Annotated in this window: 62 protein-coding genes (1 of these 62 only partly in view); 25 read left to right on the top strand and 37 right to left on the bottom strand. The window is 64.2% G+C overall.

The features are described 5' to 3' along the window. Positions 1-6, bottom strand: partial view of a LysR family transcriptional regulator gene (locus FW760_RS08410; protein WP_043860982.1) — the 5' portion only. The gene continues 906 nt to the left of window position 1, outside the view; only the first 6 of its 912 coding nucleotides appear in the window; its start codon is at positions 4-6; the stop codon falls past the left edge of the window. A gap of 170 nt (positions 7-176) precedes the next feature. Between FW760_RS08410 and FW760_RS08405 the strand changes: the two genes are divergently transcribed. After that, positions 177-629, top strand: coding sequence for a universal stress protein (locus FW760_RS08405; protein WP_043860981.1), 453 nt, complete (start codon positions 177-179; stop codon positions 627-629). 38 nt (positions 630-667) lie between these two features. Continuing rightward, complete coding sequence (locus FW760_RS08400) at positions 668-1444, top strand: enoyl-CoA hydratase (RefSeq protein ID WP_104571961.1); 777 nt, start codon at positions 668-670, stop codon at positions 1442-1444. A gap of 26 nt (positions 1445-1470) precedes the next feature. Here FW760_RS08400 and FW760_RS08395 read toward each other — a convergent pair whose 3' ends face one another. The 4 genes from FW760_RS08395 to FW760_RS08380 are packed head-to-tail and all read right to left on the bottom strand — an operon-like array spanning position 1471 to position 6224. Further along, a complete protein-coding gene (locus FW760_RS08395) occupies positions 1471-2328 on the bottom strand; it encodes an efflux RND transporter periplasmic adaptor subunit (RefSeq protein WP_043860979.1) in 858 nt (285 codons plus the stop codon). Positions 2329-2339: 11 nt separating this feature from the next. Further along, positions 2340-2540 carry a DUF1656 domain-containing protein gene (locus FW760_RS08390; protein WP_043860978.1) on the bottom strand — a complete coding sequence of 67 codons (201 nt, stop codon included), beginning with the start codon at positions 2538-2540 and terminating at the stop codon, positions 2340-2342. Further along, on the bottom strand, positions 2530-4716 hold the full coding sequence (locus tag FW760_RS08385) for an FUSC family protein (protein ID WP_054914863.1): 2187 nt from the start codon (positions 4714-4716) through the stop codon (positions 2530-2532). Before FW760_RS08385 ends, FW760_RS08390 begins: the two co-directional genes overlap by 11 nt. Beyond that, complete coding sequence (locus FW760_RS08380; protein WP_043860976.1) at positions 4713-6224, bottom strand: efflux transporter outer membrane subunit; 1512 nt, start codon at positions 6222-6224, stop codon at positions 4713-4715. Before FW760_RS08380 ends, FW760_RS08385 begins: the two co-directional genes overlap by 4 nt. 186 nt (positions 6225-6410) lie before the next feature. Between FW760_RS08380 and FW760_RS08375 the strand changes: the two genes are divergently transcribed. Further along, the gene (locus tag FW760_RS08375) at positions 6411-7358 is read left to right on the top strand and encodes a LysR family transcriptional regulator (protein ID WP_043860975.1); all 948 of its coding nucleotides are present in this window, start codon (positions 6411-6413) and stop codon (positions 7356-7358) included. A gap of 73 nt (positions 7359-7431) precedes the next feature. After that, positions 7432-8403 carry a 2-hydroxyacid dehydrogenase gene (locus FW760_RS08370; RefSeq protein WP_054914865.1) on the top strand — a complete coding sequence of 324 codons (972 nt, stop codon included), beginning with the start codon at positions 7432-7434 and terminating at the stop codon, positions 8401-8403. Between the two features lie 37 nt (positions 8404-8440). Here FW760_RS08370 and FW760_RS08365 read toward each other — a convergent pair whose 3' ends face one another. Then, a complete protein-coding gene (locus FW760_RS08365) occupies positions 8441-9355 on the bottom strand; it encodes a DMT family transporter (protein WP_054914866.1) in 915 nt (304 codons plus the stop codon). 136 nt (positions 9356-9491) lie between these two features. Between FW760_RS08365 and FW760_RS08360 the strand changes: the two genes are divergently transcribed. Then, positions 9492-10367: a helix-turn-helix domain-containing protein gene (locus tag FW760_RS08360; RefSeq protein ID WP_058540853.1), complete on the top strand. Its 876-nt coding sequence runs from the start codon at positions 9492-9494 to the stop codon at positions 10365-10367. A 65-nt stretch (positions 10368-10432) separates the two neighbouring features. On the opposite strand, the gene FW760_RS08355 is transcribed toward FW760_RS08360, so the two are convergent. The 6 genes from FW760_RS08355 to FW760_RS08330 all read right to left on the bottom strand — a co-directional run bounded on the left by FW760_RS08355 (position 10433) and on the right by FW760_RS08330 (position 16701). After that, positions 10433-12847 carry a TonB-dependent siderophore receptor gene (locus FW760_RS08355; protein WP_446443723.1) on the bottom strand — a complete coding sequence of 805 codons (2415 nt, stop codon included), beginning with the start codon at positions 12845-12847 and terminating at the stop codon, positions 10433-10435. A gap of 103 nt (positions 12848-12950) precedes the next feature. Beyond that, on the bottom strand, positions 12951-13931 hold the full coding sequence (locus FW760_RS08350) for a FecR domain-containing protein (RefSeq protein ID WP_116052235.1): 981 nt from the start codon (positions 13929-13931) through the stop codon (positions 12951-12953). Beyond that, positions 13928-14491 (bottom strand): RNA polymerase sigma factor, encoded by a 564-nt coding sequence (locus tag FW760_RS08345; protein WP_100633479.1) that lies wholly within the window; start codon positions 14489-14491, stop codon positions 13928-13930. Before FW760_RS08345 ends, FW760_RS08350 begins: the two co-directional genes overlap by 4 nt. Positions 14492-14495: 4 nt before the next feature. Continuing rightward, positions 14496-14822 carry a DUF3325 domain-containing protein gene (locus FW760_RS08340; RefSeq protein ID WP_043859708.1) on the bottom strand — a complete coding sequence of 109 codons (327 nt, stop codon included), beginning with the start codon at positions 14820-14822 and terminating at the stop codon, positions 14496-14498. Further along, complete coding sequence (locus FW760_RS08335) at positions 14822-16399, bottom strand: PepSY-associated TM helix domain-containing protein (RefSeq protein ID WP_116052236.1); 1578 nt, start codon at positions 16397-16399, stop codon at positions 14822-14824. Before FW760_RS08335 ends, FW760_RS08340 begins: the two co-directional genes overlap by 1 nt. Continuing rightward, entirely contained in the window at positions 16396-16701 is a 306-nt protein-coding gene (locus FW760_RS08330; RefSeq protein ID WP_043859706.1) for a DUF3649 domain-containing protein, read from the bottom strand. The genes FW760_RS08335 and FW760_RS08330 overlap by 4 nt, the downstream gene beginning before the upstream one ends. Positions 16702-16902: 201 nt before the next feature. Between FW760_RS08330 and FW760_RS08325 the strand changes: the two genes are divergently transcribed. The 5 genes from FW760_RS08325 (at position 16903) to FW760_RS08305 (ending at position 21856) form a co-directional block, all read left to right on the top strand. Then, positions 16903-17403, top strand: coding sequence for a sigma-70 family RNA polymerase sigma factor (locus FW760_RS08325; protein ID WP_088515558.1), 501 nt, complete (start codon positions 16903-16905; stop codon positions 17401-17403). Further along, positions 17400-18329, top strand: a complete 930-nt coding sequence (locus FW760_RS08320) for a FecR domain-containing protein (protein WP_058540849.1) — start codon at positions 17400-17402, stop codon at positions 18327-18329. The genes FW760_RS08325 and FW760_RS08320 overlap by 4 nt, the downstream gene beginning before the upstream one ends. Before the next feature lie 89 nt (positions 18330-18418). Beyond that, entirely contained in the window at positions 18419-20749 is a 2331-nt protein-coding gene (fecA, locus tag FW760_RS08315; protein WP_446443722.1) for a TonB-dependent Fe(3+) dicitrate receptor FecA, read from the top strand. Between the two features lie 248 nt (positions 20750-20997). After that, positions 20998-21411, top strand: coding sequence for an HPF/RaiA family ribosome-associated protein (locus FW760_RS08310; RefSeq protein WP_043860410.1), 414 nt, complete (start codon positions 20998-21000; stop codon positions 21409-21411). A gap of 136 nt (positions 21412-21547) precedes the next feature. Beyond that, positions 21548-21856 (top strand): DUF3509 domain-containing protein, encoded by a 309-nt coding sequence (locus tag FW760_RS08305; RefSeq protein WP_054914876.1) that lies wholly within the window; start codon positions 21548-21550, stop codon positions 21854-21856. 7 nt (positions 21857-21863) lie between these two features. On the opposite strand, the gene FW760_RS08300 is transcribed toward FW760_RS08305, so the two are convergent. Continuing rightward, on the bottom strand, positions 21864-22334 hold the full coding sequence (locus FW760_RS08300; RefSeq protein WP_043860412.1) for a phosphate-starvation-inducible protein PsiE: 471 nt from the start codon (positions 22332-22334) through the stop codon (positions 21864-21866). A 255-nt stretch (positions 22335-22589) separates the two neighbouring features. Here FW760_RS08300 and FW760_RS08295 point away from each other — a divergent pair, with 255 nt between their 5' ends. After that, complete coding sequence (locus tag FW760_RS08295) at positions 22590-22853, top strand: YebG family protein (protein WP_043860413.1); 264 nt, start codon at positions 22590-22592, stop codon at positions 22851-22853. A 3-nt stretch (positions 22854-22856) separates the two neighbouring features. Here the strand turns inward: FW760_RS08295 and FW760_RS08290 are convergent, their stop codons facing one another. Next, positions 22857-23879: a Leu/Phe/Val dehydrogenase gene (locus FW760_RS08290; RefSeq protein ID WP_054914877.1), complete on the bottom strand. Its 1023-nt coding sequence runs from the start codon at positions 23877-23879 to the stop codon at positions 22857-22859. A gap of 116 nt (positions 23880-23995) precedes the next feature. On the opposite strand from FW760_RS08290, the gene FW760_RS08285 reads away from it, so the two are divergent. Then, the gene (locus FW760_RS08285; RefSeq protein ID WP_043860415.1) at positions 23996-24802 is read left to right on the top strand and encodes a SirB1 family protein; all 807 of its coding nucleotides are present in this window, start codon (positions 23996-23998) and stop codon (positions 24800-24802) included. Positions 24803-24879: 77 nt separating this feature from the next. Here the strand turns inward: FW760_RS08285 and maiA are convergent, their stop codons facing one another. The 3 genes from maiA to hmgA are packed head-to-tail and all read right to left on the bottom strand — an operon-like array spanning position 24880 to position 28115. Beyond that, positions 24880-25506 (bottom strand): maleylacetoacetate isomerase, encoded by a 627-nt coding sequence (maiA, locus tag FW760_RS08280; RefSeq protein WP_058540845.1) that lies wholly within the window; start codon positions 25504-25506, stop codon positions 24880-24882. A gap of 12 nt (positions 25507-25518) precedes the next feature. Continuing rightward, positions 25519-26811 (bottom strand): fumarylacetoacetase, encoded by a 1293-nt coding sequence (fahA, locus tag FW760_RS08275; RefSeq protein ID WP_116052239.1) that lies wholly within the window; start codon positions 26809-26811, stop codon positions 25519-25521. Between the two features lie 2 nt (positions 26812-26813). Further along, positions 26814-28115 (bottom strand): homogentisate 1,2-dioxygenase, encoded by a 1302-nt coding sequence (gene hmgA / locus FW760_RS08270; protein WP_043860418.1) that lies wholly within the window; start codon positions 28113-28115, stop codon positions 26814-26816. A gap of 118 nt (positions 28116-28233) precedes the next feature. On the opposite strand from hmgA, the gene FW760_RS08265 reads away from it, so the two are divergent. Then, entirely contained in the window at positions 28234-29013 is a 780-nt protein-coding gene (locus tag FW760_RS08265) for an IclR family transcriptional regulator (RefSeq protein ID WP_043860419.1), read from the top strand. A 293-nt stretch (positions 29014-29306) separates the two neighbouring features. Here FW760_RS08265 and FW760_RS08260 read toward each other — a convergent pair whose 3' ends face one another. The 4 genes from FW760_RS08260 to FW760_RS08245 all read right to left on the bottom strand — a co-directional run bounded on the left by FW760_RS08260 (position 29307) and on the right by FW760_RS08245 (position 32490). Then, positions 29307-30218 carry an SDR family oxidoreductase gene (locus tag FW760_RS08260; protein ID WP_054914880.1) on the bottom strand — a complete coding sequence of 304 codons (912 nt, stop codon included), beginning with the start codon at positions 30216-30218 and terminating at the stop codon, positions 29307-29309. A gap of 111 nt (positions 30219-30329) precedes the next feature. After that, positions 30330-31235, bottom strand: a complete 906-nt coding sequence (locus FW760_RS08255; protein ID WP_116052240.1) for an alpha/beta hydrolase — start codon at positions 31233-31235, stop codon at positions 30330-30332. Between the two features lie 192 nt (positions 31236-31427). After that, entirely contained in the window at positions 31428-32114 is a 687-nt protein-coding gene (locus FW760_RS08250; protein ID WP_116052241.1) for an LrgB family protein, read from the bottom strand. Then, positions 32104-32490, bottom strand: coding sequence for a CidA/LrgA family protein (locus tag FW760_RS08245; RefSeq protein WP_116052242.1), 387 nt, complete (start codon positions 32488-32490; stop codon positions 32104-32106). The genes FW760_RS08250 and FW760_RS08245 overlap by 11 nt, the downstream gene beginning before the upstream one ends. A 96-nt stretch (positions 32491-32586) precedes the next feature. Between FW760_RS08245 and FW760_RS08240 the strand changes: the two genes are divergently transcribed. Beyond that, positions 32587-33474 (top strand): LysR family transcriptional regulator, encoded by an 888-nt coding sequence (locus FW760_RS08240; protein ID WP_043860424.1) that lies wholly within the window; start codon positions 32587-32589, stop codon positions 33472-33474. Here FW760_RS08240 and FW760_RS08235 read toward each other — a convergent pair whose 3' ends face one another. Continuing rightward, positions 33475-33930, bottom strand: a complete 456-nt coding sequence (locus FW760_RS08235) for a flavodoxin (RefSeq protein ID WP_043860425.1) — start codon at positions 33928-33930, stop codon at positions 33475-33477. Between the two features lie 150 nt (positions 33931-34080). On the opposite strand from FW760_RS08235, the gene FW760_RS08230 reads away from it, so the two are divergent. Continuing rightward, positions 34081-34542: a PAS domain-containing protein gene (locus tag FW760_RS08230; protein WP_116052243.1), complete on the top strand. Its 462-nt coding sequence runs from the start codon at positions 34081-34083 to the stop codon at positions 34540-34542. A gap of 69 nt (positions 34543-34611) precedes the next feature. Continuing rightward, positions 34612-35220 carry a hypothetical protein gene (locus FW760_RS08225; RefSeq protein ID WP_088515565.1) on the top strand — a complete coding sequence of 203 codons (609 nt, stop codon included), beginning with the start codon at positions 34612-34614 and terminating at the stop codon, positions 35218-35220. Between the two features lie 85 nt (positions 35221-35305). Here FW760_RS08225 and FW760_RS08220 read toward each other — a convergent pair whose 3' ends face one another. After that, entirely contained in the window at positions 35306-36256 is a 951-nt protein-coding gene (locus tag FW760_RS08220; RefSeq protein WP_043860428.1) for a MerR family transcriptional regulator, read from the bottom strand. Between the two features lie 229 nt (positions 36257-36485). Between FW760_RS08220 and FW760_RS08215 the strand changes: the two genes are divergently transcribed. From FW760_RS08215 to FW760_RS08200, 4 genes are all read left to right on the top strand, one after another. After that, positions 36486-37058, top strand: a complete 573-nt coding sequence (locus FW760_RS08215; protein WP_043860429.1) for an antibiotic biosynthesis monooxygenase — start codon at positions 36486-36488, stop codon at positions 37056-37058. A gap of 86 nt (positions 37059-37144) precedes the next feature. Further along, positions 37145-37843: a dihydromonapterin reductase gene (folM, locus tag FW760_RS08210; RefSeq protein WP_054914885.1), complete on the top strand. Its 699-nt coding sequence runs from the start codon at positions 37145-37147 to the stop codon at positions 37841-37843. Between the two features lie 26 nt (positions 37844-37869). Further along, on the top strand, positions 37870-38166 hold the full coding sequence (locus FW760_RS08205) for a DUF1244 domain-containing protein (protein ID WP_116052244.1): 297 nt from the start codon (positions 37870-37872) through the stop codon (positions 38164-38166). After that, positions 38159-38500 carry a HopJ type III effector protein gene (locus tag FW760_RS08200; RefSeq protein ID WP_043860432.1) on the top strand — a complete coding sequence of 114 codons (342 nt, stop codon included), beginning with the start codon at positions 38159-38161 and terminating at the stop codon, positions 38498-38500. Before FW760_RS08205 ends, FW760_RS08200 begins: the two co-directional genes overlap by 8 nt. Before the next feature lie 42 nt (positions 38501-38542). On the opposite strand, the gene FW760_RS08195 is transcribed toward FW760_RS08200, so the two are convergent. From FW760_RS08195 to FW760_RS08185, 3 genes are all read right to left on the bottom strand, one after another. After that, on the bottom strand, positions 38543-39475 hold the full coding sequence (locus FW760_RS08195) for an alpha/beta hydrolase family protein (protein WP_116052245.1): 933 nt from the start codon (positions 39473-39475) through the stop codon (positions 38543-38545). Between the two features lie 14 nt (positions 39476-39489). Further along, the gene (locus tag FW760_RS08190; protein WP_116055232.1) at positions 39490-39630 is read right to left on the bottom strand and encodes a nucleotidyltransferase family protein; all 141 of its coding nucleotides are present in this window, start codon (positions 39628-39630) and stop codon (positions 39490-39492) included. An 89-nt stretch (positions 39631-39719) separates the two neighbouring features. Further along, entirely contained in the window at positions 39720-40508 is a 789-nt protein-coding gene (locus FW760_RS08185) for an SDR family NAD(P)-dependent oxidoreductase (protein ID WP_054914888.1), read from the bottom strand. Positions 40509-40646: 138 nt separating this feature from the next. Here FW760_RS08185 and FW760_RS08180 point away from each other — a divergent pair, with 138 nt between their 5' ends. Both FW760_RS08180 and FW760_RS08175 read left to right on the top strand, forming a co-directional pair. Next, a complete protein-coding gene (locus tag FW760_RS08180) occupies positions 40647-41216 on the top strand; it encodes a TetR family transcriptional regulator (protein ID WP_116052246.1) in 570 nt (189 codons plus the stop codon). A gap of 109 nt (positions 41217-41325) precedes the next feature. Continuing rightward, positions 41326-42099, top strand: coding sequence for a ParA family protein (locus tag FW760_RS08175; protein WP_054914890.1), 774 nt, complete (start codon positions 41326-41328; stop codon positions 42097-42099). A 27-nt stretch (positions 42100-42126) separates the two neighbouring features. Here the strand turns inward: FW760_RS08175 and arsH are convergent, their stop codons facing one another. From arsH to FW760_RS08125, 10 genes are all read right to left on the bottom strand, one after another. Continuing rightward, entirely contained in the window at positions 42127-42828 is a 702-nt protein-coding gene (gene arsH / locus FW760_RS08170; protein ID WP_043860437.1) for an arsenical resistance protein ArsH, read from the bottom strand. 12 nt (positions 42829-42840) lie between these two features. After that, the gene (locus FW760_RS08165; RefSeq protein ID WP_043860438.1) at positions 42841-43311 is read right to left on the bottom strand and encodes an arsenate reductase ArsC; all 471 of its coding nucleotides are present in this window, start codon (positions 43309-43311) and stop codon (positions 42841-42843) included. Positions 43312-43342: 31 nt separating this feature from the next. Beyond that, positions 43343-44626, bottom strand: coding sequence for an arsenic transporter (locus FW760_RS08160; RefSeq protein WP_104571947.1), 1284 nt, complete (start codon positions 44624-44626; stop codon positions 43343-43345). Positions 44627-44641: 15 nt separating this feature from the next. Continuing rightward, positions 44642-44989: a metalloregulator ArsR/SmtB family transcription factor gene (locus FW760_RS08155; protein ID WP_116052247.1), complete on the bottom strand. Its 348-nt coding sequence runs from the start codon at positions 44987-44989 to the stop codon at positions 44642-44644. Between the two features lie 98 nt (positions 44990-45087). Then, positions 45088-45786, bottom strand: a complete 699-nt coding sequence (locus FW760_RS08150) for an epimerase (RefSeq protein ID WP_446443721.1) — start codon at positions 45784-45786, stop codon at positions 45088-45090. Positions 45787-45827: 41 nt separating this feature from the next. Then, on the bottom strand, positions 45828-46685 hold the full coding sequence (locus FW760_RS08145; protein WP_116055234.1) for an SDR family NAD(P)-dependent oxidoreductase: 858 nt from the start codon (positions 46683-46685) through the stop codon (positions 45828-45830). A gap of 61 nt (positions 46686-46746) precedes the next feature. Beyond that, a complete protein-coding gene (locus FW760_RS08140; RefSeq protein ID WP_116052249.1) occupies positions 46747-47592 on the bottom strand; it encodes an SDR family NAD(P)-dependent oxidoreductase in 846 nt (281 codons plus the stop codon). A gap of 58 nt (positions 47593-47650) precedes the next feature. Beyond that, entirely contained in the window at positions 47651-48220 is a 570-nt protein-coding gene (locus tag FW760_RS08135; RefSeq protein ID WP_116052250.1) for a TetR/AcrR family transcriptional regulator, read from the bottom strand. A gap of 143 nt (positions 48221-48363) precedes the next feature. Then, positions 48364-49809, bottom strand: coding sequence for a DUF6765 family protein (locus FW760_RS08130; protein ID WP_116052251.1), 1446 nt, complete (start codon positions 49807-49809; stop codon positions 48364-48366). Positions 49810-50022: 213 nt separating this feature from the next. Beyond that, positions 50023-50235 (bottom strand): hypothetical protein, encoded by a 213-nt coding sequence (locus FW760_RS08125; RefSeq protein WP_054914896.1) that lies wholly within the window; start codon positions 50233-50235, stop codon positions 50023-50025. A 127-nt stretch (positions 50236-50362) separates the two neighbouring features. Here FW760_RS08125 and FW760_RS08120 point away from each other — a divergent pair, with 127 nt between their 5' ends. After that, entirely contained in the window at positions 50363-50608 is a 246-nt protein-coding gene (locus tag FW760_RS08120) for a helix-turn-helix domain-containing protein (protein WP_116052252.1), read from the top strand. A 152-nt stretch (positions 50609-50760) separates the two neighbouring features. Here the strand turns inward: FW760_RS08120 and FW760_RS08115 are convergent, their stop codons facing one another. Then, positions 50761-51021, bottom strand: coding sequence for a hypothetical protein (locus FW760_RS08115; RefSeq protein ID WP_116052253.1), 261 nt, complete (start codon positions 51019-51021; stop codon positions 50761-50763). 646 nt (positions 51022-51667) lie between these two features. Between FW760_RS08115 and FW760_RS08110 the strand changes: the two genes are divergently transcribed. Both FW760_RS08110 and FW760_RS08105 read left to right on the top strand, forming a co-directional pair. After that, positions 51668-54370: an nSTAND1 domain-containing NTPase gene (locus tag FW760_RS08110; protein WP_116052254.1), complete on the top strand. Its 2703-nt coding sequence runs from the start codon at positions 51668-51670 to the stop codon at positions 54368-54370. A gap of 517 nt (positions 54371-54887) precedes the next feature. Next, on the top strand, positions 54888-55143 hold a 256-nt coding region (locus FW760_RS08105; protein WP_446443720.1), incomplete at its 3' end, for a transposase.

Genomic DNA, 55143 nt, shown 5'->3' with positions numbered 1-55143 from the left:
GTGCATGGCAAGCATCCATTCATTGCTTCGTTGAGTCCGGGGCAAAGCTTAACAGTTTCCGCCGCGCTCACAGCCCCTGCATGTGGCGCAACTAGTCATTGCACGCTGCACCATTTACCGCGCCGCATGCTTTTTTCAAGAATGCTGCTCTTTGCACAGTGAGTGGACCCTGCCCCATGTACAGCGTCGTTTTGATCGCCATCGATGGCTCGCCACGCAGCCACGGCATCCTGGAAACCGTCAGCACGTTCTGCGAGCAGACCCGTCATCGCCTGCATGTGCTGCTGGCGGTCGACCGTGCCTACGCGCTGCCCGAACAGGACGGCCACATCAGCCCGCAGGACGAAACCGAATACCCGGCGGCCAGCCATGAACAGCAGGTGGCCGACATGAGCATGCTGCAGGCCGTGACCCACCTGCGCGAACGCGGCTTCCAGACCGAAGGCAACCTGGTCAATGGCGACCCGGTGTCGAGCATCGTCGCCGAGGCCAAGCGCCTGGGCAGCGACCTGATCGTGATGGGCCACCGCCACCTGTCGCGGCTGGACCGCATGTTCGACCCCTCGATCAGCAGCAAAGTCATCGACAAGGCCGGTTGCCCGGTACTGGTCGATGCGCGTCATCTCTGACGCCCCCTTGCCCTCACCCCTTGAACGAGACTACACGGATGAAACTCGATTACCTGCTGCTGGAACAGATTGACGCGGTGGCGCTGATTCGCCTCAACCGGCCGCTGTCGCTCAATGCCCTGTGCGCCGAACTGGCGGCGGAGCTGGCCGGCGTGCTCGACCGTCTGGAACAGGACCGCAGCGTGCGCGCCGTGGTGCTGACCGGCACCGACACGGTGTTCGCCGCCGGGGCCGACATCATGGCCATGCGCAACCGCAACTACATCGACGTGTACACCAGCGACTTCGTGACCGTGGACTGGGAGCGCCTGGCCAGCTTTCGCAAACCGGTGATCGCCGCGGTGGCCGGCTACGCACTGGGCGGTGGCTGCGAGATGGCGCTGATGTGCGACTTCATCATCGCCGCCGAGAGCGCGCGCTTCGGCCAGCCGGAAATCAAGCTGGGGACCATCCCCGGTGCCGGCGGCAGCCAGCGCCTGGCACACTTCATCGGCAAGGCCAAGGCCATGGACATGGTGCTCACCGGGCGCACCCTGGACGCCTACGAAGCCGAGCGCTGCGGCCTGGTGAGCCGGGTGGTGAGCGATGCGGCGCTGCTCAACGAAGCCTTGCGTGTCGCGGCGCGGATCGCCGGCTACTCCGGGCCGGTAGCAATGATGGCCAAGGAGGCGGTGAACGGCGCCTTCGAAACCACCTTGAGCGAAGGCGTACGCCAGGAGCGCCGGCTGTTTCATTCCACCTTCGCCATCGAAGACCAGAAGGAAGGCATGGCCGCCTTCGCCGAGAAGCGCGAGCCGCAGTTCATGCACCGCTGAACGTTCGCCATGGCAGCGGCACGCGCTCAATCGCGCGGCTTGACCACCACCGTGCAGGTGGTGCCCGCTGCCAGCAGGAAGCCTTCGGGCACCTCGTCGATGTGGATGCGCACCGGTACCCGCTGGGCCAGGCGCACCCAGTTGAAGGTGGGGTTTACATCGGCGATCAGCTCGCGGCTTTCAGGGTTGTCGCGGTCATAGATGCCGCGCGAGATGCTCTCCACATGCCCCTTGAGCACCTCGCCGCTCATCATCTGCAGGTCGGCCTGATCGCCCACCTTCACGTGCGGCAGCTTGGTCTCCTCGAAGAAGCCGTAGACCCAGAACGAGTCCTTGTCGACCACCGCCATCTTCGGCTCACCGGTGCGTGCATAGTCGCCGCGGTGCACGTTGAGGTTGGTCACGTAGCCGTCCACCGTGGCCAGGATGCGCGTGCGCTTGAGGTCCAGCTCTGCCGCCGCCAGCTGCGCCTGGGCCTGCTGGTAGTCAGCCAGGGCCGAGTTGGCGATGTTGCTGGCGTCGTCGCGGTTCTCCCTCGAGATCACCAGGTTGTCCATGTCGGCACGCCGGTGCGCATTGACCTTGCGCATCTCCCAGGTGGCCTTGCGCGAGGCTACCAGCGCCTGCGCCTGCCTGACCGCCACCTCGTAGTGCTCGGGGTCGATCTGGATCAGCAGGTCGCCCTTCTTCACCAGCTGGTTGTCGCGCACCGGCACGTCCACCACATACCCGGGCACGTCGGCGGCCACGTTGATGATGTCGGCGCGTACCCGCCCGTCGCGGGTCCAGGGCGTGTTCATGTACTGCACCCACAATTGCCGGCCGATCGCCACGGCAGCTGCCAGTACCAGCAAGGTGGCGATCAGGCTGAAAAACTTTTTCATCGACTAGGGTCTCAACGGTAGACGGTCAGCGCCATGGCGCCAAAGAGGCAAATGAACAGGCACAGGCGCAGCAGCGCCGGGTGCCAGAAAAAACGGTAGCCGTCATGCCCGGCAATGAACCGGTCCAGCCCCCAGGCAAGCCCTGCGGCGAACAGGAACATCAAGGTCATGGTCGGCATGTACAGGCCGTGGAAGGCGATTTCACGGGGCATCGGGCAGTCCTTGCGTCGCGGGCAGGTGGGCCAGCGGCGATTGTGGGTCGAGCAGCGAGGTACGGATGAAGTGCAGGTAGCTCTGCACCCGGCGCAGGGCCGAGGTGTCGAAGTGCCGGGCAAAAGGTTCGTCGGTGGCCTGCACGCGGCTGATCGCATGGTCCACTGCCACCAGCGCACGCTCGTGATTGCTGGCGGTGGGCTGCAGGAACAGCCGCGCCAGCGCCCGGCCCATCACGCGGATGGCCTGGCGCCAGGGCTGGGACTCGGCATAGCACGGGTGCACCGGGAGTATCGCCTGTTCCTTGCGCAGCTCGATGATCGCGTGGCCCACCTCCAGCACCACGAACATCCAGCGCAGCAGCTTGCTCTGCACCTGGGGCTGGCCCACGGCCAGGCCATAGGCCTGGTGCAGCAGGTCACGGGTGCGGCTCTCGAACGCCGAGCCCAGCCCGCGCAGGCGCCCGCTGATGGCGAACAGCACCTGGCCGCGCAGGTCCTGCTCCAGGCGGCTCCACAGCCAGCGGCTGTTGGGCGGCAGGATGATCGCCCCGGCCGCCGCGCACACCAGCATGCCGATGACCATGGCGATGTAGTCGTTGACGAAGGTGTAGGGGTTGTACACGGTGAGGTTGTCGGGCACCGAGCCGGTCGAGAAGAAGATCAGCAGGCCCAGGCCATAACCGGCGTAGGCCGGGCGCGAGGCCAGGAACGCGCCCACCACGAACACCGGCGCCAGCACCATGCACAGCAGCGGGAAGCCGTCGATCCAGGGGAACACGAAGAAGGTTTCGAAGAACCCCACCAGCGCGCCGAACAGGGTGCCGCAGGCCATCTGGAACGACATGCGCTTGGGGTTGGGGGTGGCCGCCGACAGGCCCACGGTGGCCGCCGCGATCAGGGTCATCATGGCCCCGCTGGGCCACGCCGTGGCCAGCCAGAAGCTGCCCAGCACCAGCAGGATGAACGCGGCCCGCACGCCGGCGGCCAGCGACACCAGCCAGTTGGTCTGGGCCACGTAGGGTTCGTCCCATTGCTCACGGGCGTGGCTATGCTCGGCCAGCGAGGCGTGGGTCTGGGCATAGCTGTGCAGGTCGTCGACGAAGCGGTACAGCAGTTCGTAGGCGGTGTGAAAGTCGAGCAGGTCGGCGTCGCTGGGCGCGGTGTCGAGGTAGGCGGCGCGCAGGCTGCGTACCCGCTCGGGCAGGTCGTCCTTGTAGGCGGCCAGTTGCTCGGCCAGGCGTGCGGCATCGGCGTGGGTCAGCGAGCGCCCGGCATAGCCGTCGAGCAGGTTGGCCAGGGCATCGAGGCCCGGCTCGATGGCCGTGACGATCTGCAGCGGGCCGCGCTGGCGCAGGCGCTCGAGCAGTTGGTGCAGGGCGTTGAAGCGCGTGGTGATGGCCATGAACTCGCTGTTCATGCGGCCCAGGCGGCCGTTGCGCCGGCGCATGTGCGGGTCTTCGAAGGCGGTCACGCTGCGCAGGCTTTCCAGGCCCACCGCCTCGGCGATGAAGCGCACGTTGCTGCTTTCGAAGCGGTCGCGCTGGCTGTCGCCGCGCAGGCCTTCGGCGACGAAGCCGGCGAACACGCCAAAGCGCTGGTACAGGGCGTTGCGCATCGAGGCACTGGCCGACTGCGGCAGGATCGCGGCGCTGACCAGGGTCGACACCAGGATGCCCAGGGAGATCTCCAGCACCCGCCACACTGCCGCCATGAATGCACCGTCGGGGTGCTGCAGGGCCGGCAGGCCGACCATGGCCGCGGTGTAGCCGGCCAGCACGAAGCCATAGGCGCGAAAGTTGCGGTAGCGCATCGCCCCCGCCGAGCAGATGCCCACCCAGATCGCCAGGCTGGGCAGGAACAGCTCGGTGTTCTGCGGGAAGATCGCGATCAGCGCGACCATCACCGACGAACCGGCCAGAGTGCCGAGCAGGCGGTAGAAGCTCTTGGCGAACACGTGGCCGCTCTGCAGCTGCATCACGATGAACACGGTGATCATCGCGGTGCGCGGCTGCGGCAGCTCCAGACGCATGGCCAGCCACAGGGTGAGAAACGCCGCGCTCAGCACCTTGAAGATGTACACCCAGGTGACGCCGTCGCTGCGCGCCCATTCGAAGAAGCCGCGGCGCCATTCAAGTGATGCCAGCCAGCGAAACGGCAGGGTCATGGCGCTCATTTGTCGAACACCGCCAGGGTGCGCGGGGTGGCCGGTGCGGCCTGCTTATCCGGTGTCGGCACATCGTTGCCGGCGCCCAGCCCACCGCCCAGGGCGGTGACCAGTTCGGCATGCGCGGTCAGGCGCGCGGCCTGCACCTGCTGCTGGATCTGCTGCTGGCGAAACAGCAGGGTCTGCGCATTGAGCACGTTGAGGTAGTCGGTGAGGCCGCGCTGGAACGCGATCATGGCGATGTCGTAGGTCTTCTGCGCCGAGGCCACCGACTCGGCGGCAAAGTGTTGCTGCTCGTCCATCGAGTGGCGGCGGATCAACTGGTCGGACACCCCCTTGAGAGCCTCGACCACGGTCTGGTTGTAGCGCGCCACAGCGATGTCGTAGCCGGCCGAGGCCACGCCCAGTTGCGAGCGCAGGCGGCCACCGTCGAACACCGGCAGGCTGATGGCCGGGCCGACGTTGTAGTTGAACTTGCGCCCGGTGAGAAACTCCAGCGCACCGCCGCCGGTGGCCATGAAGCCGAGCCCGCCGACCAGGTCGACGTTGGGGAAGAAGCCGGCATGCGCCACATCGATACCGCGCGCCTGGGCCGCCACCTGCCAGCGGCTGGCAACCACGTCGGGACGCTGACCCACCAGCTCGGCAGGCAGCGCCGACGGCAGCTTGAGCGCGGTGGCCAACGAGAGATTCGGCCGCTGCAACTGCGCGCCCTCGCCCGGGCCCTTGCCGGCCAGCGCGGCCAGCTGGTTGCGCGCCAGGGCGATTTCTTCATCGAGGCTGTCGAGCTGGCGATGGGTTTCGGGCAGCGGCGTCTGCGCCTGGCTGACCTCGAAATGGGTGCCGATGCCGCCGGCCAGGCGCCGTTCGGCCAGGGCCAGGATCTGCTCCTGCTGGGCCAGCTCGGCCTTGACGATGTCGCGCTGGGCAAAGTGCAGCGACAGCTGGATGTACACCTTGACGATGTTGTTCTGCAGTTCGAGCTGCGCCTGGCGCGCCTGGGCCACGCTCATGTGGGCCATGTCCACGGCCTGCTCGCTGGCATTGCGCTCGCGGCCCCACAGGTCCAGCGCATAGCTCAGGCCCAGGGTGGCATTGTTGTCCCAGGTGTTGGCACCGGACAGCGCGCCGGGGCCATAGAACTGGTCTTCGGGCCAGTTGTGGCGCTTGAGGCTGGACTGGCCGTTGACCTGCAGTTTTTCGTCGGCCTCGATCACCCCGGCCATGGCCCTGGCTTCACGCACGCGGGCAGCGGCCATGGCCATGGTCGGGCTGCCCTGGAGCGCCAGGGCGATCCAGCGCGCCAGTTGCGGGTCGCCATAGGCTTGCCACCATTGCTGGTCGGGCCAGTGGGCATCCTGCGCGGCTGCTCGGATGGCCGCGTCGGTGGTCAGGGTATTGGCTTGCAGCGTCTTGCTTTGCGGGGCGATGCCCCAGGTTCCGATACAGCCGCTCAAGGTCAAGCTAAAGGCACAGACACTGAGCGCATTCAGCGCTCTGATGATGCGACGCGGCACAGCTGCGAGTTCCCGACTAGAAGGTGGATGACGCTAGGTGACGCAATTCTAGGGGGCCGCCGCACTGGCGATAAGCGTGCTTTACTGCGAATCTTTGTTACGAAAACCGCGATAATCCGGCTTTAGTCTGAAGACTGCTTTGGTTACTTCATGTCACAATTCTGTCGTCTTCCTTGAGAGCGCCCCATGGACACCCTGCAAAACATGCGTGCTTTCAGTTGCGTCGCGCAAGTCGGCAGTTTCACCGCCGCTGCCGTGCAACTGGATACGACCACCGCGAACGTGTCGCGGGCGGTTTCCAATCTTGAAGCGCACCTGCAAACCCGCCTGCTCAACCGCACCACCCGGCGCATCGCACTGACCGAAGCGGGCAAGCGCTACCTGATGCGCTGCGAGCAGATCCTCACCTACGTGGAGGAAGCCGAGGCCGAGGCCAGCGACGCGCATGCGCGCCCGGCCGGGCAACTGAAGGTGCACTCGATGACCGGCGTGGGCCAGCATTTCGTCATCGACGCCATCGCCCGCTACCGCGAAACCCATCCCGACGTGACCTTCGACCTGACCATGGCCAACCGCGTGCCCGACCTGCTGGACGAGGGCTACGACGTGTCCATCGTGCTCGCCAGCGAGCTGCCGGACTCGGGTTTTGTGTCGCAGCGCCTGGGCATCACCTACAGCATCGTGTGCGCCTCGCCCGAATACGTGAAGCGCCACGGCGTGGCGCACAAGCCGGCCGACCTGCTCAAGCACGCCTGCCTGCGCATGGTGAGCCCGGTGATCCCGCTGGAAAAATGGCTGTTCGACGGCCCCGAGGGCCAGGAGGTGGTGAACATCACCCAGGCGCCCTTCCAGGTGAACTCGGCCGATGCCATGAAGGCGGCGATCCGCAGCGGCATGGGCGTGGGCGTGCTGCCGATCTACTCGGCCATCGACGGCCTGCGCGACGGCAGCCTGGTACGGGTGATGCCCGAGTACCGCCTGCAGGAGCTGAACCTGTACGCGATCTACCCCTCGCGCCAGTACCTGGATGCGAAGATCAAGACCTGGGTCGAGTACCTGCGCAACTCGCTGCCGGAGATCCTCGCGGCCCACGAGGCCGACCTCAAGACCCACGAGCTGCTCATCGCCACCTGAAATCTTGCTGCACAGGGGCGGCGGAGAATGATAGCGTGCTACCCATTCTCCCCTGCCCGCAGCGAGTTCGCCGATGAAAAAGACCGTACTGGCCTTCAGCCGCATCACCGCCCCGATGGTCGAGCGTCTGCAGCAAGACTTCAACGTGATCGTGCCCAACCCCAAGCTGGGCGACATCAATGCCCAGTTCAACGAAGCGCTGCCCCAGGCCCACGGCCTGATCGGGGTGGGGCGCAAGCTGGGCGAAGCGCAGCTGCACAACGCTGAGCAGCTGCAGGTGGTGTCGAGCGTGTCGGTGGGTTACGACAACTACGACCTGGCCTACTTCAACCAGCGCGGCATCGCCCTGACCAACACCCCTGACGTCCTCACCGAAAGCACCGCCGACCTAGGCTTTGCGCTGATCATGAGCGCGGCGCGGCGGGTGGCCGAGCTGGACGCCTGGACCAAGGCCGGCGAATGGAAAGCCACCGTGGGCCCGGCACACTTTGGCAGCGACGTGCATGGCAAGACGCTGGGCATCGTCGGGCTGGGCAACATTGGCGCGGCGATTGCGCGGCGTGGCCGGTTCGGCTTCAACATGCCGGTGATCTACAGCGGCAACAGCCGCAAGACCGCGCTGGAGCAGGAACTGGGCGCGCAGTACCGCAGCCTGGATCAACTGCTGGCCGAAGCCGACTTCGTGTGCCTGGTGGTGCCGCTGGGGGCCAACACCAGGCACCTGATTGGCGAGCGCGAACTGAAGCTGATGAAGCCCAGTGCGTTTCTGGTCAACGTATCGCGCGGGCCGGTGGTGGATGAGGCGGCGCTGGTGGCGGCGTTGCAGCAGGGCACGATTCGCGGTGCAGGGCTGGATGTGTACGAGAAGGAGCCGCTGAGCGATTCGCCGCTGTTCCAGCTGGCCAATGCGGTGACCTTGCCGCATGTGGGCTCGGCCACGGCCGAAACCCGCGAGGCGATGGCCAACCGTGCCATCGACAACCTGCGCGCGGCACTGCTGGGCGAGCGCCCGCGCGACCTGGTGAACCCGCAGGTGTGGAAGTAAGGCTGCCATTCGCCAGCAAGGCGGGCTCCTGCAAGGGTTACGCGGCCCTGGTAGGCGCCGGCCTTGCCGGCGAAGGCGTCACCACCCGCCCCTTCCGGAACACCAGCACATTGCCCAGCATCACCAGCACCAGCCCGCCCAGCGCCGGCGCTGTCCACTGGTACCCCTCGTAGAACGCCGACACGTTCAGCGCCACCAGCGGGAACAGCACCGTGCAGTACGCCGCACGCTCCGGCCCCATGCGCCCCACCAGCGTCAGGTACGCGGTAAAGCCGATCACCGACCCCGGGATCACCAGGTACAGCAGCGACCCCACATACCGCACATTCCATTCCATCGCGAACGGAATACCGCTGACCACGCAGTACAGCGCCAGCATTCCGGCCCCGTAGAGCATGCCCCAGGCATTGGTGGTCATCGGCCGCAAGCCGGCCTTCTGCTGCAGGCTCGAGAGCATGTTGCCCGCCGAGAAACACAGCGTACCCAGCAACGCCAGGCCCAGGCCGATCAGGGTTTCGCGGCTGGCCGCATGCCCGGCCAGCTCCGGCCAGAACAGCAGCCCCAACCCGCCCAGCCCCAGCGCCCCACCCGCCAGCACGTTGGCCGCCACCTGCTGCCCGAAGAACACCCGCGCATTGAGTGCGTTCCATAGCGTGGCGGTGGAGAACACCACCGCGATCAGGCCGCTGGGAATCCACTGGCTGGCCGTCAGAAAGCACATGAAGTTCACGCAGAACAGGCACAGCCCCTGCGCCAGGCAGATCAGGTGCCCGCGCCGGTTCATCACCTGCAGGCGCCGCCCGATCAACAGCACGGCAAACAGCACCAGCGCCGCCAGGGCAAAGCGATAGACGATGGACACCGGGATGGCCACCACCCCCAGTTGCAGTTTCAGGGCGATCCAGGTGGTGCCCCAGATCAGCACGGTCAGCAGGTACAACGACAGGTTCATGGCATGCACTCCTCACGACAGCCTGCAGTGTCCGGCGCGGGCCGCCCCGTGCGCTTGCACAAACTTGCGGTTTTTTGCTGGGCGGGGCTGTCAGGCCCGGTGGCCGCGAGTAGGATGGCCGACAGAGGTAGACCCCATGACGCCGCTGGACCAGTTGCAAGTCTTTCAAGCCATGCACGCCTCGCCCAATGCCCGCCTGGAACACAGTGCGCAGCTCGGCGACGAGCTGGTCGCAGCCCTGTGGAACAACCGCCACGACGCCCGCGACTACGAAGCGCCCAGCCACCACACGCTGTCGTGCTATATCGCCGGCGGCACCGGCACCTTTCGCCGAGATCGCCCCGCCGCCAAGGGCGGGCCCGGCAAGCTGTGCATCCTGCCGGCCGAGCACGCCTCGAACTGGGTGATCAATGGCAGCATCCGCCTGGCACACCTGTACATCAGCCAGGCGCAGTTCGCCCTGGCCTGCACCCGCCTGCTGGACCGCGAACCGCGCGAGGTGCAACTGCACGAAGCGACCTTCATCGACGACCCGGAGCAGGCGCTGCGCTTTGGCCGGCTGATCGAGCTGAACTGGGACGAGCCCGGCGAGCGCCTGCTGACCAGCAGCCTGGCCCACGAGATTCTCGACCATGCGGTGCTCAACCAGGTGGGGCTGCGTCGGGGGCTGCGCCTGAAGGGCGGGTTGGCGACGCATCAGCGCCGGCTCCTGGCCGACTACATCGAGGCGCACCTGGAGCAGGCGATCAGCCTGGGTGAGCTGGCGTTGCTGTGCAACCTGTCGCACTACCACTTTGCACGGATGTTCCGCGCAAGCTTCGGCCTGCCGCCGCACCAGTACCTGCTGGCGCGGCGCCTGGCCCGGGCACGCCAGCTGCTGCGCTGTGGCGACGGGGCGTTGGGCGAGGTGGCATTGGCGTGCGGGTTTGCCAGTGCCAGCCATTTCAGCAATCGCTTCAGGCAGGTGGTGGGGGCCACGCCGGGGGATTACCGGTTGGCCATGCGCCGCTGATCGCGGGTCAAGCCCGCTCCCACAGGGCCCCCACCGCCCTCACGGTGGGTGTTCTTCCTGTGCTCTCAGAACTCCAGCGTACTCGACAGGCTCACCTGCCGCGCATCCCCCACTGCCACGAAGTAGCGGTTCACCGCCGAGCTGTAGTAGGTCTTGTCGAACAGGTTCTTCACGTTCAGCTGAAAGCGCACCTTGTGCTCATCCAGCCGGGTTTCATAACTGGCGAACGCATCCGCCACGGTGTACGCCGGCAGGTCGAAATCGTTCTCCGCGTTGCCGGCCCGCTCGCCCACATAGCGCGCCCCGGCGCCGACCCGCAGGCGATCACCACCGAACAGGCTGCCCACGTCATACACCGCCGACAACGACCCGGTATGCCGCGCCACGTTCTGCAGGCGGTTGCCCTTGAGCTTGGGGTCCTGGGACACTTGGGCGTCGGTGAAGGCATAGCTGCCGATCAGGCTCCAGCGCTCGCTCACCTGCCCGGTGAGGTCCATCTCCAGGCCGCGCGACTTCACTTCGCCGGCGCTGCTGTACAGGGTGTCGCCGGTGGCCGTGTCGAAATTGGCCACCAGCACGTTCTGCTTGGTGATGTCGAACAACGCCACGCTGCCGGTGATCGCCCCCGGCAGGTCGAGCTTGGCCCCCAGCTCCCACGACTTGCCCTCTTCGGGGGCAATCGAGGAATCCAGCACCAGGCCACCGGTCATCGGCGCGATGCTGGAGTTGGGCTTGAACGACTCGGTGTAGCTGCCATAGAACGACAGCGTGTCGTCGACCTTGTACACCAGCCCCGCACGCGGCACCCAGGCCTGGCCGCTGTTGTCGGTATTGGCCTTGAACGGCCGGCCGCGACCGGCGTACTGGTCGAACTGCTGATAGCGCGCACCGGCCACCAGAATCCAGTGCTCGTCGAGGTGGATCGAGTCCTGGAAGAACAACGCGTTGCTGCGCAGCTTGTCGGTCTGGTCGCTGTCGCTGTCGCGCACGGCGGTGCCGGGCTGGACCTGGCCGTACACCGGGTTCAGGTAATCGAAGGTGTTGCGGGCGCCGCGAATCAGGTCGGCACGAAACACCTTGCGGTACTCGTCATCCACCCCCACCAGCACGTCGTGCTGCATGCCTGCCAGTTGCAGCTTGCCGTCCAGGCTGACGGTGGCGAAGCGGTCGCTGCTCAGGGCGCCACGGGTGCCGTCCAGGTTGCGCGTGAGGGTGCCCTTGGCAGGGTCAACCGCGGTGACGCGCACCTGGCTGGCATCGTAGGTTTCGCGGTTGAAGCTGTAGCCGAAGTGGAGTTTCCAGTCATCGGCAAGCTGATGGTCGACCTCCAGGCGGTACAGGTCCGAGCGCCCTTCCATGTTGTTGAAGGGCTCGTCCAGCCGACGTGTGCTGGGGATGTTCAGCGGGTGGTTGGTGCGCGGGTCGATGGCCGTGCCGCGGTCGAACGGGTACAGGAACTCGCGGTGCTCATAGGCCAGCTGCACCTGGGTGTCTTCACCGAACCAGGCCAGCGACGGCGCCACCAGTGTCTCGCGGTGGGTGCCGAAGTTGCGCCAGTAGTCTTCGTCCTCGTGGTCGAGCACCAGGCGGTAGGCGAAGTTGCTGTCGCCCAGCGCGCCGGTACTGTCGAGCCCGCCACCGCTGCCGTTCTTGCCGCTGCCATAGCTGGAACCGCGCAGGTTCACGGCGTTGTAGCGCTGCAGTTGCGGGCGCTTGCTGACCACGTTGATCACCCCGCCCGGGTCCTGGATGCCGTACAGCAGCGAGGCCGGGCCCTTGAGCACTTCGACCCGCTCGGTGCTGGCATTGAGGCTGCGCCCCTGCACCAGCGGCATGCCGTCACGCATGATCGAGCCGTCGCGGTTGTCGCCGAAGCCGCGCTTCATCACGGTGTCGGCGGTGGCGCCGAAGTTGTTGCCCTGGGTGATGCCGCTGACGTTGCTCAGCGCATCGTCGAGGTTGCGCGGCGCCTGGTCGGCGAGCACCTGGGCCGGCACCACGTTGATGGCCTGGGGGATCTCCAGGTTCGGCACCTGGCTGCGCATGATCGCGCTGGTGGCCGGCGGCTGGTAGCTGCCGACGCTGTCCTGCTGGGACGAGACCGTGGTGGGCTCGAGGTTGAGTGCACCGGCCTGGGCCAGCGGTTCGACGGTGAGGGTGCGAGCATTCACGCGGCGGTAGGTGAAGCCGCTGTTGCCCAGCAGGCGCTGCAGGGCCTGCTCGGCACTGAACGTGCCCGTCAGGGCCGGCGCGGCAAGGCCGGGCAGCTCGACGGTGTAGACCACGCTCAACCCGGTGACCCGGCTGAAGTCGTTGAGCGCCTGGGGCAAGGGTTTGCTGGGCTGGGCAAAGCGGTACACCTGCTCGACCTGCTGCGCTGCCACCGCCTGGCTCACGCCCGCCCCCAGCGGCAGCCACGCTGCCGCCCCAAGCCCGATTGAAACGCAACGCACCAACGATGATTTTGCCCTGAACTTCATGCCGTCGACCTGTGAGTGAACCTGTTTCATGCGAATGAATCGCACTTTCAATCACTACACGGTTGCCGCACGTACTTACCTCACCGGGCCGTGAAAATATTTTTCAGCGCAGCAGCGTAACCCGCCCGAGCAGGGTCTTGCGCTGGAAGCCGGCCACCGCCCCCAGGGCGTCCAGCGCCGCCAGCGGGTCGGCGGCGGGGAAGCTGCCGCTGACCTTGCGCGCCGCCAGGGCGTCGTCCAGCAGCACGATGCGCCCGGGGTAATGCCGCGCCAGGTCGTCGACCACCTGCGCCAGCGGCGCCTGGTAGTAGTTGAGCCAGCCCTGGCGCCAGGCCAGGCGGTTCTCGCTGTCCACGCCCTGCACTGCACCGGCCAGGCCCTGGGCGTACTCCACCTGCTGGCCGGCCGTGAGCACCTGCTGCGCCTGCCCCGGCGCCGGCGTGACCCCGACCTTGCCCGAGAGCACGGTAACGGTGGTGCCCTGGGGCTGGCGACGCACCTCGAACCGGGTACCCATCACCCGCACCTCGCCGCCATCGGCCTGCACGGTGAACGGCGCACCGGTATGCGTGACCTCGAAGAACACCGCGCCGCGCCGCACCTGCACGCGACGCTGCCCACCGCTGAAGTCCACGTCGATGGCGCTGTCGGCATCCAGCAGCAGGTGCGACCGGTCGGCCAGGGTCACGGCCTGGAGCTCGCCCACCGCGGCCACGTAATCGGCGCCCAGGTCATCGACCCAGTTGGCCGGGTGCCAGCCCGCCCCCATCGCCACGCCCAGCACCACGCTGGCAGCCAGTGCCAACCCGGCCACACGGGCCGGCCAACGGCGCCGGGGCCGGTCCATCGCGCGCAGGTAGGCGTCCAGTGCCGGGGCGTCTTCGGCGGCCAGGCGTGCTGCAGGCGCGGCGGTCTGCTGCCACAGCGCCTGGGCCTGGCGCCAGGCCTGCGGGTGCGCAGGGTCGGCCAGCAACCAGCGCTTGAACGCGGCGCCCTCGGCACGCGCGGGCTGCTGGTTGATCTGGCCGAGCCAGGCGAGCGCGGCCTGCTGCTGTTCGGCGGTAGGTGGGGCTGGAGCGTTCATCGCGGGGCATTCCCTGGCTTGCGGGGCACGGCAGGCTCGGCGGCGATACTCGCCTTGCAGGCCTCGAGGGCACGCATCATATGTTTTTCCACGGCGCTTTGGGACAGGCCCATGGCCCGCGCAATGTCGGCATAGGTGCGGCCATGGATACGGTTGAGCAGGAAGATCTGGCGGGTGCGCTCGGGCAGCTCGCGCAGGGCAGCCTCGATCCGACGCAGGTCGCTGCCGGCCTCCAGCGCGGCCTCGGGCTCGCTGGCATGGCTGTCTTGATGCGGCGCCAGCAGGCTGTCGTTGACCCGCTCGCGGGCGCCTTGGCTGCGCAGGTGGTCGATGGCGATATTGCCGGCGCAGCGCAGCAGGTAGGTGTCCAGCGCCTCGACCTCGACCTGCGGGCGACGCCAGAAGCGCAGGAACAGTTCCTGCACCAGGTCGGCGGCGGTGGCCCGACAGCCCACGCGGCGGCTGACCAGGCGCTCCATGCGCGCACGCTGGGCCACGAACACCTGCACGAAACGTGCGCGGCCCGGGGCGTCGTCGTGGCTGTCGAGCGGCTCGCTCATCGTTTCAGTACGGCGCCAGCAGTGCCAGCGGCGCCAGCACCAGGCTGGCCGCGGCCAGGCCCAGCAGCAGGCGCGGGGCGTAGGGAAGGACGAACACCCACGCGCACAAGCCGCCCATCACTACCGCGCTCAGCTCCACCAGGCCCATGGCCCAGCCGCTGTGACGCACCGCCAGCCCCAGTGCCACGGCGATCAGCAACCAGCCGCCCATGCGCAGGCCACGCAGGCGGCGGGGCGTAGGCTTGTGCCCCAGCAGGTCGGTGTAATGGCGCTCCATGGCCAGGCACAACGCCGCCACTGCGGCAAAGCCGAACAACGCGATGGCCAGCATCACTGCACCTCGCTTTCGATCAGCGGTGCGGCCCTGGGCGTGCGTGCCGCGCGCTTGGGCGCCAACACCTGCGGGCGCAGCATCTTGCGCGCCATCCAGGCCAGCAGCAGGCCACAGCCCAGCGCCGTGAGGTCGAACCCGGCAATCATCCAGTCGCCCTGGGCGATCGCAGGCAGCAGGCCGGTGCCGGTGGTCAGGGCGTTGAGCACCGGCAAGGCGGCGAACAGTACCGCGCCCAGCAGCAGTTGCTCGCCCCAGGCGCGGCGCCCGGGGCGCAACAGTGCGTGCAGCAGCGCCAGGCCCCAGACGGCAAAGAAGCTGTCGACCTCAAGATCGGCACGTCCTTCAAGGGCCACCGGCAACAGGCGGTTGGCCCAGAAGAACGCCGCCACGGCGAGGATCAGCCCGCTCATGCTGGCGATGTTGAGCACCTCGACCAGACGCAGTTCGAAGGGCTGGGTGCCACTCTTGGCGTGCTTGAGCTGGCGCTTGCCCAGCCACATCACCAGCCCCGTGCCGATCACGACAGTGCCGGCCAGGCCGAACACGAAGTACAGCCAGCGCAGCGTCGGGCCGGCGAAGTGGCCCATGTGCAGGCCGTACATGCCGGCGGCAATCACCAACGGTGTGCTCTGCTCGCCCGGGGCCTTGAGCGGGGTGCCCTGCACGCCGTCGAACAGCCAGCCGGCGCCGCGGTTCTGGGCGATGCCCTCGTTGCTGGCACGCACCAGGCGCACCCGTGCGTTGAGGTCACCGGGGTTCTGCACCTCGACCCAGCTGATCTCGCTGCCGGGCGCCTGCTGGCGCGCCTGGGCATACAGCTGCGCCAACGGCACCAGCGGTGCCGGGGTGCCCGCCGGCTTGACCGGCTCGTCGCGCGAAAACAGTTCGTTGTAATAGGCCTGGAGGTTGTCGCCATACATCGTGCTGATGCTGGCCGGCATCACCATGGCCATGAAGATCACCAGGCTGCTGTAGCTGATCATCAGGTGGAACGGCAGCACCAGCACGCCGATCGCGTTGTGACCGTCGAGCCAGGAACGCTGGCCCTTGCCGGGGCGGAAGGTGAAGAACTCCTTGAAGATCTTCTTGTGGGTGATGATGCCGGTGACCAGCCCCACCAGCATCATCAGCGCGCAGAAGGTCGACAGCCAGCGGCCCCACGGATAGGGCATCTGCAACTGGAAGTGAAAGCGGTAGAAGAACTCGCCGCCGCTGCTGTCGCGCGGGTGCAGTTGATTGCCGGTGGCGGGGTCGAGGATCTTTTCGTTGAAATCGCGCCGGCCGGCGCCGGGTGCACGCCAGCCCACGCGCAGGGTCGGGTCGCGTGCTTCGGGCAACTGGATGAACCAGCTGCCGGCATCGGCGGCGTTGGTTTGCAGGTAGCGCTGCGCCAGGCTCAGGCTGGCGGTGGTGTCGAGGGTGCGGTACGGGATCTCCGGCTGGGTCCAGTGGCTGATTTCGCTCTTGAAGTACGACAGCGTGCCGGTGAGGAAGATCGCGAACAGCAGCCAGCCGAAGATCAGCCCGGCCCAGGTGTGCAGCCAGGCCATGGCCTGGCGAAAGCCTTCTTTCATGGGGTTTGCATCCAGTAGGCCAGGCCGTTGATGGCGGCCAGCGCGGCGCCGGGCAGCAGCACCCCGAGCCAGGCATGCCAGGCGCTGCGACAGGCGAAGCACCAGAGGATCGCCACCAGGTAGAACAGAAACGACAGCATCATGCCGGTGACGACCGCGTCGGCCTTGGGCATGGGCAGCAACAAGGTGATGCACACGCTGGCCATGGCCGCCAGCAGGTAACCGCCGAGCAGCGCCGCGAGGCTGCGCGAGGTCACGGCCAGGCGATAACTGAAGGGCAGCCCGGCGGCTTTGCTTTTCATGACAGCGGGTCCAGTGTGAGGAGGGGCGTAATATTAATGATTAATATTCGCAGATGCAAAGACGCCGCTTCAACCGGCCATGAAGAAGCAGATCGGTGGTATGGCCGCTTGCAGCGGGTGACTTGAAGCCTGTGGCGTCAAATCCTACAATGCGAACAATTCTTATTCTTTTGCGCATCCCCCGGCGCCGGAGTTGTCACGGTGCCCAGTGCCCAGCCCGCCCCTGCTTCGCTCGAAGGCCTCTACAGCGCCCATCACAACTGGCTCACCGGCTGGCTGCGACAGCGCCTGGGCTGCCCGCACAGCGCCGCCGACCTGGCCCAGGACACCTTCATGCGCCTGCTGCAGGCGCGCGAAACACCAACGCTCAACGAACCTCGCGCCTTCCTCACCACGGTGGCCAAGCGCGTGCTGTTCAACCACTACCGCCGCCAGGACCTGGAACGCGCCTACTACCAGGCACTGGCCCAGCTACCCGAAGCGGTGGCGCCTTGCGAAGAACATCGCGCGATCATTCTGGAAACCCTGATCGAACTCGACCGGCTGCTCGACGGCCTGCCCGTGGTGGTCAAGCGCGCCTTCCTGATGGCCCAGGTCGACGGCCTGGGCTACGCCGACATCGCCCGGGAGCTGGGCATTTCGCTGGCCACCGTGAAGCGCCATCTGAACAAGGCGGCCATGCGCTGCTACTTCGCCCTGTGAACGCCCAGGAATTCTCGCCAAAGGTGGCAGAACAGGCGGTGCACTGGCTGATCGAACTGCAGGGCGGTGCCCTCGACAGCCGCCAGCAACTGGCCATGGAGCGCTGGCTGCAGGCCAGCGAAGAACACCGTCGCGCCTGGGAGCACATACAGCGGGTCAATCAGCGCCTGCGCGGGCTGTCTTCGCCACTGGCGCACGCCGCCCTGCAGGCGCCACGCTCGGCCAGCCGGCGGCGCGCGCTCAAGGCGCTGTTGCTGCTCGGGGTGGGCGGCGCCTGCGGGCTGGCCCTGCAGCAGCACAACCCGCTGCCGCCCCTGCTGGCCGACTACCGCAGCCCGCTGGGCCAGCGCCGCCAGATGCGCCTGGACGACGGCACGCACCTGCACCTGAACACCGCCAGCGCCGCCGACGTGCGCCTGGACCGCGAACAGCGGCTGATCCACCTGCTCGAAGGCGAACTGCTGCTCAATGTGGCCGACGACCCCCGCCCCCTGCGCGTGGTGACCGGCAACGGCCTGCTGCAGCTGTCGAGCGGGCGCTTCAACGTGCGCCAGTGGGCCGACCACAGCCAGGTGGCGGTGCTGCAGGGCCGGGCGATGCTTGCCGGGCATGCGCTGGAAGCCGGGCAGCAGGCGCGTTTCGACGGGCCACGCTGGGGCGCCACCCATGCGGTGGATGCCAACACCGGCGCCTGGGTCGACGGCATGCTGGTGGCTGCGCATACGCGCCTGGGGGACTTCATCGACGACCTGGCCCGTTACCGTCGCGGCCAGCTCACGTGCGATCCGGCGGTGGCCGACCTGCTGCTGTCGGGCAGCTACCCGCTGGCCGACAGCGAACGCATCCTGGACCTGCTGGAGGTGTCGCTGCCGGTGCGCGTGCGGCGCTTCACCCGCTACTGGGTCACGGTAGAAGCCCGCGCCTGAGATTATTTTCAGAACCTTGAGCCGTTTTTTCATCTCGCGTGACAGAGAAGGCAGAACCCTTTGCCCCGACCTTCTCAAGGACCCTTTGCATGCCGCTTCGCCTAAGCCCCCTCGCCCATGCCCTGCTGCTGGGCACCAGCCTCACCTTCGGCGCCGTTGCGCCCCTGCACGCCGCCCAGGCACGCACCTACCACATCGCCCCGATGTCGCTGGAAGACGCCCTGAACCAGTTCGGGCGTGAAAGCGGCGTGCTGATCTCGTTCGGCTCGCAGGTGACCCAGGGCGTGAAAAGCCGTGGCCTGGAAGGCGAGTATTCCACTGCACAGGGCCTGGCCGCGCTGCTTGAAGGCACCGGCCTGCAGGCCCGCGCCGAAGGCGACAACGCCTACAGCCTGCAACCGCTGGCCCCGGCCGCCGGCGCGCCGCTGGAGCTGGGCAGTTCCAGCGTGGTCGGCGACTGGCTGGGTGAAGCCACCCAGGACAACGTGTTCGAACACCCCGGCGCACGGGACGTGATCCGCCGTGAAGAGTTCGAACGCACCGGCGCCAGCAGCGCACGGGAAGTGCTCAACCGCATCCCCGGGGTGAATGCGCCGGAAAACAACGGCACCGGCAGCCACGACATGGCGCTGAACTTCGGCATCCGCGGGCTCAACCCGCGCCTGGCCTCGCGCTCCACGGTGCTGATGGACGGCATTCCGGTGCCGTTTGCGCCCTATGGCCAGCCACAGCTGTCGTTCGCGCCGATCAGCCTGGGCAACATGGAAGCGGTGGACGTGGTACGCGGCGGCGGCGCCGTGCGCTACGGGCCGCAGAACGTGGGCGGCATCGTCAACTTCGTGACCCGCGCGATCCCTGACGAACCCACGCTGAAGGCCGGCCTGCAGACCCAGACCAGCCCCTCCTCCAGCCACGACGGTTTCAAGAGCAGCGCCAACCTGCTGGCCGGCGGCACCGCCGACAACGGCCTGGGCGGCGCGATCCTGTATTCGGGCACCCGCGGTGGCGACTGGCGCGAGCACAGCGACACGCAGATCGACGACCTGATCCTCAAGGGCAAGCTGCAACTGGACGAGGCCAACAGCCTGCATGCCATGGCGCAGTACTACGAGGGCGAGGCGCAGATGCCCGGCGGCCTCAACGTGGCCGACTACGACGCCGACCCGTACCAGTCGACCCGCCTGCAGGACAAGTTCTGGGGCCGGCGCACGATGTTCAACGCCGGTTACGACTACAAGGAAGGCGAGCGCCAGTTCAGCGTCAACAGCTTCTTCACCAAGACCCTGCGCAGTGGCTACCTGGTGCAGAACAGGTCGATCTCGCTGTCGCCGCGCGAGTACTGGGTGCGCGGCATCGAAACCCGTTTCACCCAGGGCTTTGCGCTGGGCGACAGCCACCACGAGGTGGGCCTTGGCTACCGCTACATCAACGAGGCCGGGCACGAGCTGCGCTACATGGAGAGCGTCAGCGCCGGCCAGTTGCCGACCACCTCCAGCCCCAACGACCGCGACACCCGTGGCGGCACCGATGCCCATGCGCTGTTTCTGGATGACCGCATCGACATCGGCCAGTGGACCATCACCCCGGGTATCCGCTACGAGATGATCAAGTCGCAGCAGAGCAACAAGCTCAAGGGCCTGGAATACAAGGGCGACTACAACACCGCGTTGCCGGCGCTGAACGTGATGTACCACCTGAGCGACAGCTGGAACCTCTACGCCAACACCGAGGGTTCGTTCGGCAGCGTGCAGTACAGCCAGATGCCCAACCGCGTGAACCAGGGTGAAGTGAAGCCCGAGAAGGCCCGCACCTGGGAGCTGGGCACGCGCTACGACAACGGCAACCTGCAGGCCGAGGCCGGGTTGTTCCTGATCAATTTCGACAACCAGTACGAAAGCAACCAGACCACCGACGACGTGATCGCCCGTGGTGAAACCCGCCACCAGGGCCTGGAAACGAGCGTGAAGTACGCGCTGGACGGCCTCACGCCGGCGCTGGCCGGGTTCGATGTGTACGCCAGCTATGCCTTCGTTGACGCGACCATCCGCGAAGATGGGCCGAACAAGGGCAATCGTGTGCCGTTCTCCTCCAGGCACAAGGGCACGCTGGGGCTGGGTTACACCGACGGGCCGTGGAAGCTGAACCTGGACAGCACCTACCAGAGCAGCCAGTTCGCCGACAACGCCAACACCTCGGCTGAAAGTGCAGACGGCGCGGCCGGGCGCATCCCGGGCTACATGCTGTTCAGCAGCCGCGCCGGCTATGACTTCGGGCCGCAGTTGTCGAACCTGAACGTGGCGGTGGGGGTGAAGAACATCTTCAACCACCAGTACTTCACGCGCTCGTTCGACGACAACAACAAGGGCAAGTATGTGGGTGAGCCACGGACGGTCTATGTGCAGACATCGGTCGCTTTCTGATCGGTAGCGCCTGCTTCGCCGGCAAGGCCGGCTCCTACAGGAGCGCACCTTGCCGGGGGGCCGCGCATTGACTCAGGACACCCCCAGACAACCTTTCACCTGTTTAATTGCCACAAAATATTTTTCTTCTTCAAGCACTTGAAAAGTTCTGCCAACTGCCTGACCTTGTAGTCAAGAGGCGATGATTTCCACAGGCCGCAATGGCCCGCATCGTTCTCTTGCGAGCTAGCTGAATAAGGGATTGAACTATGCAAATCCAAGTCAACAGCGACAACCATATCCAAAGCAGTGCCCGTCTCGAAGAGTGGGTACGCACTACGGTAGAAAGCACGCTCGAACGCTACGAAGAAGACCTCACCCGCATCGAAGTCCACCTGCGCGATGAGAACGGCGACAAGCCAGGCCCCCACGACATGCGCTGCCAGATGGAGGCACGCCCCAAAGGCCATCAACCGATTTCCGTCAGCCACAAGGCCGATAGCCTGGAGCAGGCCATCGAAGGCGCCGCGACCAAACTCGAGCATTCCCTCGAGCACCTGTTCGGCAAACTGCGCGGCAAACGTGGCGTGACCCAGAAGGTCGCAACCGCCCCGGCAGCCGATGCCCTGCTGCAGGAAGAATTCCTGGAGAACGAGCAAGCCCTGCAGGCCCGTCAGGCCTGACAGCCAAGGCAATGAAAGAAGGCGAGCCACGGCTCGCCTTTTTTATTGACCACTCGGCACCTGCCTCGCAACGCCACCTGAACCAACCTGGCCAGGGCCCGGTCAATCAGAACATGTCTTTGCCAGGTACAGCCCCATGGTCAACCCCTTCCAACAGATCAACGCTGCATTTGCCGACACCTACCGGGTCAACCTGAGTATCGAGCGGCTCGATGGCAGCATCATGCTGACACTGTCCGACGATCAGGGCGTGGTGGCCAAGCGCCTGATCAGCCCGGCCCAGCGCAATGACCCCAAGCGCCTGGCGCGCCTGATCGAGAGCGTGCGCTTTGGTATTGCCATCGAGCAGGGCCACAGCGCCATGGAGATTCTGGCCAGCATGACCCGCGACGGTGCACGCACCCCGGGCCTGCGCGCCGCCAGCGAGCGCCGCGCGGGGGCGTGAGCCAAGGCTACTTGGCCTCTTCGATTTCCTTGCCGCTGGCGTCGATGGCCTTGGTGGAGGGGTAGCGCGACGAGGCGTAGCGCACCACCAGGATCGAGAACGACAGCAGCAGGATCCCGCCGCACACATACAGCAGGCCCACGTCGGGGGCCTTGTGGTGCGACACATCGCCGATCAGCAGGCGCGTAAGCGCGGTGATCGCCACGTACAGCAGGAAGCGGATGGGCATGTGGTTGGTCTTGAAGTAGATCCCCACCATCGCCCCCAGCTCCAGGTAGATGAACAACAGCAGGATGTCATCGACGCTCACCCCACCCTTGCCGATCATCTCGATGAATGCCGACACCGCCGCATAGGCGGTGATGGCACCGATGCCGAACAGTGCCAGGTAATGAAAGGCCTCCACGCACAGGTTGCCCAGCGAATCCGCCGAGCCATGCAGGCCCTTGCGCACTTTTTCAGCCCATTTGATGTTCACGATGCGAATTCCTTGGAAACGACGAAGGGAGGATGCGCCACCCAGGTGACGCTTTGCCTGCATGCAGTAAAAAGGCCAGCGGCACAGCTTGAGAAGGCGACCGATTGCCGCAAGACACCCGCCACCCCACCATTGCGAGCAAATTGAGCTATAAAAATGCCACTACCCAAACGTGGTGGTTTGCCTTATGCTTTTACCTGTATAAAAACACAGTACTCGTACACATCAATTATCGAAAGGCATGTGAGGTGATGAATGGCCGTCGAAGTGGTATACCGCAGCAGCCGCGATCTGGAGCGCTTGTTCATGGATAAAGCTGAAGCAGACCGTCACGACAAGATGCTCGAGCTGGCCGAACTGCTCGCCGAGGTGCTGCAGAAGGCCGTGCCGTCGCTGAGCGAACAGCAGGTCGAGGAAGCGGGTATCTACATGGCGAAGAACCGCGATGTGTTCGCCAAGGCCTTCAAGAGCCAGCCCGACGCGTTGTCCGAGCTGCTTGCCGAGCAGCCCGCCGAGTAGGCATCAGGCGTTGTACACCAGCTTCTCGGCCAGTTGCTGGGCCACGCGGGCCGGCGAGCTCTTCTCGGCCTGGGCGTGGGCGAAGACCTCGGTCAGCCGCGTGGGGATGCGCGCCAGGTGCGCGGTGATGGTGCCAAGGTCCTGGCCCTGGTGGGTCAGCGCCACGTAGATCAGCCCGCCGGAATTGATGATGTAGTCCGGGGCATACAGAATGCCGCGGGTTTCGAGCTGGTCGGCGACCTGAAGGTGGGTCAGCTGGTTGTTCGCCGAGCCGGCCACCGCGGCACAGCGCAGCTGCATGACGCTCTGGCTGTTGAGCACCGGGCCCAGCCCGCACGGCGCAAAGATGTCGCAAGGCGTGCTGACCAGCGCTTCGCTGGCCACCGGCAGCGCATTCAACTGCTCCATGGCCAGTTGCACCCGCCCCGGGTCATGGTCGCTGACCAGCAGTACCGCCCCCGCCGCATGCAACTGCTCGGCCAGGGCAAACCCGACATTCCCCAACCCCTGCACAGCCACGCGCAACCCTTCCAGGTTGTCGGTGCCCAGGCGCGCCATCGCCGTGGCGCGGATGCCGGCGAACACGCCCATGGCCGAATGCGGCGAAGGGTCGCCGGCGGTGGTGGTACTGGTGACGTGCCGGGTGCTCTGGGCGATGCAGTCCATGTCCAGGGTCGAGGTGCCGCTATCGGTCGCGGTGATGTAGCGCCCCTCCAGGCTGTCGACGAAGCGCCCGAAGGCCTCGAACAGCGCAGCGCGGTTTTCCACATGGGGGTTGCGGATGATCACCGCCTTGCCACCGCCCAGCGGCAGGCCCGCCAGGGCAGCCTTGTAGCTCATGCCCTGGGCCAGGCGAATGGCATCGGTCATTGCGGTGTCGTCGTCCGGGTAAGGCAGATAGCGACAACCGCCCATGGCCGGGCCCAGCCGCTGGTTGTGAATGGCGATCACCGCCTTGAGGCCCGTGGCCGGGTCGACGCACAGGTGCAGTGAGTGGGTGCGCGTGCTTTGCATGAGAGCGAACATTGCCCAGCCCTCGTGAGTCAGTGCTCCCACCAGTATAGGCGGCGCGAAGGCACACGTTGCGGCACTGGACGAACGCCCCTGCCGGCGCTACAACAGAAGCTTGAGCGGAGACTGCCATGACCCCACGCCAAGCCTGCCTGGCCTGCCTGGAACGCAACCCCGCCGCCCTGTTCGAGGCGGCGCTGTGGATCGCTGCCGAACACGATGCCAGCGTGCAGCCGGCCCAGGTGCTGGGCGAATTGCAGCTCGTGCAGCAGCAGGTCAGCCAGAGCCTGCCCATGCTGCCGGTGAGCGAACTGGCGCAGCCGTTGCTGCGGGCGCTCAGCGCGGCGGGCTTCCAGCAGGACGAATACCACCCGTTGCGCCCGCAGGCGGCGCTGCTGAACAAGGTGCTGCAACGTCGTCGCGGACAACCGCTGGCACTGGCGATCCTCACGCTGGAGCTGGCCCGCGGGCTGTCGATACCACTGGAGGGGGTGAATTTTCCGGGGCATTTCCTGTTGCGCGTGCCGGGGGCCGATCACCTGCTGGACCCCTGCGGCGGGCGCCGGTTGTACCCGGCCGATTGTCGCGAGTTGCTCAGCCGCCAGTTCGGCCCGCAGTTGCCGTTGAGCGCCGAGCATCTGGTGACGGCCAGCGCACAGCAGATGCTGCAACGACTGTCGCGCAACCTGCGTCAGTTGCATGCGAGCAATGATGATGACCTTGCGGCGCTGAAGGATGCCGAGCGGGTGTTGTTGCTGGGCTCGGCCAGCGCCAGCGACTACCTGGCGCGGGCGACACTGTATCAGCGGCTGGATTGCCCGCAGGCAGAGCGGTTTGACCTGGAGCATGCGCTGATGCTGACGGATGACCCGATCCAGCGGTTGCGCCTGACCGAGCGGCTGAGCCACCTGCCGCCGCCGACGCCTTCGGTGCACTGAAAGCTTCGCCGGCCAGGCCGGCTCCTACACGGGCCGCGCAGCGCCTGCAGGAGCCGGCCTGGCCGGCGAATGGGCCATCAGGGGGTATCCGGCTGACGCGAAGGGTGCGCCTGCACGAACGCATCATGCTCACCGGCCAGCGCCACCACCCGGCGAATCCGTGGCCAGCCCGACAGGTCCACATTGAACCGTTCGGCCGCATACACCTGCGGGATCAGGTACACATCCGCCAGCCCCGGCTCATCGCCGAAACAGAACCCCGCCTCGCCGATCATCTGCTCCACCGCCGCCAGCCCCTGGGTGATCCAGTGGCCGATCCAGGCGTTCACCTGGGTGTCGTCATGCCCCAGCTCACGCAGCTGGTTGAGCACGCTGACATTGTGCAGCGGGTGGATGTCGCAACCGATCAACGCCGCCACGGCGCGCGCCTGCGCCCGCGCCACCGGCGACTGCGGCAACAGCGCAGGCTGTGGATAAACCTCCTCCAGGTACTCGATGATCGCCGGCGACTGCACCAGCAGCTCGCCCGAGTCGATACGCAGCGCCGGGATGCGCCCCTGGGGGTTCAGCCCCAGGAACTCGGCCTCGCGCTGCGCGCCCTTGAGCAGGTTGACCGGCAGCGACTGGTAATCCAGCTGCTTGAGCGCCAGCGCAATGCGCACGCGGTACGACGAGGTAGAACGGTAGTAGGTATACAGTTCCATGCTCGTACCCTCTCAATGTGCCGGCAGGATCTTGCCGCGGCACTCGCCAAAACCGATCGACGCCACGCCATCACGCTTGCAGCGCGCGCGCAGGATGATCTCGTCGCCGTCTTCGAGGAACCTGCGCACCTCGCCACTGGCCAGTTCGATCGGCACCTTGCCGCCCTCGGTAATCTCCAGCAGGCTGCCGAACTGGCCAGGCTTGGCGCCCGACAGGGTGCCCGAACCGAACAGGTCGCCTGGCTGCAACTGGCAGCCGTTGACACTGTGGTGCGCAACCATCTGCGCCACGGTCCAGTACATGCTCAGGGTGTTGCTCAGGGTCAGGCGATGCGCCGCCAGGTTCTGCTCGCGCATGCGCTCGGTCAGCAGCAGCACTTCCAGCTCGATGTCGAACGCGCCACCCGCCTGGTCACGCGGGTCGAGCAGGTACGCCAGCGGCTGCGGATCGCCTTCGGGGCGTGCCGGCTGGGCGCAGCGGAACGGCTCCAGCGCTTCGGCGGTGACCACCCAGGGCGACACGGTGGAGATGAAGCTCTTGGACAGGAACGGGCCCAGCGGCTGGTATTCCCAGGCCTGGATGTCGCGGGCCGACCAGTCGTTGAGCAGGCAGTAGCCGGCAACGTGTTCGCCTGCCTGCGCTACCGGGATGACATCGCCCATGGCATTGCCCTGGCCGATCCAGATGCCCAGCTCCAGTTCGTAGTCCAGCCGCGCGCACGGGCCGAAGCTCGGCTCGGTTTGCCCGGCGGGCAGGGTCTGGCCGTTGGGCCGACGGACATCGGTACCCGACGGGCGAATGGTCGAGGCACGGCCGTGGTAGCCGATCGGCACATACTTGTAGTTGGGCAGCAGCGGGTTGTCGGGGCGAAACAGCTTGCCGACGTTCTTGGCGTGCTCGATGCCTACATAGAAGTCGGTGTAGTCGCCGATGCGCGCCGGCAGGTGCAGTTGGCACTCGGCGGCCGGGTACAGGGCCGGCTTCAGCGCAGCCTGGTGCGGGCTGTCGGCACCCAGCAGTTCGAGCAGGCGCTCGCGCAGGGCCACGCGGGCCTCACGGCCCAGGGCGAAATAGGCGTTCAGCGCACCACCGCGGGTGGCCTGCACCGCATTGCGGGCCTGGCCGTCGAACAGCCCGGCAGCCAGCACCGCGTCGAGGTCCAGAATCGCGTCACCGATGGCCACACCGCAGCGACGCTCGTCGCTGCCACGGCTGAAGATACCCAGCGGCAGGTTCTGCAGCGGGAAATCGCTATGCCCGTTGGCGTGCTCGACCCAACTGCGGGCAATGGCGGACTGGTTCATGGTTATCTCCGATTCGGGGTGAAGGTGCTCGGCAAGGTGGCCCAGCACGTGTCGTAGTCGGCCTGCAGTTGCGGGCATTCAAGCGCATGGCGGGTCGGGCGCAGCACCTGGCTGGTCTCGAACATGAACGCCATGGTGTTGTCGATCTTGCTCGGTGCAAGGTCGGCGGCAATCGCCCTGGCGCAGGTTTCGGCGTCCGGGCCGTGGGCGCTCATGCAGCTGTGCAGCGAGGCGCCGCCGGGCAGGAAGCCTTCGGCCTTGGCGTCGTACTCGCCCTTGATCAACCCCATGAACTCGTTCATCAGGTTGCGGTGGAACCACGGTGGCCGGAAGGTGTTCTCGGCCACCATCCAGCGCGGCGGGAAAATCACGAAATCGATGTTGGCCATGCCCGGTACGCTGGTGGGCGAAGTGAGCACGGTGAAGATCGACGGGTCGGGATGGTCGAAGCTGACCGTGCCGATGGTGTTGAAACGGCGCAGGTCGTATTTGTACGGCACGTTGTTGCCGTGCCAGGCCACCACGTCCAGCGGCGAGTGCTGCAGTTCGCAGCCCCACAGCTCGCCGAGGAACTTCTGTACCAGCGGCACCGGGCCCTGCTGCTCTTCGTAGTGGGCCACCGGCGCGAGGAAGTCGCGCGGGTTGGCCAGGCCGTTGCTGCCCAGCGGGCCCAGGTCCGGAATGCGCAGCGGCGCGCCGTGGTTCTCGGCAATGTAGCCACGCGCCTGACTGTCGAGCAGCTCGACGCGAAACTTCAGGCCACGGGGCAGCACGGCGATTTCCAGCGGCTCCACGTCCAGCACGCCCAGCTCGGTGACGAGGCGCAGGCGACCCTGCTCGGGTACCAGCAGCAGTTCGCCATCGGCGTTGAAGAACACCCGCTCCATGGAACGGTTGGCGCGGTAGTTGTAGATGCTGATGCCGGCCGGCTTTTGCGCCGCCGAGTTGGCCGCCATGGCCACCCAGCCGTCGATGAAGTCGGTGGGCTCGGCCGGGATGTCCAGCGGGCTCCAGCGCAGCCGGTTGGGGGTTACCGGGCCCAGCGGGCCGCCGCTCAACTGGCGCTCGAGGCGTTCGAATGCCGGGTGCAGTGCCGATGGCCGGATACGGTACAGCCAGGTACGCCGCTGCTCGCTGCGCGCCATGGTGAATGCGGTGCCGGAAAACAGCTCGGCATACAGGCCATACGGGGCTTTTTGCGGGGAGTTCTGGCCAACCGGCAGGGCGCCGGGCAATGCCTCGCTGGCAAATTCGTTGCCGAAGCCGCTCTGGTAAGCGAGGGCGGGAGTGGAATCGACGTTCATCGAGCCTCCAGTCAGGTAGCGTTATTATTATCGTAAACTGATTACGCATAACGTAATTTGATACCTGTAACCCGTCAAGCTATAAAGACGCCCACCTGTCAACACGGACCCCTTTCCCATGAGCAAAACCAGCACCGCCGACAGCAACGGCAAACAGAAGGTCCGCTCGGCGGAGGTCGGTACCGACATTCTCAAGGCGCTGGCCCAGCTCTCGCCGGCCACCTCGCTGTCGCGCCTGGCCGAGCATGTGCAGATGCCCGCGAGCAAGGTGCATCGCTACCTGCAGGCCCTGATCGCCAGCGGCTTTGCCGAGCAGAACCCGGCCACCAACCACTACGGGCTGGGCCGTGAAGCCCTGCGCGTGGGCCTGGCCGCGCTGGGCGGGATGGACGTGCTGAAAGTGGCGGCCATGCCGTTGTCACAGCTGCGTGACGCGCTCAATGAAAGCTGCTTTATCGCGGTGTGGGGCAACCAGGGCGCAACGGTGGTGAACATCGAACCTGCGGTGCGCGCCGTGACGGTGGTGACGCAGATCGGTTCGGTGCTGCCGTTGCTCAGTTCGTCCACCGGGCTGGTGTTCGGGGCCTACCTGCCCCAGCGCGAGACCATCGAGTTGCGCGACCAGGAACTGCTTGCCCTGGGCCAGGACGCCGCAGACTACGAAGCGCTGTTTGCGCAGATCCGCGCACGCGGCCTGCACCATGTGCATGGCCTGCTGATGCCGGGGGTGGATGCGCTGTCGGCACCGGTGTTCAACGCCATGGGCAACATCGCTGCCGTGCTGACCGTGGTGGGCCCGACCTCGATTTTCCATGCCGATGAACAGGGCCCGGCGGCGCAGCAGCTGCAGGCGGCGGCGCAGGCAATCAGCTGGCGCATGGGCTATGAACCACAGTGACCTGTTTTGGTGCACTGTTACCCACTTTGCAACAGTGAATGTCCGAAACGTCTATTTTTTTCGGTAGGGGGGCTGGCTATGCTGGCCGGGCTTGCAGCGAAACGCGGTTTCGCCAGGCGCTGGGCCGATGGTTTGGCGGTTAATGTCAGGTTAATCCTCTCCCCCTAGAGTAACCACCTGACACGTTGAACCCTCCCCCTTCAGGTTCACCGACGTTGATTTTGAAGCTCCTTGATCTACGTCTTGCTTGGCCGCTGCTTTTGCAGCGGCCTTTTTTATTTGTGCTGCCCGGTTCAGCCTGCGTGCCTGTGCAGATTGGCCATCATCTGCTGCAACGCCTCGAGGCTGTCCTGCGGGTGCACCGCGCCCTCGAAATCGCCGATGGCATCCCAACTTGCGGCGATGTCTTCCACGCTCATGCCCTGGCGCGGGTCGAAGCCCACCCCCAGGCTGCGTTCCCAGCGCACCTTGCCCACCCAGCCGCCACCGACCTCGTACAGCCCGCCGGTGTCCTGGCAGCGATCACTGCCCAGGTACACCACCAGCGGGCTGATCAGCTCGGGCTTGAGCTGTTCGAACACCTGCGGCGGAATCAGCCCCTCGGTCATGCGCGTGCCACCGGTGGGGGCGATGGCATTGACCAGGATGCCGTGCTTGCGCCCCTCGAGCGCCAGGGTGCGGGTCAGCCCGTACAGGCCCAGCTTGGCCATGCCGTAGTTGGCCTGGCCGAAATTGCCATATATGCCCGAGGTGGACGAGGTGAAGATCACCCGCCCCGCGTTCTGCTCGCGCAGGTGCGGCCAGGCGGCGCGGGTGAGCTTGTAGGCACCCTCCACATGCACGCGGTACACCTGGTCCCAGTCGCTGTCCTCCATCTTGTGAAAGGTCTTGTCCCGCAGGATGCCGGCGTTGTTGACCAGCACATCCACGCGGCCGAACGTGTCCAGCGCCTGTTGGACGATACGCTCGCCATCGGTGACCGAGTCATGGCTGGCCACCGCCGTGCCGCCCGCCTCGCGAATCTCGGCCACCACACGGTCGGCCGCCGATGCGCTGGCGCCTTCACCATGGGTGGAGCCTCCCAGGTCGTTGACCACCACGTGGGCACCATGACGGGCGAACAGCAGCGCATGGGCACGCCCGAGGCCCCCGCCAGCGCCGGTCACAATCACTACTTTTTCATCCAGGCGAATCGACTCGGTCATCTCGGCACTCCGTTAACTGCAAGGAATATGGCAGCCAGTGTCAGCCAGCGCCCGGCCCCGGACAATCAACCGGGCGGACGCTGAATGGCAGGCAATAAGGCAGCGGGATGATCAGGACCAGGCGACCTTGTGCGCCAGGCTTGGCAGGGGTTGCTGCCGAAATGCCAGGTAGTGGCGCAGCACCTGTACCGGTGCCTCGGTGTGCGGATAATGGCCGATGCCCTGCAGGGTCACGGTGTCGGGTTGGGGCACCAGTTCGCAGTAGCGCGCCACCACATGCGCACCCGATACCGGGTCGGCGGCGCCATTGATAAGGCGCAGCGGTACGCCTGACTGCTGCAAGGCCGCCACCCAGCGCTCGCGCCAGGTGGCGCGCTCGGGTACATAGGCTGCCAGCTTGTGCAGGATGCGATTGCCACGGTTGGAGGCGATCAGGCTCCAGCAGTCATCCAGCACGCTTTCACTGGGGCGTGTGCTGCGGCCATAGAGGTGGGTGACATTCCTGACCAGGTCGTCGCGCCCGAACGAGCGCGCCACCAGCCAGCCAAGCCGGCTGAGCAGGAGCTTGTGCACCAGCAACGCACGATGGCACTCCGGGAACAGGCCGGCGTTGAGAAACGCGCAACTGGCCACCTGGGCCGCCCCCTCGTGGTGACGGGCCAGCAGTTCCTGGGCCACCGTGGCGCCATAGTCATGGGCCAGCAGGTGCACCGGCTCCTGAACCTGCAGGTGTTCGAGCAGGGCCTGCTGTACGTCGGCCTGTTCCAGCAGGCTGTAGGTGTGGTGCAACGGCTTGGACGAGTCACCGAAGCCGAGCATGTCGCAGGCGATCACGCGAAAGCGCTGGGCCAGGGGTTGCCACAGGTAGTGCCAGTCCCAGCTGGCAGTGGGGAAGCCGTGCAGCAGAAGCAGGGGCTCGCCCTGCCCTGCGCTCCAGTAGCGAATCGATTGCTGACGAAACGTGAAACTGCGACCACGGGTACGCCAGACACTCAAGGGAATCTCGGCGAGGGGCATCACGCAGGTCCTGGTTCGGGGCTGCAACTTCCTGGGGGCAGCGCGTTGTCGGGCAAAGGGTTGGCGGCGGTCATTGCAATCACCTCGGCACATGGGTGTGCTCTGCTGCCGGTCAGTCTAGAGGCGCGACTCGATAGCGGGTGTTGCATTGCCAGCCAGCTTATTGGCCCACCGGGTCAGGGCAGTAAATAGTTACAGCAGGTGACGTAACAGTGGCGCCATGAACAGGTTGAAAATGCCCGTCAGCACCATCACCAACCCCGCCACAGAGCCCTCTTCGCCGCCCACCTCATGGGCTCGGCTGACCCCGGCGCCGTGCGCCCCCACCCCGAACAGCGCCCCGCGTGCCAGCGGCGTGCGCAAGGGCAGGTACTTGAGCAGCACCCCGCCCATCAGGGCACCGAGCACCCCGGTGAACATCACGAACACCGCGGTGAGTTCCGGCACACCGCCCAGGTCGTGGGCCAGCGGCATGGCAAAGGGTGTGGTGATCGAACGTGGCAGCAGCGACAGGCTCACCTGATTGTCCAGCGACAACGCATGGGCCAGGGCCCACGAACTGCCGATGGACGCCGCGCTGCCCACCAGCATGCCCAGCGACAGGGCCGGCCAGTGGCGTACCAGCAGCGCCCGCTGCTGCCAGATCGGCACCGCAAAGGCCACGGTGACCGGGCCCAGCACCGACATCAGCCAGTGGGTGTTGCGCGCATACTCGGCGTAACCGGTGTGCAATGGCACCGCCACCGCCAGCAGCACCACCGGGACCAGGATCAGCGGCGACAGCAGGTAGCGCCCGGTACGTCGGTACAGCCAGCGGCTGCCCAGGTAGGCCAGCAGGGTCAGCGCCAGCCAGAACAGCGACATCGGCTCAAGCGTCATGGCGCAGCCTCCAGCGGCACGCCCACTCCACCGTGAAGGCAGTGGCGAGCATCACCAGCAGCGTGCTTGCACCGATCACCAGCAGAATGCGCCAGCCTTCGCTGCACAGCAGCGGGCCGTAGTCGAGCAGGCTCATCAGCGCCGGAATGAAGAACAGCAGCATCTCTGCCATCAGCAGGGTGGCGCCGGTCTGCAGGGTGGCCGGCTTGACCCGCCCGGTGGCGAACACCAGCAGCAACAGCGCCATGCCCACCACACCGCCCGGGATCGGCCAGTGCAGCCAGGCCGACAGCTGGCAACCGAGCAGGTACAGCACCAGCAGCACGCCCAGTTCGGCGAGCAGGCGCGAAAATTTCTTGAATGAAACGGCAGTCATCGAAGGGGTCCTCTGAGGCCTGCAGTTTAAAATCCCGCTGCCCATGCAAAAAGCGAATTGTTAGACTGGCCTCCATTCCATAATGGAATTCAGGCAATGGAATTCAAGCAACTACGCAGTTTTGTCGAAGTGGTTCATCGCGGCGGCTTCACCCAGGCCGCGCAGACCCTGCATATCAGCCAGTCGGCCGTAAGCAAGCAGGTGGCGCAGCTAGAGCACGACCTGGGCATGGCCCTGCTCGATCGCCATGGCTCGCAGTTGCACCTGACCGACGCCGGCAAGATCGTGCTGGCCCGCGGCGAGGCCATGCTGCGGCTGCGCCAGGAACTGCACAACGAACTCGACGACCTTGGCCAGCTGGCGCGGGGCGAGTTGCGCCTGGGGCTGCCGCTGCTGGGCAGCGACGCGCTGTTTGCCGGGTTGTTCGCCGAGTACCGGCGGCGCTACCCGAACATCACCGTGCAACTGCTCGAAGGCGGCAGCCTGAACGTGGAGCACGCCGTGCGCAGCGGCGAGCTGGAGCTGGGCGGCAGCCTCACGCCCACCACACCGGGCTTCGAGTGCCAGCCCTTCTGCAACGAACCGCTGGATGCGCTGCTGCCGGTAGCCCACCCACTGGCCACTGCCGGCAGCATCAACCTGGGGCAACTGGCCGACACGCCGTTTCTGCTGTACCAGCGCAGCTTCGTGCTCAATGATCGCCTGCTGGCGGCCTGCCAGGCCTACGGCTTTACCCCGAAGGAAGGCGGACGCAGCGGCCAGGCGGATTTTCTGGCGGCACTGGTGGCGGCAGGCCAGGGCGTGGTGTTGCTGCCACGGGTGGTGGCGCGGGGCCTGGAACGGCCGGGGGTGGTGCGTGTGACCTTGAGCGAGCCCAGCGACCTGCGCTGGGACATCGCCTTCATCTGGCGCCAGGGCGCCTACCTGTCACGGGCGGCGCAGGCCTGGCTGGCGCTGCTGCGCGAGCGCCCGCAACCGCTGTGATCAGCCGCGCAGCCTGGCGATGAACTCGGCCAGCCAGGGCTCTGCATCGGTTTCGGGGGTGACGGTTTCACTGGCGTCCAGACGCAGCATCGGCTGCACTTCGTCAAGGCCCAGTTCGGCGAACAGCTCGCGCAATTGCTCGCCGCCGCCGCAGTAGGTGTCGCCATAGCAGGAGTCGCCCAGGCCGATCACCGCACCGGGCAAGCCGCGCCAGGCACCTGGCAGCACATCGCGGATCTCGCTGTACAGCGGCACCAGGTTGTCGGGCAGCTCGCCCATGCCGGTGGTGGACGTGATCGCCAGAAAGGCCTGCGGAGCAAACCCCTGAACGTCCTGCAGGTTGGCACGGTTGGCCAGCAGGGTCTCGAAACCCGCCGCCTGGAGCAGCGAGGCGGCATGGCGTGCAACTTCCTCGGCAGTGCCGTAGACCGAGCCGGAAAGAATGGCAACCTTCATAACTAATCCCGAAGCTGAGTAAAAGCGTAGGATACTACCACCTGATGCGGGTTCCGGACGCTGGCAATTGGCCCGCATGCAGATGCCGACCGCTCGGCAATCCACTAGAATCCTTCGCCTGGGTGCCCCCTTCACATTCGGTTCGACACGATGATCAACGCCAAGCTGCTGCAACGCATGATTGATGCCTCCAACGACGGGATCGTGGTAGCCGAACAGGAAGGCGACGACGACACCATCCTGATCTATGTGAACCCGGCCTTCGAACGCCTTACCGGCTACGCGGCCAACGACATTCTGTACCGCGACTGCCGCTTCCTGCAGGGCGAGCCGCGCGACGATGCGGCCCGGGCACGCATCCGCGACGCCATCCGCAGCGGCCAGCCATGCCGGGAAGTGCTGCTCAACTACCGCAAGGACGGCACGCCGTTCTGGAACGAGCTGTCGATCACCCCGGTGTTCAACGAGGCCGACCAGCTCAAGTACTTCATCGGTATCCAGAAGGACGTGAGCCGCCAGGTGGCCGCCGAGCAGCGGGTGCTGGAACTGGAGCTGGAACTGGCCCGGGCGTACGCCCTGCTCGAAGCGCAGAAACCCGACGGACGGTCTTAACAAAGCCAGCGAATCGTTGTCCATCACCCACGAAGAAATGATTCCCGATTGAAATTACCGAGTTCGCCCATGCAATCAGATGCCCTCCTGACCCAGGATGAGCTGGATTTCATTCAGACCATGCACCGTTCGCCACAGCTGAACCTGACGGACGTCACCTCCAGCCTGCGCCTTGATGGCGGCAGCGAGGTGCAGCAACTGTTGACCCGGCTGGTGGCCCAGGAGCAGGTGACCCTGCAGGCGAATTTCGAGAACCAGCAGATGAGCTTTCCACTGCAGCTGGTGGAAGACGAGTTCCATGCGGTGAGCCTGCAACTGGGCGCACCGAGCATCTATGAAGACGGGCCGATGATGCGCCCCTGGCGCCTCACGCTGGAGCCGCCGGTTGCGCTGGACGACGAGCTGGGCCTGAGCACCGACCTCAAGGTGTGCGAGATGTCGTTTCGCGGTGTGCTGGTGCAGGTACCGCGCAATCGCAAGCCGCCCAAGACATTCAACCTGTGGTTCAGCCCCGAGGCCGACGCGCCGATCAACCTGCAGGGCACCTTGCAGCGCAAGACGGCCGACGGGCTGGCAGCTTATCGGCTGAGCCAGCACCAGCCCCACGAGATCGAGCGGTTGCGCCAGTACATCCTGCGCCAGCACCGGTTGGCGCATCCCGAATTGCATCCGGATTAACACCGCAGCGCGGCTTTCGCCGGCAAGGCCGGCCCCTGCAGGACTGCAACTGCCTGCAGGAGCCGGCCTTGCCGGCGAAGGGGTTTCAGGTATCCAGGTGCTCTGCCAGGTACTGCTGCAGGCGCCGACGCATCAAGCGCCCCTCACTGCCCAGGCACGCCACCTGCGAGCGCATCAGCGCATCCTGGGCCAGCTCCGCCGCCTCCCCCGCGAACAGCAACGGGCAATCCAGGCCCTGGGCCAGGCGCATCAAGCGCTTGGGCAGCTCGGCCGTCGGTGAATGGTTGGAGAACAGCACCAGTGCCTGCGGCGCCATGCGCTCGCACACCAGGCTCAGTTCCTCCAGCGGCTGCCCCACGGCCAACACCCTGATCACCACCTCGCTGCTGCCCAGCATCAGCGCCGCCACCAGCAACTCAAGCTCGCGGCAATGCCCTGGCATCGCCGCCAGCACCACGCTTACCTCCTGCTGCTCGCGGGCCAGCTGCAGGCGCTGCAAGGCCCGGGCACGCAGGAAGCCATCGAGAAACAGCCACTCGCTCTGCGCACCGAATGCCTCGCCGGCCGCGCACAGGTCGTGCCATACCGGCATCAGGATGTCCTGGAACACCACCACCAGCGGATAGCTGGCGAAGACCTGCCCGTACACCTGCTCCAGGCGCCTCTCGTCGAATGCCTTGACGGCCTGGCGCAGCTGCACCTGCCACTGCTTCCAGTCCGCCTGCGTGCCGGGCGCCTGGGCCGAGGGGGCCTGCTGCTGGGTCGCCTGGTTGCGCGCAAGGATCTTGCCGACCTTGCTCACCGCCACGCCGCGCTCGATCCAGCCCAGAATGCTGCGCACGTCATCGATGTCGGCCTGGGAATACAGGCGGTGCCCACTTTCGGTGCGTACCGGCTGGATCAGCCCATAACGGCGCTCCCAGGCACGCAGGGTGACCGGGTTGATGCCAGTCAGGCGCGCCACTTCACGGATGGGGAAAAGCTCCTCCTGGCGGTGGGGAGCATCAGGGAGGGAAGCCGAATCAGGCTCGATCATCGCCGTAAAGACCGTGATTGCGTAGTGAAAGGCAATTCTACTCCCCTTGTACCAGCCCGCCGCAAGCACCATGCGCCGGGCAGCCGACACATCAGCACTGACGAGTCAGCTTATTTGCGGAATAATCCTTGCTTGTTCCTACACGAACACTCGAACGCCACCCACCACCCCGGGCAGCGTTGCATGGCCGTGGCTACCCGCCGCGCCGGTTTTTACCAGGAGATACACGATGTCTACCCCTCCGGTTACCTTGATGGTGGCGCGCCGCGTTGCCGAGGGTCGCTACGAAGACCTGATCGCCTGGCTGCGCGAAGGCGAACAGCTGGCTACCGACTTTCCCGGCTACCTGGGTTCCGGCGTACTGGCCCCGCCGCCCAACGACGACGAATTCCAGATCATCTTCCGCTTCGCCGACGAGAAAACCCTGCATGCGTGGGAGTTTTCTGCCTCGCGCAGCGCCTGGCTGGCCCGCGGCAACGGCCTGTTCCAGCAGCCCCACGAGCACCGGGTCAGCGGCATCGACGGCTGGTTCGGCCCGGCCCTGGCACAACGTCCACCGCGCTGGAAACAGGCCGTGGCCATCTGGCTGGCGTTCTTTCCGGTGTCGCTGGCCTTCAACCTGCTGTTCGGCCACTGGCTGGGCGAGCTCGGCCTGGTGCCACGGGTACTGCTGAGCACCCTGGCCCTGACCCCGCTGATGGTCTACCTGTTCATCCCGCTGTCGACCCACCTGCTGGCCAGCTGGCTGCACCCCAAGCCTGCCCCGCAGAGCGTTGCCGCGCCGCCCGTGGGCACCCGCTGACGCAGCGCCCCGGGGCGTGCAACGGCGGCGAGTTCGGGTATGCTGGGGCCTACCCAAGCGAATATCTGAAGTTGACCGCCCATTACATGAACAGCCCAATTCTTGTTACCGGGGCCAGCCAGCGAGTCGGGCTCGCGCTGGCCATCAAACTGGCGCAGGCCGGCCACACGGTCGTCAGCGCCAGCCGCAGCATCAGCGCGCAGGCGCCCCACCCGAACATCGTGCAGTTCCAGGCCGACCTGTGCCTGGAGCAGGACCGCCTGGCCCTGATCGACCACCTGCGCAGCCGCTATGACGGCCTGCGGGCGATCATCCACAACGCCTCGCTGTGGCTCGACGATGACCTGGCCAACCTGAACACCATGTTCAAGTTGCACGTGGAAGCGCCGTACCACCTGAACCTGGCACTGGGTGAGCAACTGCTCAAGCTGGACAAGTCGGACATCATCCACATCTGCGACGAAACCTCCTCGCGCGGCAGCAAGAGCCATATCGGCTATGCCGCCACCAAGGCGGCGTTGCAGAACATGGTGCTGTCGTTCGCCGAGAAGTACGCCCCCAGCGTGCGCGTCAACGCCATCCTGCCCGGCCTGCTGATCTTCAAGGAAGACGGCGACGAGCAGTACCGCCAGCAGGCGCTGAAGAAGGCCCTGCTTGAATTCGAACCCGGTGCCCAGCCGCTGATCGAGGCCGTGATGTTCCTGCTCGACAGCCAGTACAGCACCGGCAGCAACGTGGTCATCAACGGTGGCCGCCATTTGAAGAACCGCATCGCGGCCGGATGAGCCGCTGCACCGTGAAGGGAACCCCCATGGACCCGCAACAGCAACTCGAACTCGAAGCGGCGGCCTTTCGCCGCCTGGTAGCGCACCTGCGCGAGCGCACCGATGTGCAGAACATCGACCTGATGAACCTGTCCGGCTTCTGCCGCAACTGCCTGTCCAAGTGGTACAAGGCCGCCGCCGACGAGCGCCAGATCGACCTTAGCCTGGAGGACGCACGCGAAGTGGTCTACGGCATGCCCTACGCCGAGTGGAAAACCCAATACCAGAAAGAAGCCAGCGCCGAACAGCAAGCGGCGTTCGCCAAAGGAAAACCCCATGACTGACCTGAACACCCTGCGCAGCCAACTCGACAGTGGCGAACATGTATTCGCCGACACGCTGGCGTTCATCGCCCAGGGCTACACCTACCAGCCACAGGCCTTCACCAATGGCGGTGTGGAAAACGCCGCCGGGCAGAACGAAGGGTCGTGCAAGACCCTGGGCCTGGCACTGCTCGAAGGCCTGAGCGACCAGCACGCGCTGCTGGCGTTCGGCGAGCACTACCGCTCGGTGCTGGCCACCCCCGAGGGCAGCGACCACGCCAATATCCGTGCGCTGATGCAGCATGGCCTGGCCGGCGTGACGTTCGCCGGCGCGCCGCTGCAACGCAAGGGCTGACGCCACACCGCTGCACAAGAACGGCCCGCCTGGGCCGTTTTTTCATGCCTGGGGTTCGATCACCTGCCCGGGCACCTGTGCCGGCAGTTGTGCACTGCGCAGCCAGCCCAGGGCTATGGGCCACAGCTGCGCCTGAAAGCGGCTGTGAAAGAACGCGAAATGACCGACCCCCTTGGCATCGACCTGCTGCGCGGCGATGCGCAGGTGCGTGCACGCGCTGGCGGTAAAGTAGCCCAGCAGGCGCTCGATGGCCGGCACCGTACCGAACGGGTCGTCGGTCAGGCTGATCGCCAGGATACTGGCCTGCACCTGGCCAAAGCCCAACGCCCCCAGCGTGCGACCGCTGGGCCGCTGTTCATAGGTAGCGGCGGGTGTCACCCAGTCGCGCACCACGCCGGCCGGGGTGTCCTCCATCCAGCCCAGGCGCTTGCCGGGAAAGTAGCCGAACACGCGGGTCAGCAGCGGCATTGCCAGGTGCCATTTGCACAGCAGTTGCCAGCGGCTGCCCGGGGCATAGTCACGCCAGTAGGCGAACTGCGCGCCCACCGTGACCACCCGCCGGATGCTCGCCGCCGACGCCGCCAGGCCCAGCGCGCAACCGCCGAAACTGTGCCCGACCACATCGATGGGCTGCCCAGGGAACTCGCGCCGGGCGCGCTGGAGCATCGCCTCGAAATCCAGCCGGCCCCAGTCCGACCAGCTGGCCTGAAAACCCCGCAAGGCGGCAGGGCGCGATTCGCCGATGCCGCGGTAGTCGTAGGTGATCACGTCGGCGCCATGGGCGAACAGGTAGTCGGCAAAACGCGAGTAGAAACGGCAGCGCACCGAGGTGGCGGCGTTGATGATGACCACCGCCCGCGTGGGGTCCGCCGCGCCGTGGCGCCAGGTGAAGCCGCCCAGGCTGAAGCCGTCTGCCGCCTCTTCGCGAAACGGCTGGGCAACGCTGGGCGCCTGGGTGGTGAGGGGTTGATTCATCGGTGCCGGCTCCTTCAGGGCCCTTCGCAGCGCAGCATCGGCCAGCGGGTGGGCCAGCCCTTGTGGGTGATGCGCGAGGCGTAGACCGTCTGTTTCTGGCTAACGTAACGCGCGGTGCGGCGCAGTACCAGCCCGAACAGGTCATCCAGCCCCAGGGGCGCAGCGACTTATCATTGTGGGTTCGGCCACCGGCAGGTTGCGCGGGCACTGGCGCCGATCATCGGCGCGCCGGCCCGCGCCCGCCTCAGGCAAGCTCGGTATAGCGCGCCGCCACCTCGGCCTGGCGGATGTCCGAGATCAGGGTGTGACGCGCCGCCTGGAAGGCCGTCCACCGGGCGTCGTCATGCAACGGCGGGATGGTCACGCCCTCGCGGCGATCGAACCCCACCAGCGCCGCATCCACCAGGTGGTCCACCTCCATCACCTGCGTCAGGGTGTTGATGTCGATGCCCGAGCGCTCCCAGATCTCGGTACGCGTGGCCGCAGGCAACACCGCCTGCACGTATACGCCGCTGGGCGAGAGCTCCAGGCTCAGCCCCTGCGACAGGAACTGCACGAACGCCTTGGTGGCGCCATACACCGTCATGCCCAGCTCCGGTGCCAGCCCTACCACCGAGCCGATATTGACGATGGCCCCCTCCCCGGCCTGCGCCAACCGTGGCGCGATGGCATGGGCCAGACGCGCCAGCGCGAGGGTGTTGAGCGTGATGATGCGCGTGACGCTGTCGGCGCTCTGCTCGACGAAGGCCCCCGACTGCGCCGCCCCGGCGTTGTTGATGAGGACGCCGATGCGGGCATCTTCGCGCAGGCGGGTTTCGACCCTGGCAAGGTCTTGGGCCAGGGTGAGGTCGGCCTGCAACACCTCGACGGCCACGCCATGAGCCTGGGCCAGGCGGCTGGCCAGCCCGTCAAGGCGAGGCCTGTCGCGGGCTACCAGCACCAGGTCATGGCCACGGCGGGCAAAACGCTCGGCGTAGGTAGCGCCGATACCGGAAGAAGCACCAGTGATGAGAACAGTGGCAAGGGTAGTCATGGGGTTGCGCTCTCGATGGGTGGGTAACGAGCCGCTATGATGATGACCATAATCTTAATCGTCAACGGTTTTGATGATGGTTGACATCAATGTATAGTGGGCCCCTGACTGACGGCACACGCAGCGAGGAATCTGCACATGAGGGTCACCAAGGCACAGGCGCAAGCCAATCGCGCGCACATCGTCGAGACCGCGTCCGAACTGTTTCGCGAGCGCGGCTATGACGGGGTGGGCGTGGCAGACCTGATGGCGGCGGCAGGGTTTACCCACGGCGGCTTCTACAAGCACTTCGGCTCCAAGGCCGACCTGATGGCCGAGGCTGCTGCCTGCGGGCTGGCCAAGACTGCCAGCGCCGAAGAAGCGCTGGACGTGGCGCAATTTTTCCAGCGTTACCTGTCGCGCGAACACCGCGATGCACGCAGTACCGGCTGCACCATGGCCGCCCTGTGTGGCGACGCGGCGCGCCAGCCGGCCGCAATCAAGGCGACCTTTGCCGACGGCCTGGAGGGCCTGCTCAAGCGGGCCGAGCACACAGGTGCCGAAAACGGCGATCAAGACCCGCACGCCGCACGCGCCAGGATGATCGAGCGCTTTGCCCAGGCGGTGGGCGCGATCATGCTGTCGCGCGCCTGCCCGGACGATGCGCCATTGGCCGACGAAATCATCGAGGTGTGCCGCAAGGCCATCGTTGCCCCGCTCGCCGACTGAGGTGCCCGCCCCGCAGTTGTCTTAAAACTGCAACCTTTTGGTCATAGTATGGAAGCTGTTCCCGCTGCAGCCCTGTTGCAGCGGGCCTTTGACAAGGACTCGAAACTCAATGCGCCGTGTCGTATTCAATCAGAAAGGGGGCGTGGGCAAGACCAGCATCGCCTGCAACCTTGCCGCCGTCAGCGCCGCCGAAGGGTATCGGACGCTGCTGGTGGACCTCGATCCCCAGGCCAACACCACCCACTACCTCACCGGCCTGCTCGGCGACGACATCCCGGCCGGCATCAGCGACTTCTTCAAGCAGACCCTCTCCAGCGCACCGGGCAGCAAGCGCGGGCGCGTGTGCATCACCCCCACCCGCTACGACAACCTCGACCTGGTGACCGCCAGCCCCGACCTGGCCGACCTGCAGCCCAAGCTGGAGAGCAAGTTCAAGATCAACAAGCTGCGCAAGCTGCTGGTTGAACTGTCCGAAGACTACGAGCGCATCTACATCGACACCCCGCCGTCGCTGAACTTCTACACCTTCAGCGCGCTGGTGGCCGCCGACCGCCTGCTGATTCCGTTCGATTGCGACAGCTTTTCGCGCCAGGCGCTGTACAGCGTGATCGAGCAGGTGGAAGAACTGCGCCAGGACCACAACGAGTCGCTGCAGGTGGAAGGCGTGGTGGCCAACCAGTTCGTCGCGCGCACCGCGCTGCACCAGAGCCTGGTGGACGAACTGCTGGCCGAGGGGCTGCCGGTGCTGCCGGTGTACCTGAGCAGCTCGGTGAAGATGCGCGAATCCCACGAGCTGTCGGTACCGCTGGTGCACATGGCACCGCGGCACAAGCTGTCGCGCGAATTCGTCGACCTGCTGGGGGCGCTGGAGCGGGCTGCCTGAGGGCTGCCCGCCGGTTGCGCCCTGGCGTCAGATCGACGCCTGGCGCATGCGATCGGACAACGCCTGCGCCGTTTCCTTGCGCTCGGAGTAGCGGTCCACCAGGTGCGCCTGGCTGTCGCGCAGCAGCAGCGTGAACTTGACCAGCTCTTCCATCACATCCACCACCCGGTCGTAATACGGCGAGGGCTTCATGCGGCCCTGCTCGTCGAACTCCATGTACGCCTTGGGCACGGACGACTGGTTGGGGATGGTGAACATGCGCATCCAGCGCCCCAGCACGCGCAGCTGATTGACCACGTTGAACGACTGCGAGCCGCCACACACCTGCATCACGGCCAGGGTCTTGCCCTGGGTGGGGCGAATGGCGCCGAGGGCCAGCGGCACCCAGTCGATCTGCGCCTTGAACACCGCCGACATCGCGCCGTGCCGTTCAGGCGAACACCACACCTGGCCTTCGGACCACAGCACCAGCTCGCGCAGTTCCTGAACCTTGGGGTGCTCCACCGGTACGTCGTCCGGCAGTGGCAGGCCGCTGGGGTCGAAGATGCGCGTCTGGGCGCCAAAATGCTGGAGCAGGCGCGCGGCCTCCTCGGTCAGCAACCGGCTGAAGGAACGCTCGCGGGTGGAGCCGTACAGCAACAGAATGCGCGGCTTTCGCTCGCCGGCCTGCAGGGCGGTAGGCAGGCCTTCGAACAGGCTCGGGTCGAGGTTGGGCAGGTCGTGGTGCATGGGGCCTCCGGGTCAGAGCGTGGCAATGCGGTCGAGTTCACGCTTGAGCGCGTGGGCATCGAGCTGGCTGAATGGCAGCGCGAAAAACGCCCGGCAGCGACGCTCGATACGCGCCAGCGCATGGTGAAAGTTCGCCTCCACCTCGTCGTCGGTGCCGGGTTGTTCGGAAGGGTCGGCCAGGCCCCAGTGGGCCTTGAGCGCCGGGCCGAAAAACACCGGGCACGCCTCGCCTGCGGCCTTGTCGCACACGGTGATGACGATATCCGGCGGGTTGGCCGCGAAGGCCTCGTTGCCCTTGCTGCTAAGGCCCGCGGTGCTGATGCCGGCCTGCTGCAGGGTCAGCAGGCTGCGCGGCAACACCTGCCCCCTGGGGAAGCTGCCGGCGCTCAGCGCCTCGAAGCCCGCCGGGGCGAGGTGATTGAACATCGCTTCGCAGAGGATGCTGCGACAGCTGTTGGCCGTGCACATGAACAGAACTCGCATGGTGGTGTACTCCCTTTGGCAGGCAGAATGGTCAAAGGCTCAGGCGCAGGGCCAGGGCCGAAAGCGTGATCAACAGCACCGGCACGGTCAGCAGCAGGCCGACCTTGAAGTAGTAGCCCCAGGTGATGCGCGTACCCTTGCGCGCCAGCACATGCAGCCAGAGCAATGTGGCCAGGCTGCCGATGGGGGTGATCTTGGGGCCCAGGTCGCAGCCGATGACATTGGCGTAGACCATCGCCTCGCGCACCACACCCTGGGCTTCGCTGGCGTGGATCGAAAGCGCGCCGATCAGCACGCTGGGCAGGTTGTTCATCACCGAGGACAGCACCGCGGCAAGCAGCCCGGTGCCCAGCGATGCGCCCCACACGCCATAGGCGGCAAGGCGGTCCAGCAACTGGGTGAGCAGGTCGGTAAGGCCGGCGTTCTTCAGGCCGTACACCACCAGGTACATGCCCAGCGAGAACACCACGATCTGCCAGGGCGCATCGCGCAGCACGCGCCGCGTGGAGATCACATGCCCGCGCGCAGCGACAATGAACAGCACCACTGCACAGGCCGCCGCCACGGCGCTGATCGGGATGCCCAGCGGCTCGAGCAGGAACAGGCCCACCAGCAGCGCCACCAGCACGCCCCCGCCCACGCGGAAGGTGGCGCGGTCGCGGATCGCCAGCACCGGCGCCTTCAGTGCCTGTACTTCGTACACCACCGGTATGTCGCGGCGAAAGTACAGAAACAGCACCAGCAAGGTGGCCGCCACACTCACCAGGTTCACCGGCACCATCACCGCCGCGTATTCGCCAAAGCCCAGGCCGAAGTAATCGGCCGAGACGATGTTCACCAGGTTGGAGACCACCAGCGGCAGGCTGGCGGTGTCGGCAATGAAGCCTGCGGCCATGACGAACGCCAGGGTCGCAGCCGGGGAGAAACGCAGCGCCAGCAGCATCGACATGACGATAGGGGTAAGGATCAGCGCCGCACCGTCGTTGGCGAACAGCGCCGAGACCGCAGCGCCCAACAGCACGATGAAGGCGAACAGCCGGCGCCCGTTGCCACGCGCCCAGCGGGCCACGTGCAGGGCTGCCCATTCGAAGAAGCCGGCCTCGTCGAGCAGCAGGCTGATGACGATGATCGCGATGAAGGTGGCGGTGGCGTTCCACACAATCGCCCACACCGTGGGGATGTCGTGCAGCGACACCGCGCCCAGCGCCAGGGCCAGCAGTGCGCCGAGGCTGGCGCTCCAGCCGACGCCCAGGCCGCGGGGTTGCCAGATGACCAGGGTCAGGGTGAGCAGAAAAACAGCGATGGCAGTCAGCATCGGGGCGCTCCTGGCTCAGCAGCAGGCAGCAGCACGAACGGGGCGACCGTCCATGTTGTGCAAGCGTGTGGTGCTGTCCTTGAGCCAGTCGGCATTGGCGCGCAGCGTCACCTGCAGCAGGTCGTGCACCCAGCCGGGCAGTTGAGGGTTGAGACGGTAATACACCCACTGCCCCTGGCGACGGTCGAGCAGCAGGCCGCTGGTACGCAGCTGCGCCAGGTGGCGGCTGATCTTGGGCTGGCTGTCGCCCAGGGCGCACATCAGCTCGCACACGCACAGCTCGCCCTGCTCTGCGATCAGCAGCGCAGCGCGAGCGCGGGTTTCGTCGGCCAGGCTCTTGAACAGCTCGGGTGGGGTAATCATTGTGGGCGGCCCTCACATATGGATAACCGAATATACGGATATCCATATGTTATCTGCAACCGGATTTTTCAGCGCCTGCCATCAACCTCCCCAGCGCGTCACCCGCCGTTGGGGGCCGGTTTTTCGCGCAAGGCCGTGTGGTAGATCTGCGCCGAATCGAGCACGGGTTCGGTGGCACCATGGCGGGCGATCGACAGCATTGCCTGGCCGATGACCTCGGTGCTCAGCACCTTTTCGGGCAACAGCGCACGCGCCAGGCTCAGCAGCGGGCCGGTGAGCCGGTAGAGCACACGGTACGCGCGGGTTCTGGAGGTGGCACCGTGCAACGGCTGAATCACCGCCGGGCGCAGGATGTGCACGCGCCTGAACGGCAGGCGCAGCAGGCTGTTCTCCGTCATGCCGCGCACCCGCGCCCACATCGTCGAGCTGGTTTCGCTGCTGTCGGCACCCGCCCCGGAGACGTAGATGAAGGTGGCATGCGGGTTGAGCTCGCACACGCGCTGGGCCACCGCCAGGGTCAGGCGGTAGGTCATGTGGGTGTACTGCGCCTGGGTCATGCCCGCCGCCGAAACGCCCAGGCAGAAGAAACACGCATCCACATCGCGCAGGTCGTCGTCGAGCAGCGTGGACGGGTTATCGGCGAAGGCCGGCCTGACCACCTGCCGGAGCTTGGGGTGCTGGGCGTTCAGGCGTGAGCGCCCGATCAAGCGAACGGACTCCACATCCTGCGCCGCCAGGCATTCGCGCAGCACGCCGCTGCCGATCATGCCGGATGCACCAAAGATCACTATGTTCATGGCGTAGGCTGGCCTCGCTCAGTCTGAAGGGTGCGCCGGTTTCATGCCGACGGCCATTGCGGCGGTGCCGTGCCGAAATCGGCCGCGAGGCTGACCGGCTTCCAGCGCTGCATCGCTTCGCTGCGGGCGGCCTCTTCCACCTCCACCACATACAAGGCGTCCGACCCCAACAGTAGACGCGACGGCAGCCCTTCACGAGCGGCCAGCGCCACGATCAGCTGCGCAATGCGCTCGGGGTCGCCCACTTCGTTGCCCACGTAGGACTCGATCAAGGCTTTGAACGCGGCCATCGACGCCATGTAGTCCGGGGCCAGCTCGGTGAGCGTGTTGCGGGCCTGATGGCCCCAGTCGGTACGCATGCCGCCGGGCTCCAGGGTGCACACCTGGATGCCGAACGGCGCGACCTCCTTGCCGACCACGTCACTGAACCCGCCCACGGCCCATTTGGCCGCCTGATAGGCCGACAGGCCCGGGCTTGCGATGCGACCGCCGGCCGATGACACCTGAAAGATATGGCCGCGGCCCTGGGCGCGCATCACCGGGATGGCCGCACGGGTGAGGTTGACCACGCCGAACAGATTGGTCTCGACCTCGGCGCGAAAATCATCGGTGGGGATGTGCTCGAACGGCTGGATATGGCCGAAGCCTGCGTTGTTGACCAGCACATCCAGCCGGCCAAAACGGCGCACGGCCTCGGCCACGGCGTGCCTGGCCTGCTGTTCGTCGGTCACGTCCAGTTCGAACGTGGCCAGGTTGGCCCCGTACTGCGCCTGCAGCTCGACGAAGCGTGTGATGTCGCGTGCAGTGGCCAGCACCTTGGCGCCGCTGTGCAGCGCCGCCTCCAGAATGGCGCGCCCCAGGCCTCGGGACGCACCGGTAATCAACCAGACTTCAGACATGATCATTCAACCTTTTCAAAGCGCCGACGCGGCGCATGGGCAACGTAAAAGAGGGGGCTGCTCACTCGGGCCGAAAGCCGGCCTTGCCTTCCAGCATCACCGACTCGGCAAGCGCCTTCTGTGCCTGAATGTCCGCCAGGCTGCGGGCATAGCCGGCCTCCAGCGCCGCATAGGCATCCCCGCCGAGCACGGTGCGCAGCGGCGGTGTCTGCAGCTGGCTGAGGGTGTAGATGGCGTCGGCCATTTTCAGCGGGTCGCCCGAGGCGGTGTCTTCGCCATGCTGTTCGATCCACCCGCGCAGGTTGCCGACCGCACTGCCCTTGTAGGCGTCGAGCTGCTCGGTCCAGCGGATGTTGGCCACGAAGCCGGTCTTGATCGAACCTGGCTCGATGATCAGGGTGTTGATGCCGAACTCGGCCAGCTCTTGCGCCACCGCTTCGGCGAAGCCTTCCAGACCGTACTTGGCCGCGTGATACAGCGAGCCGCCCGGGTAGGCGGTACGGCCGCCGACACTGCTGACATGGATGAAGGTACCGCGCTGCTGTGCGCGCATCGCCGCCATGAAGGCGCGGGTGACCTGTATCGGCGCCATCAGGTTGAGCGCGATCTGCTGCTCGACTTCGGCGTCGGTCATCTCTTCCATCGCACCGATCACCGCCCCGCCCGCGTTGTTGACCACCACCTCCACATCGGGATGGCGGGCGGCAACGGCGCGTACCTGTTCGCGGTCGGTCACGTCGAGCGCTTCCACATGAAGGCGCTTTGGATACGCCTGTTGCAACGCCTGCATCGCCTCGACCCGACGCACTGCGGCGACCACGGTATGCCCCTGGGCCAGCGCCTTTTCGGTAAGGGCCAGGCCCAGGCCACCCGAAGCACCGGTAATGAACCACTTTTGAACAGCCATGAAGATACTCCTGTTACAAATTGTGAGTGATTAATCACTCAGTTAAAAGGCAAGGCTTTTACGCCGTAATGGCGCGCCACAGCATATGGAAGCCCAGCTGGCGGTGGCTGTCGGCCTCCTCCGGGGACTTCTCGATGTGTTCGATGGTGGTGGTGGCGATACTCTCGATCACGGAAGAAATGAAGCTGATCGGGGCGTCGATCAGCACGCCGTCCTCTACCCCGCCCTCCATCGTCCTGGACACGGCCTGGAACGGCTGCGCGCCCAGTGCGCGGGTTTCTGCGGTCACCTGCCCCGACGCCGACAGCCGTGCCAGCACCACGCGCTCCAGGGCATTGTTCAGGCCCCAGCTGACATAGCGATTGAAGATGTACTCCATGCGCTGGCGGTAGTCAGCCTGGGCGGGGAAGTCCGACATCATGGCCGTCACCAGGCTTTGCTTGAGGTGCAGGTAGAGCTCCTGGAACAGCACCTCCTTGCTGCTGAAGTAGGTGAACAAGGTGCCGTCGGCAACCCCGGCGCGCCGCGCAATGCTCGACGTGCTGGCCATCACGCCCAGCTCGGCGACCGCCTGCATTGCAGACAACAGCAAGGCTTCACGTTTTTCGGGGCTGAGGGGACGTGCCATGGAGGAAGGTTCGCTTAAAAAGACTGAGTAATCAGTCAACTATATTCCTGACCCTTGGCCAAATGCAAGGGGTGGATGGCGCGACGGTGCCGAACGGCAAGCCCCCGGCATCGCGCCGGGGGGTTGATAGCCGTTATCCGGCGCTACTCGAACAGGTTCACGATGGCATCCGACAACGTACTCCGCTGCCGCGACCACGAGCTTGTGAAGTGATAGATATCGTTGGCCTGAACGTAGTGCTTCACGAACTGGAAGTGATAGTCGGCGGCAATCTGGAACAGGTACAGATCGCTTTGGATATTCACGTAGTTGGTGCCGAAGCGATGGATCTCGGTACTGATCTGGACCATGCCCTCCAGAACCGCATGGGTATCGGGCTCCAGGTCCACATTGATTTCCGAACTTGGCTTTTCGGTAAGAATGCCCTTCCAGGCAAGCTCCGAACTCTTTCTTCCCGAGGTGCCCTTGGTAAGGTCGCAGGGGGCCTCGATGGCCTGGCGCGCCTTGCTCATTTCGTCTTTGATGCGGTCATCCAACTGCAACTTCCTGCCTGTTTTTACCTGGCAAAACAAACTGGTCAACTCGAGCCAGGCGGATTCATATTCCTTGGGGTTATCGCGCTCGACCATCTGCTTGGGGTTGGACCAGCAAGGCTTGTACCTGAACTTGGCGAAACTGTAGTCGGGGAAGTGCCCGAGCCAGCCGTGGCCCAGATAACTGGTACCGCTGGGGGCCGCTTCGAAGTTGGGGTTCGCGAACGGCACGCCCTTGGTGTCGGATGACTTCAGGACTTTCCTGTTCCAGTTTTTCGACGAGCCGTCCATGTAATAGATGGCCTGTGGGCCGTAGCCCATCTTGGACCATTCCCAGGAGTCCGGGTCGTAGTCCGCATCCCAGTAGGTGTTCATCACGTTGTCGAGGCCGCAGTGGTCCTGGTGGGCCCAGGTGTCGGCGATCACATGCGCCCTGACCCCCAGCAGGATCAGCCTGAACCTGCGCAGCACGTCTGCACGATTGTCCTTCAGCACCTCTGCCCCGCCGATGGCCAGGCTGATGATCTTCTCCAGCCGATCGTCATCGGTAGCGCAGAGCACGGCATCTTGAACAAGCCTGCGCGAGAGTGCGCTTTGCGGCCGGTTGAGCATCTTGCCGTATTGCAGATCCTTCACCTTGCTGGCGTTGTACTTTCTCAGTATCTGCTCGCCGCCGAAGGTGTCGCGCTTGATGAACTTGGGCAGGTAGTTGGCCACTTCAGCGCCATGGGTTTCTTCTCGGCTGGGCGTGCCGGCCGGGTCGTTGTAGTTGCCGGGGATGAAGTGGTACGAGCACCACAGGCCATCTTCAGGCTCCCCCATCGTGCCCAGCAGCCCGCCCTGGTAGGTGTAGCGAGGGTTGTCCATCTTGGCGACGACGTTGTACTTGGCAGATTTTTGGGTGTCGCTGACCAGGCTCCAGTAAGAGGCATAGGTGCTCTCGCTGAAGAAGTCGATGAAGTTGGCTGCCTTGGCAATAAGGGTTGCATCGTCCTTGTTGAAGCCGCCGCACAGTGCTGAGTGGTAAGTACCGTAGAAGTGAAAATCCTGATCCATGCCGCTTTCCCCTAAACAGTTTTTGTTTAACAAAAAAAGACCGCAAGGGTTTATAGGCACAGCTTTAAATAGTGTCAAATGGCCATTAGTCAATGATAATTGTTATTTTTATTTCGTGTATTAACGTTGGGAAAGTGCGGTTTGATGGGCATGGCGATATAGAGCGGTTCTATTTAAATTCATGGCCAAATGGAGACAGTCTGCGCTCAGTAATCAGCCGTCAGACTTGAGCAACTTTCCACACTGCTCACTGGCCAACTGGCTGATGATCCGGATGGCCTGATGAATACCCGCCGTGTTGCGAAAGCTCAGCTGCGGGTTGTGCTCGCACTCCAGTACCTCGTCATGCTGGACGAGCGCTTCACCGAGTAGTTCGAGGGTCCAGGCGTAACGTTGGATGGTGGACAAGCGTTCTTGGTCGGTCATAGGGATACCTGCTTCACAGCTTGCTGGATAGAGAGGGGGAAGAAGCTCGATATAGGCCACCAGGCAATGCGCGAATGGGGCGTAAATACCGTGGTCATATAGGCATCATAACGGGACGATTCTTTCCATGGCAAGAATCTCCGCAACCCTCGATACCGATGGCAGTCTGAAAAAGCTCGGCGCAGCGATCCGGGCTCGACGCCTGGCGCTTGCGCTGTCCCAAGAAGCGCTGGCCGATGCGGCAGGCGTGGACCGTTCGCACATGGGGAAAATCGAGCGAGGGGAAAGGAACGTCACGTTCCTGAACCTCTTGCGGATAGCAGGTGCGGTGGGGTGCAAGCCTTCGGAGCTATTGGTTGATGCGAGTCTTTAGAGTTAGCCACTGATCGATGCAGTAGTGTTTTTGTGATACGACTCCGAAAGCCATTCCTAGCGTAATAACGCCAGCCTGAATGGGTTTACTCCACCACCCTCGCCCGACATTGGCTGGTAATCTCGACGCCAGCGACATGCCGATAGGAATACCTACACAAGCTCATGCTTCCACTTGTAGCTACTGTAGAGGAATGGGCGACTGTCCTCCCTGGTGGTTTCCACGACCCGTAGTTTCACCTTCGTGCCGACCGGGTAGTCCCTGATCTTCCGCGCGCACTCGATCTTCATGTTCTGTGGAAAGGGCTCGCCACTTGCAGGACGGACGCCATTCTTGCGGCGCGCAGGATCGTAAAAGACTTCAGCAATAATCGAGATGTATTCGTCTGGGTCATGCCTGAGTTCCCAAACCATGCTGCCCCCTCTGCCTTTCGAATGTGCGGTTATTGGAGTGAAGTCCGGGGTGAGCAACTTGTCAAAACGCCGGCTCCGAGCCAACACCGCGACCTAGCTAGACGTTGACATCGGAGCGGCCTATGGCCGGGCCAGGAGCCTGCTTGGCCAAGCTGACGAGCCCTCGCTAGTCCGAGTAAGGCATTTTGGCCGCAACGTCCTATTCCTTGAGAGGGAATGAGGAAGATAGAAACAACAAAGCCGCAGCAGGCGGGCTTTGTTAGGTGTTTAGTAGACAATCTTGGATTCCTGGACATCTGATATCTGATGCGGAGACAGGAGTCGAACAAAAAACATACAAGCCAATGCTTACATGGCCTTTAGCATTGAAAAAAACAAAAAGGTACTCAAACAGGTACTCACCTTATTCCGAACATCGTGGATATGGTACGCCCCTCTCTGTAGAAGCTTGTTCCCGGGCCGCGTTGATCCAATAACAGAATCGGATCTGCCCGCTGCCAACACGACTCACCAGAGGAGCCCGCTTGATCTGCACCCAGAGAGCAGGGCTTAGCCACCGCCCCTTTTTCAAACGAAAATATGGCAAAATGACATCCAGGCGTATTCGATAGCCTCCTAAGTATTTTAGACTGCTGACGAGGGATGTATGCAACGAGTAATACCAATTGAACGGGATATCATAGTTGCTGTCCCTTCCGTCTATACAACAAGCCAAAGAGGCAGTTTTTTTGAGAAACTTTGTGCCGACATATTGCGAAAGCAATCATATGAAATCGTCGGTATAGAATTTCGCGCCACCGGCATGGAAATTGACATCAAGGCAGTACACAAGCCTTCAGCCACAAATTTGTACGTCGAATGCAAGTTCTACAATAGCAGCAAGTTAAATGCAAATATTGTAGACCTTTGCTATTCTCAAGCATTTCGCGCACGTATCAAATCGATCGCGCTTTTCTCGACTGCTCCGCTAGGTAAAGACGCACAAGGCGCCTACGATGATTATCGTTCAAGAGAGGAATGCGATTATTCATTTTATGGCCGAGAAGAGATTATTGAGGCGCTGGAGGCTTGCGGAAAGGTTCAGTCCTTTGATTCACTTTCACTTTCATCAGATATCACTCATGCTACCCTGCTCGTACATCCAGAGTTAGATTTTACTTGGTTATTTCAAGAAGTAAGGGATGGAGTACCTCAAAATCTTCTAGCCTACTCCGGCAGTAAAAACGTAGACTGCTCCAGGGTTAGAGACATTCTCGACGCAGAAGAAATATTTGAAGGACTAAGTGTAAAGAATTTTTTAAACGGCACGCCCTTAACGGCGAAAGCTGGTGATTCCCAACACGAGCGGGAAGTAGTCAGCGGAATCATCGTGGCCGACGACGTTATGGACTACAAGCCTTGCCGCCCTGAGGACTTTGTAGGCCGAGACGCGATTCAGAAAGAGATCTGGGACTATCTTGAATCTGTTCGCGAACAGAAAACCTTGACTCGACTTATTTCAGTGACAGGCTCTTCAGGCAATGGCAAATCATCGCTCGTAGCATTCTTGTCAGAACGTTTTAAAAACGTCAAATGGAAGAATAAATTTTATCTCTACCCCGTAGATGTTCGCTCGTCTAGAGGTGCGAAATTCGTATCAGAGGCGGTAGTAAAAGCCTTCAATGCTGCGCGCAAGGACGGATTCATCAACCTAGACTCAGATTTTTACATTGAGAATGTTAATGACATAACATCTGGAGTTTCGTTCAAAGCATACTCTGACTACCTAGCCAGCACAGGAAAGCTTATCATTATTTTCTTTGACCAGTTCGAAGAAGTTTTTATGAAGGAAGAGCTATTCGGGCTGTTTAGAGCTTTTGAGCGCTTTGCACTAGATATATCGTCTGACAAAGGAAATCTAGTAGTCGGCTTTTCTTGGCGTAGCGGAATTACATTAGGAGACGAAAATCCCGCCTACTCCATGTGGAACAGGCTACGTGATTTCCGCTCTGATAAAAAACTTACCCAGTTTGATGCCAAAGATTCTTCTGCCCTCATCTCCACCTTTGAGAAAAAGCTCGGCTTTAGACTCAATAAATCCCTGCGCGGAAGACTGATACAGCAAGCACAGGGATATCCATGGCTCTTAAAAAAGCTGTGCATTCATTTATTCAAGAAGATCCAAAGCGGGGTTTCCCAGGAACAACTCCTGATAAGCCAATTACAAATAAAATCCTTATTTGATGAGGACCTAGAAAGACCTGACAAAGAAACGGCGTGCCTTCGGTACGTGGCAAATAACTCTCCAGTAGACCAATACGAAACAACAAAGGAATACGGCACAAAAACAGTAAACAATTTGCTTGCCGATCGATTACTGATCAAAACAGGCGAAAAAATATCTGTGTATTGGGACGTATTCAGGGACTATCTAAAGACGAACGAAGCTCCCATCATACCCTGGTTCTACATGCCTGCAGCCACCGTCAATATGGCCTCAAGCGTTTTAAAACTGATAGCCGCGCAGGGTGTTTCTCTCGCAGAACTGCAGCAATCTGCAGGGTATAAGAAAAGCACCCTAACTAACATAATCATGGATCTTCAGTCATTCTCTCTAGCTGAGAAGCGTGACGATGAAAAATATTACCCATCCTGCTCATTAGAAGATGCTCCAGAAGTAATAAGATCTCATCTTAAAGGCCATGCTGCTTATGCTAGAGCATTAAATCTAGTCAGCGAATCTCAGCAAGAAAGCCTATCAACGGATAGCTTTGTGGAAATCATCAAAGGATTATATTCGAACAAGGGTGGAGAGGTTCCAACGGGGTACTCGTCCAGACTACTGTCCTGGCTTAAATATTCTGGGCTTGTTGGCTCGGCGGCTCATAAAATTCGTTTCTTTAGAGACAAGGAGTATGCGCCTGAGTTTGCGAGCACGAGTTCAAAAAGCTATATGTTCCTCGCAGCTACGACCCCCACTAATGTTCTCGACATTATCCGAAGGCTGCAAGCGCAAAAAGCCCTGGGAGTTCCCGAACAGAACTCTCTTCGAGCACGCAATTCAATCGCGGATCTTGTATCTCTTGGAATATGCACTAGAAACTCAGATCTCGAAGTCACAATATCTAAGAACGTTGACATCACTCAAACCGCCGAACATATTTTAGCAGCGGCAGTGAGAAAAGCACCTTCTGTCCTACTACTGAAGGAGCTTATGGACGACGCCTCCATTACAAAAGATGAGCTACCAGAAAAATTCAGAGCTGCTATCGGAAAATCTTGGAAGGACTCGTCAAGTAAGCGCTACGTAAACGGGCTGACAAAATATCTCGAATTCGCAAGTATCGATATCGATATGATAGATAAGTAATAACTTGAGAGATTCGATCCAAAGAGTCGAAAACCCGTAGTTTCGCAGAGACAGTAGCATACTAGTGGATTGCGCCCCCAAATACTGCTAGGCCGAGCCGCCGCTCGGCTTGGCGGATGCTAAAAGAGCCAGCAAGTACCCCAAGGTGCTCGCTGGCCGTTTAGCGACTATTACCACCGAAGTGTCACGGATTGCCGGCCATCTGCCGAGCATAGTGACGATCACTGAGATCCTTCTTCGGATCAGCCTTTGCCCACACTATTGGCTTATCGCAGTTACTGCACCTTAGGAACTTTTTGTCAGTGCTTAGGGAGTACAGCCTCGCACTGGAGCCTTCAACAATCTTCAATCCAGCATCTGTCACCTCAAAGCTTGGAAGGTCATAGCTAAGGCGATCCATTGTTTCATATTTGAAGGACCAGACTCTGACCTGCTTATTTCGCCAGATGCCCATGTAGTGGTCTAATGAAACCGGACACCCATTTAGGCGAGAATGCTCGCCATAGAGAGGTGTCTGATGACCAAGCAACGTCGTACCTTTACCCCTGAGTTCAAGCGCGAGGCTGCGTGCCTGGTGCTCGACCAAGGCTACAGCCATATCGAAGCCGCCCGTTCGCTCGGATTGGTCGAATCGGCGCTTCGTCGATGGGTGAGCCAGCTTCAGCAAGAACGTAGCGGTGTTACTCCCACCAGCAAGGCTCTGACACCTGAGCAGCAGAAAATCCAGGAACTCGAAGCCCGTATCAATCGGCTAGAACGGGAAAAATCGATCT

Source organism: Pseudomonas sp. 1176_21, from assembly GCF_052850635.1.
The sequence above is the reverse complement of the archived record's forward strand: the minus strand, read 5'-3'. Positions and strand labels throughout refer to the sequence as shown.

Bases quoted from the DNA above. Each gene is read 5' to 3' on its own strand.
- FW760_RS08110 (WP_116052254.1), top strand. From the start codon at position 51,668: ATGCAACGAGTAATACCAATTGAACGGGATATCATAGTTGCTGTCCCT.
- FW760_RS08330 (WP_043859706.1), bottom strand. From the start codon at position 16,701: ATGAAAAGCAAAGCCGCCGGGCTGCCCTTCAGTTATCGCCTGGCCGTG.
- FW760_RS08135 (WP_116052250.1), bottom strand. From the start codon at position 48,220: ATGGCACGTCCCCTCAGCCCCGAAAAACGTGAAGCCTTGCTGTTGTCT.
- FW760_RS08200 (WP_043860432.1), top strand. From the start codon at position 38,159: ATGACTGACCTGAACACCCTGCGCAGCCAACTCGACAGTGGCGAACAT.
- FW760_RS08375 (WP_043860975.1), top strand. From the start codon at position 6,411: ATGGACACCCTGCAAAACATGCGTGCTTTCAGTTGCGTCGCGCAAGTC.
- FW760_RS08225 (WP_088515565.1), top strand. From the start codon at position 34,612: ATGCAATCAGATGCCCTCCTGACCCAGGATGAGCTGGATTTCATTCAG.
- maiA (WP_058540845.1), bottom strand. From the start codon at position 25,506: ATGGAACTGTATACCTACTACCGTTCTACCTCGTCGTACCGCGTGCGC.
- FW760_RS08350 (WP_116052235.1), bottom strand. From the start codon at position 13,931: ATGAACGCTCCAGCCCCACCTACCGCCGAACAGCAGCAGGCCGCGCTC.
- FW760_RS08140 (WP_116052249.1), bottom strand. From the start codon at position 47,592: ATGGCTGTTCAAAAGTGGTTCATTACCGGTGCTTCGGGTGGCCTGGGC.
- FW760_RS08355 (WP_446443723.1), bottom strand. From the start codon at position 12,847: ATGAAGTTCAGGGCAAAATCATCGTTGGTGCGTTGCGTTTCAATCGGG.
- FW760_RS08400 (WP_104571961.1), top strand. From the start codon at position 668: ATGAAACTCGATTACCTGCTGCTGGAACAGATTGACGCGGTGGCGCTG.
- FW760_RS08120 (WP_116052252.1), top strand. From the start codon at position 50,363: ATGGCAAGAATCTCCGCAACCCTCGATACCGATGGCAGTCTGAAAAAG.
- FW760_RS08385 (WP_054914863.1), bottom strand. From the start codon at position 4,716: ATGAGCGCCATGACCCTGCCGTTTCGCTGGCTGGCATCACTTGAATGG.
- FW760_RS08230 (WP_116052243.1), top strand. From the start codon at position 34,081: ATGATCAACGCCAAGCTGCTGCAACGCATGATTGATGCCTCCAACGAC.
- FW760_RS08390 (WP_043860978.1), bottom strand. From the start codon at position 2,540: ATGCCCCGTGAAATCGCCTTCCACGGCCTGTACATGCCGACCATGACC.
- FW760_RS08195 (WP_116052245.1), bottom strand. From the start codon at position 39,475: ATGAATCAACCCCTCACCACCCAGGCGCCCAGCGTTGCCCAGCCGTTT.
- FW760_RS08175 (WP_054914890.1), top strand. From the start codon at position 41,326: ATGCGCCGTGTCGTATTCAATCAGAAAGGGGGCGTGGGCAAGACCAGC.
- FW760_RS08290 (WP_054914877.1), bottom strand. From the start codon at position 23,879: ATGTTCGCTCTCATGCAAAGCACGCGCACCCACTCACTGCACCTGTGC.
- folM (WP_054914885.1), top strand. From the start codon at position 37,145: ATGAACAGCCCAATTCTTGTTACCGGGGCCAGCCAGCGAGTCGGGCTC.
- FW760_RS08165 (WP_043860438.1), bottom strand. From the start codon at position 43,311: ATGCGAGTTCTGTTCATGTGCACGGCCAACAGCTGTCGCAGCATCCTC.
- FW760_RS08360 (WP_058540853.1), top strand. From the start codon at position 9,492: ATGACGCCGCTGGACCAGTTGCAAGTCTTTCAAGCCATGCACGCCTCG.
- FW760_RS08115 (WP_116052253.1), bottom strand. From the start codon at position 51,021: ATGGTTTGGGAACTCAGGCATGACCCAGACGAATACATCTCGATTATT.
- FW760_RS08235 (WP_043860425.1), bottom strand. From the start codon at position 33,930: ATGAAGGTTGCCATTCTTTCCGGCTCGGTCTACGGCACTGCCGAGGAA.
- FW760_RS08255 (WP_116052240.1), bottom strand. From the start codon at position 31,235: ATGCCCCTCGCCGAGATTCCCTTGAGTGTCTGGCGTACCCGTGGTCGC.
- FW760_RS08245 (WP_116052242.1), bottom strand. From the start codon at position 32,490: ATGACTGCCGTTTCATTCAAGAAATTTTCGCGCCTGCTCGCCGAACTG.
- FW760_RS08305 (WP_054914876.1), top strand. From the start codon at position 21,548: ATGGTCAACCCCTTCCAACAGATCAACGCTGCATTTGCCGACACCTAC.
- FW760_RS08205 (WP_116052244.1), top strand. From the start codon at position 37,870: ATGGACCCGCAACAGCAACTCGAACTCGAAGCGGCGGCCTTTCGCCGC.
- FW760_RS08370 (WP_054914865.1), top strand. From the start codon at position 7,432: ATGAAAAAGACCGTACTGGCCTTCAGCCGCATCACCGCCCCGATGGTC.
- FW760_RS08285 (WP_043860415.1), top strand. From the start codon at position 23,996: ATGACCCCACGCCAAGCCTGCCTGGCCTGCCTGGAACGCAACCCCGCC.
- fecA (WP_446443722.1), top strand. From the start codon at position 18,419: ATGCCGCTTCGCCTAAGCCCCCTCGCCCATGCCCTGCTGCTGGGCACC.
- FW760_RS08310 (WP_043860410.1), top strand. From the start codon at position 20,998: ATGCAAATCCAAGTCAACAGCGACAACCATATCCAAAGCAGTGCCCGT.
- FW760_RS08335 (WP_116052236.1), bottom strand. From the start codon at position 16,399: ATGAAAGAAGGCTTTCGCCAGGCCATGGCCTGGCTGCACACCTGGGCC.
- FW760_RS08150 (WP_446443721.1), bottom strand. From the start codon at position 45,786: ATGAACATAGTGATCTTTGGTGCATCCGGCATGATCGGCAGCGGCGTG.
- FW760_RS08180 (WP_116052246.1), top strand. From the start codon at position 40,647: ATGAGGGTCACCAAGGCACAGGCGCAAGCCAATCGCGCGCACATCGTC.
- FW760_RS08240 (WP_043860424.1), top strand. From the start codon at position 32,587: ATGGAATTCAAGCAACTACGCAGTTTTGTCGAAGTGGTTCATCGCGGC.
- FW760_RS08260 (WP_054914880.1), bottom strand. From the start codon at position 30,218: ATGACCGAGTCGATTCGCCTGGATGAAAAAGTAGTGATTGTGACCGGC.
- FW760_RS08220 (WP_043860428.1), bottom strand. From the start codon at position 36,256: ATGATCGAGCCTGATTCGGCTTCCCTCCCTGATGCTCCCCACCGCCAG.
- FW760_RS08365 (WP_054914866.1), bottom strand. From the start codon at position 9,355: ATGAACCTGTCGTTGTACCTGCTGACCGTGCTGATCTGGGGCACCACC.
- FW760_RS08160 (WP_104571947.1), bottom strand. From the start codon at position 44,626: ATGCTGACTGCCATCGCTGTTTTTCTGCTCACCCTGACCCTGGTCATC.
- FW760_RS08405 (WP_043860981.1), top strand. From the start codon at position 177: ATGTACAGCGTCGTTTTGATCGCCATCGATGGCTCGCCACGCAGCCAC.
- FW760_RS08145 (WP_116055234.1), bottom strand. From the start codon at position 46,685: ATGTCTGAAGTCTGGTTGATTACCGGTGCGTCCCGAGGCCTGGGGCGC.
- FW760_RS08185 (WP_054914888.1), bottom strand. From the start codon at position 40,508: ATGACTACCCTTGCCACTGTTCTCATCACTGGTGCTTCTTCCGGTATC.
- FW760_RS08295 (WP_043860413.1), top strand. From the start codon at position 22,590: ATGGCCGTCGAAGTGGTATACCGCAGCAGCCGCGATCTGGAGCGCTTG.
- FW760_RS08125 (WP_054914896.1), bottom strand. From the start codon at position 50,235: ATGACCGACCAAGAACGCTTGTCCACCATCCAACGTTACGCCTGGACC.
- FW760_RS08130 (WP_116052251.1), bottom strand. From the start codon at position 49,809: ATGGATCAGGATTTTCACTTCTACGGTACTTACCACTCAGCACTGTGC.
- FW760_RS08345 (WP_100633479.1), bottom strand. From the start codon at position 14,491: ATGAGCGAGCCGCTCGACAGCCACGACGACGCCCCGGGCCGCGCACGT.
- FW760_RS08250 (WP_116052241.1), bottom strand. From the start codon at position 32,114: ATGACGCTTGAGCCGATGTCGCTGTTCTGGCTGGCGCTGACCCTGCTG.
- arsH (WP_043860437.1), bottom strand. From the start codon at position 42,828: ATGCACCACGACCTGCCCAACCTCGACCCGAGCCTGTTCGAAGGCCTG.
- FW760_RS08215 (WP_043860429.1), top strand. From the start codon at position 36,486: ATGTCTACCCCTCCGGTTACCTTGATGGTGGCGCGCCGCGTTGCCGAG.
- FW760_RS08340 (WP_043859708.1), bottom strand. From the start codon at position 14,822: ATGCTGGCCATCGCGTTGTTCGGCTTTGCCGCAGTGGCGGCGTTGTGC.
- fahA (WP_116052239.1), bottom strand. From the start codon at position 26,811: ATGAACCAGTCCGCCATTGCCCGCAGTTGGGTCGAGCACGCCAACGGG.
- hmgA (WP_043860418.1), bottom strand. From the start codon at position 28,115: ATGAACGTCGATTCCACTCCCGCCCTCGCTTACCAGAGCGGCTTCGGC.
- FW760_RS08395 (WP_043860979.1), bottom strand. From the start codon at position 2,328: ATGAAAAAGTTTTTCAGCCTGATCGCCACCTTGCTGGTACTGGCAGCT.
- FW760_RS08265 (WP_043860419.1), top strand. From the start codon at position 28,234: ATGAGCAAAACCAGCACCGCCGACAGCAACGGCAAACAGAAGGTCCGC.
- FW760_RS08155 (WP_116052247.1), bottom strand. From the start codon at position 44,989: ATGATTACCCCACCCGAGCTGTTCAAGAGCCTGGCCGACGAAACCCGC.